The sequence below is a fragment of the Acinetobacter sp. ANC 4805 genome, assembly GCF_022549495.1.
Lineage (GTDB): Bacteria > Pseudomonadota > Gammaproteobacteria > Pseudomonadales > Moraxellaceae > Acinetobacter.
Genome location: NZ_JAKZGD010000012.1, coordinates 57672 through 109074 on the forward strand (window position 1 = coordinate 57672; position 51403 = coordinate 109074).

Genomic DNA, 51403 nt, shown 5'->3' on the forward strand with positions numbered 1-51403 from the left:
CTTTTGCGGCATATTCGCTAAAATCGCCAAACGTTCCGACACAATATCTTGATGAGGAGATAAACGATCGTAAGGCAAGATTTCCCAATCAGGAAAAATCGTTGGTTTTATCCCGTAAAATTCGAGTTCACTTTCGAGCTGAGCAAGATGCTGATTATTTCTCGCAACAATCATGTATAGGTTTGGACTTTGTGCGGCAATTTCTTTGAATAATAATGCTGCAGATGATCCACGTAAGGAACCAATCCAGCGCTTTTCGCCTGCTTTGAATTGTTGTAGGTTTAATTGAGAGATTTCTTGTTGAAACATAGATAAAATCATGTAATCGAAAAGACAATAGGCTTAGTTTAACATGGAGTTTTTTTGAAGATGTGAATTTTCTTAATCTTCACTTAGGCTATTTATAAAGCTTTACGATTATATTTGAAATAAAAATATATCACTGATGTATAAATATATCAGTGATATTCAAAAAATAATGAATTATTTAAGACGCAGCATAGTTCTGAAATAAATAATTAATTGACTGCCTAAAAAACACTCTAAATTCCTCCATAGCATCACCTTTTTGGAACTTAGATGCGACAAACTGGCTAATATGGGGATTATTTAAAATCATCAAAACGGTATAACAAAGCATTTCATAATGCGCTTTATAATATTGTATTTGAAATTCTAACTCATCAAATAGTTCCTCATACTTTTGATCTTTTTTTAGTGTCTTCAAATGTTTAAAATCATCCGTCATTGCCGCATTATCTTGGTTGCCTTGAAGGTAATTAAACACGATTAAAGTATTGGACGATGCTTGTTTCTGTGCTTTGCCCAATATATGCATATAACTTTCTTCAACATTAGAACCCTGATTTAAATTATAAATGTAGTCTATTAATTCAGACAAAGTTAGTGAAAATAGAAACTTATTATATGGAACATTTTTCTCTAACTGTTCTAGATATTGCTCAATAGGTAAACTTTTCTTAGAAAAAAAGGAATCCATCATCCCACTATATCGCTCTAGAACATCCCCACTAGAAATAGATGTACTATGTATTTCTTGAAAAATAGATCTTAATTTCTGTATATTTTCTTCATGTGACATTTCTATTCATTTCCATTTATAAGTTTAAATTAAATTTTAAGAATTCCTTATAAATTACTCGTACAATTTATACAACAAAATTTCATTAAAAATCATCAATTTTTCTATATATTGATTTTTTAGATAATTTCACCACTATCAACGACTATATTCTATTGAAGCTAAAGCCATTTAAATAAAGTCTCCTCAATCCAGACAATTTGATGATCTATATAAAAAAATTGCAAGTATAAATCATACTCAGTCTATTAGACTCAGGCAAGTTTATACTAAATTAACTGGATTTATCCTTTAATTTTTTCTCTAATCGACGATCCATCAAACGAAATAATGGTCGAGTTAAATTCATCACTGTTGTCGGCGCTGTATTTAGTAAAGCATTGGCAATTGCACCACTGGTACTGGTAATACGATAAGATTTTTGCTGTACAGCTTTGACAATCCAGCCTGCGGCGGTGGATGTATCGAGCATTCGCATATGTTTATAAATCGTTGTTTTAGATGACATGGGTGTTCTGACCATTGGAAAATAAACAATACTCACATCAATTCCTTGCTCACCTAGCTCCATTCTGAGTGAACGTGAAAAGGATTCTAAAGCCGATTTACTGGCTAAATATGCTGAAAATAATGGAATTGGAACTTGAGTTGACATAGTAGAAATATTGACAACATGCCCCTCACCTTTTTCCAGAAAGTGTGGCAACAAGGCTAATGTCAAACGCACTGCTGCAAAATAATTGATTTGCATAGTACGTTCAAAATCATGCAACCGATCTAATGCCTGAATAATCGGACGACGTATCGAGCGAGCAGCATTATTAATTAGGACATCAACTTTCGCATGTTCACTAAGTATTTGTTCAATACAGTTTTTAGCATGATCTTCTTGAGTAATATCTACAGGATAAATCCATACTTGACCGCCTTGCTGTTGAATTACCTGCTGCACTCGTTCCAATTCATCTTTACGACGAGCAATTAGACAAATATTGGCACCTAAAGCAGCCAGTTGAATCGCAGCCTGTTCACCAATTCCCCCTGATGCACCTGTCAATATAATGGTTTTCCCTTGTAGATTTGTCATACCCTTTCCTATTTTTTTATACAATCTATGATTATCCATTTTGATCTTATTCATTTAGCTTCTAGGAGAAAAGTCTTCTTTGGAAAAACTCAAAGAATGCCTTTCTCAATTTATGATTAAGCTCACCAATAATTTTTGTTTACTTAGGCTATTTCATTCACTATCCTATCAACATCATTTAACGTGAATAAACCAATTGGTTATTCAATAAAATTTGACTTATAAACCATATACTTAAAATTATTTTTTCAATAAAACTAAGAGAGAAATTTAATCCACACCCATGATAACGAATATTCCCACCCAGCAAATCCGAGCTGCATATAACGATAAAACCATCCGTGTATATCAAGCTTATTCTCATTCCATAGCCAATGCGGCTATCAAACATCAAACTTTTGTCTCACCACCATTTAAGATGGAAAGAATGACATGGATTAAGCCCTCATTCCTTTGGATGATGTATCGTGCTGGCTGGGGATTTAAAGATGATGGGCAAAATCGCATTTTAGCTATAGACATCACCCTTGAAGGTTTTGAATGGGCATTGGCACATAGCTGCCTCAGTCATCGTGATCCGTCATTAAGCGAAGAAGAATGGCAACAACGTAAAGATCATTCACCTGTACGAATTCAATGGGATCCTGAACGTGATCTATTATTACAACCACTTGAACATAGAGCGATACAAATCGGACTGAGTAAAGAAGCGGTTCAACGCTATGTCAATCAATGAATTGTTTCGATTACAGACATTACACCACTTGCACATCAGATTCACGGATTAATCCAACAAAATAAAATGCAAGCAGCAAGTCTGCTACTGCCAAAAGAAACGGTTTATATTCGATAAAATAAGCTACGGAATAATCTTCAACAGACCCTATTCCGTAGCTTAAATTTTCTTGAGATTTATAAATCTCACTCTTGTTTAAGATGCAAATTTTACATTCGGGAAAAATCGCTCTTCAATCAAGTCATAACACCATTGAAAGATAAAGGTATATACCAAAATACACATCGTTAAACCAAAATCTAAAATCAATGCATCAATAAAGCTCATCTTCATCATATAAGCAATAATTGGAATGGTCGCAAGCATCAAACCACCCTCAAATCCAACCGCATGCAAAATACGCACAGGAATAGTTCGTTTCCACTGATATTTATGTTCAACTTTCTCAAAATAATGGTTAAAAATCATGTTCCAAATCACCGAAATGACAGCCATGATTACACCTAAAACACCTGTTACTTCTAACGGCATATTAAAAATAAAACTTAACGCAATTGCGATGATGACCAATAAGATCACTTCATAGCTAATTGCATGAATGAGTCTTCTTCTGGAAATCAACATTTTCTAACACTCTTTTGTTTGGATATGCATCATTTTATTTTTATAATTTTGATTAATCCAATTAGGTTCTTTCATTTTTTTTGATAGATGAATATTAATCAAGAACAACTTCTGATGTTTCAAACTGTCATTGAGACAGGCTCATTTTCGGCGGCTGCACGGAAACTCGGCAAAGTACCTTCAGCCGTGAGCATGTCAATTGCTAATTTAGAAATTGATCTCAATCTCAATTTATTTGAGCGAATTGGACGTGAGCCAAAACCAACCTCTGCGGCAATGGTTTTATATGAGAAAACCCAACAGCTTTTGATCGAAATAAATCAATGGAAACAGCACGCTCATGCGCTCAGCACTGGACTAGAATCAACCTTAAACATTGTCGTCGTCTCTGAATTGCTGCATACCAATTGGACCGATTATATTACGTTGCTCGAACAGCATTTTCCAAACCTAACCATCAATATTTTTTCTGCTCCTCAGGAAGATGCTTTACAGATGTTACTCGATCAGTCTGCGCAACTTGCACTCATGTTTGAACGAGAACAATTAGATAGCCGTGAACAATTTGTTGAATTAAAACGAGAAGCTCTTGTTCCAGTAATTGCTAACAACCATGCTTTAGCTCAACTTGAACAGATTTCATTTGAGCAAATGGTGCAGACGCGCCAAATCGTGGTCGCTAGCCGTGACCATAGCATCAAGCCAGAACTACTATTTTCTAAAGATTATTGGCGTACAGACAACCATCACTCTGCGTGTATGATGATTCTTCGGAATTTAGGTTGGGGAGTTTTGCCCTTAGAAATGTTTAATGAAAACCCTGAATTAAAGAAAAAACTAAAAGTTTTGGAACTTTATGATTTCACACCTAAGTTTGAATACTATGTCGATCTAGTCTGGAGTCGGGAAAGCGAGTTAGGTGTTGCTGCTAGATTTTTGATTGAACACATTCGACAACTACGTCAGCAACCAAGAAAATAGAGTAAATCACTCAGGTTTAAATGTATTGAAAGCGATGCTTTGCTTTCCTGTAGATTGTGCTATAAAGAAGTTATCCATAATTTTGTTTAAGTAAGAACGCTATATCAATGACTCAGACTGCATTACACCAATTAAAAAATTTAACAACCGTTGTTGCCGATAGTAGTGATCTAGAAGCGATTGAAAAATTTCGTCCCTTAGACGCAACAACCAATCCATCGCTTATCACTGCAGCGGCTGAACAACCTGAAAGTAAACAACTGATTGAAGATGCTTATACACAAGCAAAACAAGAAGGTTATCAAAGTGATGAACTGATTGAACGCACCATTGATATTTTGACAGTGAAGTTTGGCGTTGAAATTTTAAAATTGATTGATGGGCGTGTTTCAACTGAAGTCGATGCTTCTCTTTCTTATGATACTGATGCAACGATTACTAAAGCGCGTGAACTTTCTAAACTTTATCAAGGTTATGGTATTGAGCAATCTCGCATCTTAATCAAAATCGCGTCAACGTGGGAAGGCATTCAAGCAGCTAAAGTTTTAGAGGCTGAAGGGATTCCATGTAACCTAACATTATTGTTTGGTTTGCATCAGGCTCAAGCTTGCGCAGATGCAAAAGTAACCCTAATTTCTCCTTTTGTTGGTCGTATTTTAGACTGGTATAAAAAAGCGGAAGGCGTCGAGCAATACCCAATCGAAAACGATCCAGGTGTTCTTTCAGTCAAGAAAATTTATAACTATTACAAACAACACGGCATTGCGACACAGGTCATGGGAGCAAGTTTCCGTAGCACAGCACAAGTCCTTGGTTTAGCAGGTTGTGACTTACTCACAATTGCACCAAATCTATTGGCTCAACTTGAACAAGATCAACAGGTTGTTGAAGCTCAACTCAGCTCAACTTCGGCGCAACAAGCTGAGAAAATTGAACGTACAGCTCAAACCAAAGAAAGTTTTAAAGCTGAACTTGAGCAAGATTTAATGGCTTTCCAATTACTACAAGGTGGTATTGATGGCTTTATCAAAGCACGTGATCATTTGAGTTTATTACTGCGTCAATCTTTCGGTATTGATGCAGAGATTCGACCTTAATTAGTTTATTTTTCACCTATAAAAACCGATTTTTGTTATATTAGCGAAAATCGGTTTTTTAATGAGTAGATTGTGTTCGGCATAACAGATTTAACCACTTTCATTATTGGTACAATCTTAATTGTGTTATTGCCTGGCCCAAACTCTTTATATGTAATGTCAGTCGCTTCACGCTAATGGTATTCGTACAGGTTATGCAGCGGCATGTGGCGTATTCACAGGTGATTCCATTTTAATCCTGTGTACAGTCTTAGGTGCGGCATCATTATTAAAAGCCTTCCCGATTTTATTTGTCGTTTTAAAATTAACAGGCGCTTGTTATCTCGCCTATCTAGGTTTCAAACTATTACAAAGTGCGTATCAGACATGGAATAAGCCTCCACACCCTACAGAAATGGCTGATTTACCACGTTTAGATCAAATTCATCCCTATCGTACCGCCCTCAGTATCAGTTTACTCAATCCTAAAGCGATTCTGTTTTTCCTGTCTTTTTTCGTGCAATTTGTACAACCCAATTATGCTTATCCAGCACTCAGCTTTCTAATCTTAGCCATCATTGTGCAACTGGTAAGTTTCACATATCTGACTGCTTTGATTTTTTCAGGTGTTAAATTAGCAAACTTTTTCAAACATAATTATAAACTTGCCGCTGGAGGTGTTTTTAGCGTAGGTATTTTATTCTTTATTTTTGGATTACGACTAGCAACCTCTACCCTTGCATAACTCTGTTTTGATCATATGATCAATTAATTCAATCATTTTAAAACTACGATTTCTGCCAAATTAACGATATACTTTTCAACAAATTTTAATCAAGTATAGATGCATTGATGCAACGTCTAATTCAAGATTTTTCGATTCCTGCCGTTTTTGCTGGTTTTATTACCTTTCTGATTGGAATAAGTGTTTCTGCGGTACTGGTCATTCAAGGGGCGCAATCTCTCGGTGCAAATACAGCACAAATTAGCTCTTGGTTTTGGGCATTAGGTTTAGCGATTGGATTATCAGGACTCATCTTATCTTGGAAATATAAATACCCTGTTGCAACCGCATGGTCGACGCCCGGAATTGCTTTAATTATTGCATCTTCAGGACATTATGACCTTTACGAAGCGATTGGTGCTTTCTTAATTTGTGGCGTCGCAATCGCAATCGTTGGATTTTCAGGCATTTTTCAAAAGTTATTGGCGCATATTCCTCAAAGCCTCACGTGCGCCATGCTTGCAGGAATTTTATTAAAATTTGGGATTCAAATCTTTAGCAGCTTAGAAAGTCAGCTCGGTTTTATCTTAAGCATGTTAGCAATTTATCTTGTGTCAAAACGCTTATTGCCTCGTTATAGCATTGTACTGACGGTGATTTTAGGTGCAATGATTTGCCCGCTCTTTATTGATTTCCAATTACATTCAATCACTTGGTCTTTTACTCAACCTATATGGATGCAACCCTCATTCTCATGGTCTGCATTACTGGGGCTAGCCTTACCCTTGTTTGTCATCAATATGACTTCTCAAAATTTGCCCGGTATCGCCATGATCAAAAGTTATGGTTATCACCCACACGTCAATCAATTAGTAGGTTGGACAGGTATTGCACATACGATTTTCGCCCCTTTTGGTTGCTTCTCGATAAATTTAGCCGCGATTAGTGCAGCGGTCAGCTTAGATGATCAAGTACATCCTGATCCGAGCAAACGCTATATTGCTGGTATAAGCTGTGGTTTGTTTTATATTTTAATGGGGCTTTTCGCTGCAACCTTAGTCAGCTTACTCATGTCATTTCCGCCTATTTTTATTGTTGCACTTGCAGGGATTGCCCTATTTGCCACGATTAGTCATAACATTGCAGTGGCTTTTGCGAACGTAGAAGAACGAGAAGCAGCATTACTCACTTTTTTATGCAGCGCATCAGGTGTTCAATTTTGGGGAATTGGCTCTGCATTTTGGGGGCTTCTATTGGGTATTTTTGTTTTGGTTTTATTCAAATTTAAATTAAAAAATAAGTCTTAGTACCAAAACCAAGACTTATTTAAATCTATTTTAGTCGAGAGTCTCGTTACTTCTCCTCTCTACCCTTTTCAGTTTCTTCATCATTTAAAATTCGTCCTGCCTGTTTAGGACGAATCAATGGTGCTGTAGGCCGAGGATGAGAATGGGAGTATTGTAAACTCACCCCTGCATAGACATCATCCGCAGCAATTTCTGTTTCAAAACGCTCATTATCACGTTCTCGAATTTCATTTGAGATCATACGAACCTCATCTTCATCGACACCCAGTTGTTCTAAAATCACTTCACCGAATTTAATCGCAGATTCAAAGGTTTCACGAATCATATAGTCGACTTGTTGTTTGACTAAATGTAGTGAATGCTCCCGATCATAAGAACGCACTAAGACTTTGGCTAATGGAAATTCATGTGTCACCAATTCCACAATTCGATTGGTTGTTTGTTTACTGTCGACACAGATCACGATTGCTTCTGCCGTCGAAGCCCCTGAAGCATGCAAAATATCGAGACGACAGCCATCGCCGTAGTAGATTTTAAAACCAAATTTTTCTGCGTTTTGAATCATGTCGATGTCATTATCAATAATCGTCACATCAACCCCTCTTGCCAAGAGTAATTGACTCGTCACCTGACCAAAACGACCAAAACCAATCATTAGAATACTGCCACTTAGACCTTCAGCTATATCAACGTTATCAAGAGAAACTAAATCTTTGGTTTCGGTAAATCGCTTAAAAAGAATGCCTAAGATTGGGGTCAATACCATAGACAATACAATAATGGCTGTTAGATTCGACTTAACTGTATTATCAATCACTTGGGCAGTGACCGCCGCAGAAAACAGAACAAAAGCAAACTCACCACCTTGCGCCATCAATAAGGCACGATCCAAAGCTTCCGTATGCCGACTTTTGGTTATTCGCGCAACGATATAAATCATGAGTGATTTCGCAAACATCATTGCAATAACGCCACTGACAATCAGCTGCCAGTTTTGCTTCACGACCGATAAATCCAGTGACATTCCAACACCAAGGAAAAATAACCCCAATAAAATTCCTCGAAATGGTTCAATATCGGCTTCAATTTGGTGTCTAAAAGTTGATTCTGATAGCAACACGCCTGCAAGAAATGCCCCCATTGCCATGGATAAGCCACTGACTTGCATCAATAAAGCAGCACCCAACACTACTAAAAGTGCAGCAGCAGTCATCACTTCTCGTGCTTTTGCAGCAGCAAGCAATCTAAATAAAGGATTAAGCAACCAATAACCTGCGGCGATTAAACCTGCAATTGCAATTAAACCAATACCTATATTTTCCAAACGTGCTGAGGTACTTTCCACCACATGATTCGGTGCCATAAAAGCAACAATTGCCAGTAATGGGACAATTAATAAGTCTTCAAATAATAAAATCGCGACAATCTTTTGACCTTGTGGCTGTGCAATATCACCACGATCACCCAAGAGTTGCATCACAATTGCGGTAGACGTCAATACAAAACCTGCTGCACCAATAAATGCAACTTGCCATTTAAATCCAAATAAAAGCCCAACACCTGTTAATGCCAAAGCACAAGCAATAATTTGCAAAGTCCCTAAGCCAAAAATCTCACGCCTTAGACTCCATAAATGTGAAGGCTGCATTTCCAGTCCAATCACAAATAAGTACATGACAATACCCAACTCTGCGATATGCAGAATTGAGGCTGAGTCATGGAAGAAAGCAAAGCCAAATGGGCCAATAACTAATCCCGCGATTAAATAACCGAGTACTGAGCCTAATCCAATTCGCTTAAAAATCGGAACAGCAATCACAGCCGCAGCCAATAAAACAACTGGCGCGATTAAACTCATTGAATGTGCTTCTGAACTCATACTGTTCTCATTTTTATTCGTCTAAAGTCATTCTAAGTGAAACAATAAAAGACTTATATATCATTTATGAGACAATGCTTCCCAACATGATGATGTAAAACAATCCGTTGTAGACCTTAATTAATGGCATTTTTATCCCAAAATGCTTGGCGGATTTGTGGCATCGCATTGAGGTGATTAATGATATGCTGTGCTTCTTCTGCCTCAATCGAACTCGCAATCAGCGTCACTTCTATCTCGACTTCCTTTTCACCAAATGGCGTTACATCAATATCTTTGGCAGGATAATTATGATGTTTTAAGGTTAAATTCAATTCATCCATTACAATTTTGCTCTGACTCCGATCACATATAATGTAAATCACATGCAGCACTTCAGTTTCATCATCTAATGGACGGCGATCTATGGCATGAACAATCGGTCTTAACAGAGTATTCGCGGCTAAGATAAAACCTGTTGCCAAAACTGCTTCAACAATCAGATCAGCACCTGCCGAAGCACCCACAGCAGCAGAACACCATAATGTCGCAGCCGTATTTAAACCATGAATGTTGCCTTCTTGGCGCATAATCACACCTGCACCTAAGAAACCAATCCCAGAGACGACGTAAGCAATCACACGAACTGCCCCATCGGCTCCAGTCAGATTAATTGCAATATCAACAAAAATTGCCGCCCCCACAGCAACCAAAACATTTGTTCTAAGTCCTGCTGTACGTTGTCGATACTGGCGTTCAAACCCAATCAATGCACCTAAAATAAATGCAACTGAAAGACTAATTAAAGTATCGAAAATATTGGATAGGTTTGTATTTTGTAGAAATTGCAATTGCATCAGGCACCTCTAATTATTGCCAACCATAACGGCGAATATACATTTGCTTCACCCATTGTGTAACACACATATAAGCAATCAAAATGAATGGTAAATAGAAGAAATAACTCAAAGGTAAAGCTTCTAATTTTAAATAACTTGCTAATGGCCCCATTGGTAAGAAAATACCGACACACATAATCACGATTGTCATTACCAATAAGGGTGTCGCTGCACGGCTTTGAATAAATGGGATTTTAGCAGTACGAATCATATGTACGATCAACGTCTGAGTGAGCAATCCAACAACAAACCAACCAGATTGGAATAGGCTTTGCTGCTCAGGTGTATTTGCTGCAAAGACAAACCACATTAATGCAAAAGTAAGGAGGTCGAAAATCGAGCTAATCGGTCCAAAAACTACCATGAACCGCCCCACTTCTTCAGGCTGCCAACGTTGCGGTTTGGCAATCAATTCTTCATCAACATTGTCAAATGGAATTGCAATTTGTGAAATATCATAAAGTAAGTTTTGAATGAGCAAATGAATGGGTAGCATTGGCAAAAATGGAATAAAAGCACTTGCTATTAATACCGAAAAAACATTACCAAAATTTGAACTCGCCGTCATTTTGATATATTTGAGCATATTGGCAAATGTTCGACGTCCTTCAATAATCCCGTTCTCAAGTACCATTAAACTTTTTTCAAGCAAAATTAAATCTGCGGATTCCTTTGCAATATCAACGGCTGTATCAACTGAAATACCAATATCCGCAGCGCGAATCGCGGCAGCATCATTAATACCATCCCCCAAGAAACCGACGACATGACCATTGGCTTTGAGTTGTTCCACAATTCTTTCTTTATGTACAGGGCTTAACTTTGCAAAAATATGGTAATGCTCAACCGCTTGTTGAAGTTGTGCATCAGTGAGTGTTTCGATAGCACCACCGAGCAAAACTCGATGGCTATCAATCCCAATTTCACGACATACTTTCTGAGTGACAAATTCATTATCACCTGTGAGTACTTTTACAGTTACACCAAGTGCATATAAGCTTTGTATTGCTGCGATTGCAGATTCTTTGGGTGGGTCAAGGAATGTGAGATAACCAACCAAAATAAGCTCATTTTCATCAGCAACAGAATAATTTTCCTGAGTATTAGAAAACTCACGATAGGCAACTGCAACAACTCTTAAACCATCTCGATTGTAGCGTTGCATCAATGCTTCCATCGCAACTTGCCGTTGCTGTGACAAAGGCTCTATTTTTCCATTTATCTCTACATAACGGCAGACTTTAAGCATTTCTTCAACTGCGCCTTTAGTAATCATGCGCACTTTATTTTGAGGCGTTTTGACCACAACCGACATACGGCGACGATCAAAATCAAATGGGACTTCATCCAATTTTTTAAAGCGTAACTTTTGGGTTTTAATCTCCTGATCCACAGCATCTAGTACAGCAATATCCAGTAGGTTTTTTAATCCTGTTTGATAATAACTATTTAAAAATGCTTGCATTAATACATAGTCTGAGCTCTGACCATGAACATCGACATATTGCGATAAAAAAACCTTATCCTGCGTTAATGTACCTGTTTTATCCGTACATAAAACATCCATTGCACCAAAATTTTGAATAGCATCAAGACGTTTTACAATAACTTTCTTTTTAGATAAAAAGACTGCACCTTTTGCCAAAGTCGAAGTGACGATCATTGGCAACATTTCAGGGGTCAATCCTACCGCAACAGACAGCGCAAATAAAAATGCTTCGCTCCAATCCCCTTTGGTAAATCCATTAATAAATAAGACAATCGGTGCCATCACTAACATAAAGCGAATCAACAACCAACTGACTTTATTTACACCCATTTGAAAAGAGGTTGTACTACGATCTGTGGCAGTGACACGATGTGCTAAAGCACCAAAATAAGTCTGTATGCCTGTACTCACCACCATAGCACGTGCTGAACCAGAAACGACATTAGTTCCCATGAACACAATATTTTCAAGCTCTAATGCATTATTCATTGCAGTATCTTGCTGTGCTGGAAATTTTTCTACAGGCATTGATTCACCCGTCATAGCAGCCTGAGATACAAATAAATCTTTTGCTGTCAGAATTCGGCAATCCGCAGGAATCATATCTCCTGCTGAGAGTAGAATGACATCTCCTGATACTAAATATTGAATTGGCAATTCAAATTGAGTGTTCTTTTGATATTTAACTTCAATACCATAACGTTGCTGTATAGATGCTAAATCATCGTAGCTCACTTGATTACGTAAAACAGTTGCAGTATTGCTGACCATCGCTTTTAAAGCATCTGCTGCCTGATTTGATTTGGACTCTTGCCAATAACGCAGTAATGTCGAGAGCATCACCATAACTGTAATGATGCTTGAACCTGTTAAATCATCGGTAAAAAAAGCAACCAGCGCTAAAATACTGAGCAAAATATTAAATGGGTTCCGATAGCAATACCAAAGATGTTGCCACCACGTTAAAGGTTTCTCATGTGCAACTTCATTGAGACCGATTAACTTTTGTTGCGTATTTGCCTGCTGCTCAGTTAGACCAGATTCTGAACTATTTAATTGTTGTAACAACTGCACAGAATCCAATTGTGCAACATCCAATAACCGAGTCGACAATGTTTTACTGATTTCTTTTGCATAACTAGATTGATGTAATTCTTTAAAAGATTGACTACGTCCAAAGAAACGCATGAGATGAAATCTTTTTAGAAAAGCTGTAAAGAGTCGTTGCCAGAGTTTCATAGTGAAATCCTCCTTTTTTAGGCGTGCAAAACCCTTGACCTTATTTTTATGAATAAAGTCGATTGAAAAACATATAAAATTTAGGAGATAACGAAGTTCAGTGTTATTACAATGAAGGTGTAAAACTTAGTCCAAATCCAAACCACCGCTGTCGAAAAGTATGTAAGCGATCGCCCAAAGCGGCTTCTAAGGTTAAAATATTTGGAATAAGACTATATTGCATAGCAGTTTGAATGAATGGTGCTTGACGATCTTGATTAAAAGTTTCGACACTTAAACCCAAACGATCAGTTAAAGCGTAGTGGGTCGAAATCCCCCAGCGTATTAAATCACGATGGTCGTGGGTATACTGATAACCTAAATTAGTATTTAGCCCCCAACGTGGGTCTCTAAAATTAAAACTCACAGGTACATTTAAAAACCAATCCAAAGTAGAATACCGTTCAGACAGATCATCCCATGTCAGCATCAAACTGGTTGCTGCACTCCAGTTGTTCTGAATTGGCTTTAATACTGTTTTTGCCTGAGCAGAAAAACCATGCACACGATCAAGATCATGTATCGCATGGTAACCAAAAGAGATTTCCAAATTCGAATGAACATTACAAGCAGGCGTAAGCTGATACGAACGAACACCATTATTTGATGAATAGGCACTTTCTAATTGACAACTATAAGCGGTCGTAATTGAAGCATCATCTGTATTTAATAATGGATCAGCTTTACTCTTTTGAGCAAGCATAAACAGCCCACAGAGTAATAAGACACTGATCGCGCAATACCATTGAATGGAAGCATGTAAAAACATCGGCTTCTCCCCATCTTTAGGTGAGAAACTAAATGGGTGTAGTCAATACAATAAATTTTTGCTGATATGTAAAAATTTTATAGCGGAATTTAAAATATAATTTTTATCAAAGCTATCTTATTGCAAGATAGCCGGCCTAAAAGGCTTTCTTGCTCAATATTCGCTTTGGTTCAATAAATAATTAAACCCAAACCTTGAACAACTTCCCATTTAGGATCTCCGTTGAATAAACTCAACGGCATTATAGGACATGCTATTTGATTAACAAGTCCTATTTTGAGAGCTTTTTATTAAAAGTTTTATATTTTCGTATCTAAAATAATTGAGAATTAAAGCTCTCTGACCACCACTGTTTTTGCCATTTTGTCATGCCAGCCTTGTTTCTTAGGATCAAAAGCCACCCAAATCAAGCCAATAAACAAAACCAATACTGCTGGAAAATAACCAATATAACGAATAATCCCTTGACCAACTGTGACATTTTCTCCAGTCCTTTCGTCTAAGACTTTCAAACGCAACAAACGTTTACCTGGAGTTCCAGCAAATTTTACCCAACAGAATACACAGAAAGCGGCGATTAAGATTTGCCAAAGCCAATCTGCGGTTGATGTCATCTCAGATGAATACATAGAGTTCCAGCCCATCAACATTCCAATCGGCACTAATGCAACCATAATAATAATATTATCAATAATAGATGCACCCAAACGGATCCAAAAACCTGCATATTCATATTTATGTGACATTTTCCCCTCACTTTTCTATTTCTATAGATATAAATGCTTATAAATGATCGCCTTGTCAGCATATCATTTATACAATATTTTGTTTTAACTCACGTTCAAAAAAATCAACAGTTCGTTGCCAAACCACTTTCGCCTCAGGCAGTCCTCGACTGACACTACGAAAACCGTGCGGCATATTATAAGTATAAGCTTCTACACGATCGCCCAATTGTTGAATCAGCTTATTGCGCTTAGTGGCAGGACAAAATGGATCAACAGTAGCCCAATGTCCTTGTAGTATACGAACCTCATCTAAAAATTCGTTGTTTGGAACACCCGCACCTTGAATCCCCAGAGAATGATGATAAACCACAGGTGCTAACATATCTTCCCGCTTCGCCATCTGAATCACATAGCCCCCCGTTAAGCACTGCCCTAACATGCCTAAACGACCATTCGATCTTGGGTCTGCCTTTAATGCATCGAGTAATACATGAATTTCTTGATTAACTTCACTGTCCGCTGAATTGATACGTCCTGCCTTGCTCACCATAGCACGAATGCAATATTTGACTGCACCACCACTAAATAAATTAGGCACGTAAACCAAATAGCCCCGATCTGCCAAGTCTTGAGCATCTTCTCGATACACATCGAGTATGCCAAATAACTCATGCAGCAATAAGATTGCAGGTAATTTCTCTGAAGTTTGCGCAGGCGCATAAACTTCCACTTCTATTTGACGTGTCGGTAATGTGATTGTTTTTATTTCCATTTCTGTCGTCTGTCTGATTAGAATCATTTTTATACTATTTATGACAATACAAATTGTCAAATAAAAAAGGATGCCTGACGACATCCTTTCTCATGCTTATCTAAAAGCGATTGAAAACCGAATTAAATACTTAATAAGCTGTTCAATGTTTCAGATACATTCTTCGATTTTACTTTAGGCTGTAATGCTTTGAGTGCTTGCTGTACCTGATCACGCTGTGGTTCGGCTAAAGTATACCAACGAGAAAGTACTTGTAATAAACGAGACCCTAAAATTGGATTTTTCTCATCTAGATAAGCTGCAAGCTCAATGAAATGACTGACACCAAAACTCCAAGTATTGACTGGGTTTGCTGCCAAACCACCACTCACGGCACGAATACGGTTCGGCGTTCCCAAATCATAATCGACGTGCTTAGTCAGATACTCGATCGTTTCTGCTGTCGCATTTGGATTTGATGCTTGAATACTAAACCACTGATCTAATGACAAAGCTTCATCTTTAAAACGGTTATAGAAATCTTCTAAAGCTGCTTGTGCTTGCGGTGCATCATTCCAAACCAATACACGTAATGCACCCAGACGTTCAGACATATTGCCCGTTTGTTGGTATTGCACATAAGCCAAATCAAATGCGGACTCATCACCTTGGCGTGCCAACATATTCAGAGTGATATTCTTCAATGAACGCACCCCCATTGCCAGAGAAAACTCTTTTTGTAGGTCTGGGTCTAGTGCCAAATAAGTTTCTTTCCAAAATGAACCTAATTCACGTGCTAAACGAGCAAGTACTGCTTCACGTTTTTCACGAATCAATTCAGGTTCATACTCTTGATCAATACGACTACCCAAATAATTTTCACTTGGTACATCAAATAAACGTGATGCCAATAATGGATCTTTATTAACGAGTTCAGGCAAGGTATTTTTGATCGCCTGAATATAAGCATCTGCTTTGTGATCTTCTAAAAGAATACGTTCCAACAAAGTCTGCGTCGCTTGCCACTGGTTAAAACCATTGGTTTCATGCTGAATCAAGAACGCAAGATCATCATTTGAATAATCAAACACCAAATTGACAGGTGCAGAGAAATTACGCAATAACGATGCAACAGGTTGCTCCGTCACGCCTGTAAACTCAATACTCGCTTGGTCTTGATCAAATAAATACACACCATCTTTAACCTCATTCACAAACAGATCAGCGCTGTGCAAGGTATATTGCTCACCAGTTTTGGCATTAAATAAGGCTAAAGCCACAGGAATTGGCACTGCTTTGAGGTTTGGATATTTTGGATGGGCTTTCAAGCTTTGTTTGAAGCTTAAACGATAAATCTGTGCAGCAGCATCATATTCACCTTTCGCTTCTAACTTTGGCGTACCTGGTTGGTTATACCATGTAAGGAAGTTAGATAGGTCAACACCTGAACCAGCACTCAATGCAGCAACCCAGTCCTCAACTGTGACTGCTTGCCCATCATGACGTAGGAAGTATTCATCTGTGCCTTTACGGTATTTTTCTTTACCCAATAAAGTCGCCATCATGCGGTTAATTTCCGCACCTTTCTCATAAACAGTTGCCGTATAAAAGTTATTAATTTCAACAAAATGGTCTGGACGTGGTGGATGTGACAATGGACCTGCATCTTCAGGGAATTGATGCGATTTCAATACCGCCACATCATCAATCCGTTGTACAGCAGCAGACTGTAAATCTTCTGAGAAAGACTGATCACGGAACACTGTCAGACCTTCTTTTAAACAGAGTTGGAACCAGTCACGACAGGTAATACGATTGCCTGTCCAGTTATGGAAATATTCGTGTGCAATCACCGACTGTACCCGCATAATCGCAGCATCGGTGGTAAATTCTTCATCAGCCAGTACACAAGAGGTATTGAAAATATTTAAGCCTTTATTCTCCATTGCGCCCATATTGAACTGACTCACTGCGACAATCATATAATTGTCGAGATCATAAGGACGACCATAATGCTCCTCATCCCAACGCATAGAGTGCTTTAAAGCTTCCATTGCAATGTGACATTTCGGAATATCTTTCTCAATTGCATAAATTTCTAAGGCAACGTCACGCCCCTCAGAGGTGGTATAACGGTCTGTCAAAACAGCTAAATCACCAATGACACAGGCAAATAAATAACTTGGCTTTTTAGTCGGATCTTGCCAAATTGCAAAATGACGATCTTCACCGACTTCACCCGTTTCCAATAAATTGCCGTTGGCAAGTAAAACTGGATATTTCTTATCTGCCTCAACCCTTGTTGTAAATACAGATAAAACATCTGGACGGTCTGGATAAAAAGTGATTTTACGAAAGCCTTCAGGTTCATTTTGGGTAACGAATAAATCACCAGCTTTATATAAACCTTCAAGTTGCGTATTGGATTCAGGATGGATAATCACCTGAGTTTGAACAATGACCTCATCTGGTGCATCAGTGATCACCAATTGTTCACTATCTAACTGATATTGCGCTGCACTCAGGACTTGCCCATTCAGTTGAATCGACTTGAGTTCAAGATCACGACCTAAAAATACCAATGCTCCTGTCGCTTGACGCTTCATGACCATGGTTGAATCAACAAGCGTATGATCATCATAAACTTGGATATCTAAATGAATTGACTCAACTAGAAAGGATGGTTTTTGATAGTCTTTTAAATAAATGGTTTGGTCTGCTTGTACAGGAGGTTGCGCTGCAATATTCATCAGTATTCCTTATCTTTCATTTGCGTGTAGGTCTTGTTGACAAGACTTCTAATAGGGTCTGCTGATCATACGCCAACTTAGAAAACCTGTCTTTAGACCCACGCACTCGTTTTAAGAATTTTATTGGGGCTATTTATACAGTTTTCAAATCAAAGCATTAGATCAGGCTATTCTTTAGACGAAATAATCGAATCATGTTCATTTGTTCAATAAAACTACAAAATTAAGTCATTTTTTTCATTCGCTTATATTTTTATTCCCATTTTTATATTTTGTGCACGGTTATTGCTTAATCATATATGCCAATCTAGGTAAATAAAATACAACAACCGAGGGTTATGACTATGGAATTAAAAACACATCTTTATCGTCTAGAAAATATTAAAGCCATCCATGATCTTGCAAAAGCAGGCGTAGATCATCATGTGATTTCTGTTTTCTTGACTGCAGAAGGAATTAAACTAACAACGTTAGAAGTTACCAATATTATCAATACTTACGATGCACTAGGAAAAGAAAAAATACCAAGTAAAAAAGTACAAGCACTCATCACAGCAAAGAAAATTGGTCAGGAAGATGAAAACTTACCATGCCCTGTTTAATTAGTAACTTCACAAATGAAAAAACCTCAAGTCCGACCAGAGTTGAGGTTTTTTTATTCAAGCAACAATTATGGTGTTGCGTTATCCGTTCTCAACCAAACGACTGTACGGCCCAGAGCTGATACTCCCATATAACCCCGCATACGTAAACGTTTGCCTTCACCTGTTACAACTGCTTTACCTTTATAGACTTTACCACTTGTTGCTTCTAATACTCGACCATCAATATATGAATCTGGCTTATCTGGATCTTCTCTAAAACCTGATAAAATTTCTAAGCCAAGAATTGGCTTATTGGTATTTGGAGCTGGGCACTTGGTACAGTTCGCAAGTGAAAAACCACGAGCATTAGGATAACGATAAACAATTTTCCCATGAAAGCGACCATCTGATCCTTTACGGATTTCAACAATCGAAAGTTGCTCACCTGTACGTTCTTCAATACTTTTCCAATAACCTTCGATCGAAGCTGAAAAAGCAGTCATGCTTAAAAAAGCAATAGAAACTCCCATGATTCCTTTCAGAAACATTTGATTTAGCATACTAACCCCGTCTTTTTAAAAGCCAACCCATTCATATTTATAGGTTTAATTATTGAAACTTACCATATTTTCAGATAAGTTTCACGCTACCAATTAGTCCTTTTGCTTAAAAAACAACTGATCCAACTGGTATAATTCATGTAATGAATAACATTATTTTAAAATAAATAAAAACAAATTCTTTGACCTGATATATCACAGTTTTATTTTAAGGGCTTGCACGATCTGTTCTCAACCAGACCACTGTTCGACCTAATGCTGAAATTCCCATATAACCACGCATACGTAAACGTTTTCCATCACTCGTTACCAGCGCTTTGCCTTTATAAACTCTACCACTTGTAGGTTCCATTATTCTGCCGTCAATATAAGCATTCGGATTTTCAGGATCATCTTTAAGACTTGATAATATTTCTAAACCAAGAATAGGATGATTGGTATATGGCGCAGGACATTTAATACAATTTTCTAGTTTTATACCATGTGAATTGGAATAACGATAAACGATCTTACCGTGATAATAACCATCAGTGCCTTTTCTTATCTCGACAATCGAAAGTTGCTCACCAGTTCGATCATCAATGCTTTTCCAATAACCTTCTATGGATGTTGCATAACTGCTAATACTTGTGAAAACCAATGCGATGCCAAGGAAGCATTTTTTTAAAGAATATGTATACATAAAGTCCCTCATCATGCGAATAAGAATGAATAACCCACCTAGACTCAGACATTGCGATAAAATAAAAGACGATATTTCTGACTCAATGCCAAATCATTGAGATAAATTCAGATCAAGAACCTGACATTGAATCAAAAGTACTTTTCATTTATCAAATAGCTTAAGGATTCGCACTGTCTGTTCTGATCCATACCTGAGTACGACCTAAAGCCGAAATACCCATGTATCCACGCATACGCAAACGTTTTCCATCCGCACTTAACTGGGCTTTACCTTTATAAATATTGCCTGTTTTCGGCTCTAGTATTCTACCGTCAATATAGTGATTTGGGTTTTTAGGATCTTCTTTTAAGCCAGACGCAATTTGTAATCCTAATATTGGTTTGTTCTTATAAGGCTCAGGGCACTTCACACAATTGGTTAATACATTACTACCACCTGGAACAGGGTAACGATATACGATTGTGCCAGTATAAGTATTATCAGGTTTCTTTTTGATCTCTACGATTGAAAGTTGCTCTCCTGTTCTATCGTCGATACTTTTCCAAAACCCTTCAGGAGTTGCTGCAAAATTAGCCGTTGCGAATAGGGCAAATGAAATTCCCACGATTCCTTTCATGAGTGAATGTTTTTGCATAATATGCTCTCCCTAAGTGCAAAATAGATCCATCTAATATACATTTTTATTCTAATGTTCTGAGACAGTCAATAAAACTAATGGATATTTAATTGCTTAAAATCAAATTAAATTTTAAGCAATTCACATATATATAAATAAATGCCTATGGTTTCGCACTATCCGTGCGTATCCAAACGGTGGTACGACCTAAAGCTGAAATTCCAACGTAGCCACGCATATTCAAATGCTTACCATCTGTATTTAGTCGTGCCTTTCCTTTATATACTTTTCCTGTTTTACTCTCGACGATGAGCCCATTAATAAAACTATTTGGTCGCTTAGGATCTTCAACTAAACCCGTCAATACTTCCAGACCTAACCGCGGTTTTCCTGTGTAAGGCGGTGGGCAATTTACGCAATGTGTAACAACAACACCATGTGCATTTGGGTAGATATAAACAATCTTTCCTCTATAGGTATTATCTGGTGCTTTCTTGATTTCAATGATGGTCAGCTGCTCACCAGTTCGATCATCAATACTGCGCCAATACCCTTCAAGTGAGCCTGCATATGAGAGAATACTTGTAAAACAAGCAATTAAACCGATGGTAAATTTTACCAATATTTGATTATTCATCCTTATCCCTTTCTACTTCTACAAAACTAACTTAATAACATCTTTTAATAGGGACAAAAATTTACCATACTTTAAAAAATAGATCAGCCAATCAATGCATTTTTATATAAAACTCAGTGAATTAAACATCCTAAAAAAATTACTTTTTCTATTTAGATAAACTTTGCATCACTCCAACCATGAGCAATGTATAATTCTATTTTTTAAAGGTCACAGGTTTAACATCAATGGATTTACAGATTCTACAAAAACAGTTAGATGAAAGTAGCCATTGCCCTTTATGTCAAGCATCAATGTACTGGATTGAAGCGGAACAATACGCTCAAGAATTGCAGTTCCATGAGTGCAGCCATTGCCAACATCGTGTCTTTAAAAGTGATAGCAGACTAAATTGTCATTGTGCCCAATGTACCGCGCAGCGTAAAAAACAAACTCAACAAACTATCTTACAAGAACAGCGTAAATACAAAATCAAAGATGAAGTAATTTATAGCCTGAATCAATTGAGTTTCATGCATAAATTATTCTTACTCAGTTTGTTAGATCGTTATGCCTGTGAAGATGTTCAACATGATGAATTGATTCATTGGAAGAATATTAAATATCATGACTTTACACCCAATTATCTATTTCAAAATCAATTGGTTCAGGAACTTCTTAAACTTGGAATATTAAAACCACAGGATTCAAATGTAGAAACAGAGCATTTTTATCTCAATATTCGACTCGATGGTTATGCTGACCCAAGCCTGTTTAGTGTGACTCAACAATTACGCCATTGGTTCTACGAAAATCTAAGTTCAGGCATTCCCTTCAAAACAACAGATGAAGTCAAAGATGCGTTGTATTTAGTACTGTATCAAGAAATCGTACAATTCATGCAGTTTTACTGCCGAACTTGGGGCATTCAAATCGCTGGCAATCGCTCATTTCAAGCCTTTTGCTATCGTCTGATGGAACCTCTAGCTGTGGGGCAAATTTTCTATTTGATCCAAACTGCCTTGGAATATTTATATAAGCAGAAAGCATTACAACCCAAAAATGATAAATTTATCAACACGAATTTACTCAAAAAAACCTTGGAACAGTATCGTGAACGTGCTTTAGCAGAACGCTGGGAAACCACGACCTTACCACGTCCCTACACCATTCCATTTAGTAAAATGAGTGAAGTATTATTATTTAAATTTTTAGGTTATGACGAAAATATTTTTATTCAGCCCGTGTGGAAATCTTGGCGAAAAATAGAACCTCGTTTAAATTTTTATTCAGTGAAACGCTGTATGTATTGTGGTTCAAATGATTTAATCGTGGACTATGACGCGAAAGATTATGTGTCATTGATTTGTCGTCAATGTAAACATCAAGATCACTATTTTACACATTAAACTATTATTTTTAATCACTTTTAAAGGGCTGATGTCATGTCACAAAAACAACAACTGATTGATCAAGTGATAGACGCTTGGCAAGCTCTTCAACAACAAACCCCTTTGGTGCAATGTATCACCAATAGTGTCGCCAACAATTACGTCGCGAATATCTTACTTGCGGCAGGTGCATCGCCAGCCATGATTGATAATCCTTTTGAAGCCGAGGATTTCACCCGAATTAGTGCTGCTTTAAGCATCAATATTGGAACGCCAACAACAGAACAAACTCAAGCGATGCTGATTTCAACCAAAACGGCACAACAGTACCAAGTTCCTTGGGTACTTGATCCTGTAGGTTATGGCATGGTTTTAAAATGGCGCAGTGAAACTGTAGATCAACTGCTAAAGTTTCAACCTAGTATTATTCGTGGTAACGCTTCTGAAATCAGTACGCTGGCAGGTAGTCAAATTCAATCCAAAGGCGTCGATAGCACTCTAAATAGCCATGATGTTTATGTTCAAGCAAAAAGTTTATTACAACACTCTGAATGTATTGCTATTTCAGGCGAATCTGATTACATCATTTCAAAACAGTTAGATATGGTCATTAAGGTGAATGGTGGTTGTCATTTACAGCCTAGAATCACCGCAACAGGATGTGCCCTAGGTGCTTTAACTGCGGCTTATCATGCTGTTACCAATTCAACGATTGCAGCGCTTGCTTCACACATTCATTTTGCGATTGCAGGCAAATTGGCTTATGAACATGCACAAACAGTTGGAAGCTTTAATGTGGCATTTTTAGACTACATACACATGCTCGATGACAATTTGATTCAGCAATATGTAGATATTGAAATTGTAGAACTTTAAATATAACGAGAAAAATAATGTCTTTATTTGAATATAAGCCTAATTCTAATCCTGATGATCTTCTATTTTGGCTTGCAATCGACATTTCAAATACCCAAAAAGATCTACCTTGGAATGAATATGATATAGATACACATTTAAAAAATTTAACCCTATACCTGTCCAAACTAAAAAAAGAACAACTCATCATCTTTGAAAAAACATTACAAAAGAAGCTCTCTCAACTTTATAAGGCTGAAATTGCTGAGTTATCCATGATTCTTGAATGTGATTTCACTAAAGATCATGATATTTATAATTTCGACTCATACCTATCTGATGATGGTTTTATTTATTTCCGATGTTGGCTAATTCTTAAAGGTAAAACATTTTTTGATGATATTAGAAGTGATATACAAAGTTTTATTAATGGGAAATATAGTTTCGATATTAGTAATTGTTGGGCAGAGGAACTACTCTATTGTGCTGATGAAGCCTACCTTTTGAATAATAATGATGAAAGTGAAACTCCTATTCGTGATGCTGTTTATGACTTATATCCAGACAATCACTATGATAGTGCTCACTTTTCTATGGACAGGCAGCTTCTTCATGGAGCAGAACTTCAAATTAAATACCCGAAATTGGTCAAAACAATCGGTGCATTGAGGAATTAAATGATCATTCTCTAATGATCATTTTGAATCATCGCCTTAAAATAATTTTGTTTTGGTATGTCAATTATCTCAACACAAAGCTGTATTGGAAATTGAGGAACTGATTTGAAATATGTTTGTTGCTCCAGTTTACGGAGCAATCCCTCAACCAGTCCTTGCTTTTGTGCGTCGGCTCTTCCATCCAATAAATAAAGTTTGAGATGAATATAAGCTTCTTGTACCTGACCTAAACCCACTAAGAAAACTTCATCTTTAAAAACACGAGACTTAATATCATTTACGCTAAACAGCTCAGTTTTAATCAACGCTGTATTTAGGTCTTTGAGCAATTCTAGCGGATCTAACGCTGTTAAATTTGCTGAATAGTGAACAATCACATGAGGCATTTGATTCGCCCTATTCAACAAACAACAAAGCTAACCGAACTTGATCATAAGCCATACGTGGGCTGGTTGCTTCAACGATTGGACGCAATTTGATTGAGCCATCATCGGTAAAATGTTCTGGATTTTTACGTTTATGCAAACGTTTATAAATTTTGCGGACTTCTTCAACCACGTCATCACCAGGATTGGCAACGGAAATATCCAATCCTTGTTCTTTATGTAGACGTGCCAAATGATTAATAATAGTCGCAGGTGTTAAACCACGTTCATGTGCAATATCTTCTATTTCATAACCATCTTCAAATAAAGCACGCGTTTCATCTAAAGTCGCTGCCGCATAATTTTGCTTTCCACTTTTGGATAATTTCTTTTCATTCCGATTGATTTCGGTTGGATTGAGTGTGCCACCACAATGGCGAATAAAAGCATTATGTTGCGTGGTTAAATCCACATTTTCAAAGTTAACTTCTGCTTCAGTCGATAATTCCTGAAAACGGCGATCTGCTTTAATGGCTAAACTATCAAGCTCAAGTGCTTGCTCATTAAAGCCAAGTAGTTTTAGTCCTGTTAGCGACTTCAATCGAGATAAAGCCACATAGCCCTGACCTTTTTCAAAAGTATTGCTTAAATTAATTTCTGCGGCTTCCAACGTCATACCCTGACTTTTATGAATGGTAATCGCCCAAGCCAAACGCAAAGGAATTTGCTGAAAACTTGCAATCGCTTTACCCGCTTCATTTTCAATTGACCACGTTTCTGGTTCAACCAATAAAGTCGTTCCATCCGTCAATTTGACCTTTGGCAGAATACCTTGCTTATCATCTTCCTCAAAACCAATGACCTCACCTAAACTGCCATTGATATAACCCATATCAAAGTTATTTTTGACAAACATTACTTTGGCATGTTTTTTAAGTGCCAACTCCTCAGGTGCACGTACTGAAGATTTTAAGGTTTCAATTAATTTGTCGTTGCCATCAACAACCGCATTGAATTGGTGGCTTTCATTATCAATTTCATTGAGATGCTGATAGTTGATATTATCGACATCCATATTATGCGTATATAAACGAGTAAAGGTCTCACCAATATCATGCTGACGTGATTGTTGTAATGCAGAAATATGATGCTGTTGAATGCTCTGCGCCCGAATCGCATTTAAAATCTGATTTAAAATTTCATCGTCCTGACGATGCTGTTCCGTTAAATAGCAAACACGAAATTTAGCCTCAACCCATGCCTCAGACATAAAGCAAAATTTATCCCGATTGCTTTCATCTTTTTTACCCACAGGTGGTAACTGGAAAAAATCACCCGCAACAATGACTTGAATCCCACCAAAAGCCTCATCACTTTCTTTAAAGTATTTAAGCACTTGATTAACCAAATTGAGTTGTTTGGCATGCAACATTGAAATTTCATCAATAATTAACACTTGGGCATTTTCTAAATGCTCTTTTAAATATTTGCGCTCTTTCATTCGTTTAAGATCATCATCACTCAAACGATCCTTGATCCCAATTCCTGCCCATGTGTGGATGGTCATACCATTCATATGTGTAGCAGCGATACCTGTAGAAGCAGTAATCGCAACAGGTACTTTTCGCGCTTTAAGATAATGAATATATTGGTTAAGCGTATAGGTTTTTCCTGCACCTGCGGAACCTGTTAAAAAAACATTTTCCCCAGCTTTAAGTAACTTCAGTGCAGTCTCTTGTTTCATAATTTCTTCAGTCAAAAACAACAGCCCATAGCTTAACGATTTTTTTCTAAAAGTAAAAACTCAAACTGTTCCAAAGAACTGTTTGTATCTCATTTTTACATTGACATCCGAACTTTTTCATTTAATGTGTTTCTGAGTTAATTCAGATTAGATATAAAAATGAACACTTCGAATTTATATAAATATCAAACAGATATATTAGGAGAAAATTATCAGCAACTCATTTTAGATTTTGCTGATGATTATGATGGCAAAGTCGTTGCAACTTTAGTGCGTAAAAAAGCAGCACAGGCAACAAAGAAAGCTGTTCTCTATATTCATGGTTTTTCTGACTACTTTTTCCAAACAGAAATGGCAGAACAATTTAACCAGCATGGTTATGATTTTTATGCACTTGATCTCAGAAAATACGGACGCTCTAAACTCCCTCATCAAAAATTTTATTATGTTCTAGACCTACGTGAATATGATGCTGAAATCAGTAAAGCACTCGAAATTATTGGTCAAGAAAATCACAATCAAGTTTTACTTGCTGGACACTCAACGGGCGGCTTAATTACAACGCTCTACGCCGCACATTACCCAGATCATCGCCTGATTAAAGCACTATGGACCAACAGTCCTTTTTATGATTTTTATAAAAGTGTCGTCGAAAAAAAAATGGGAATCCCTTTGCTCGGTAGGGTTGGCAAACGTTTACCAAATGCAAAATTCCCAAGTGGATTAAATCCATGGTATACGCCAAGCCTACATAAAGATTTCTATGGTGAATGGGATTTCAACTTAAATTGGAAGCCCAAATCACTCCCTTTTGTTCATTTATGTTTTGTACGTGCGATCCACAAAGCACAAAAAGAAATTCATAAAGGAATCAAGTTAAATATTCCTACTCTGATTATGCATTCACACCAGTCCAAATACCCAAAAAAATGGGGAATTGATGCACAACAAAGTGATGTGATCTTAGATGTCAAAGATATGACGCACAATGCCAAGAAAATGAAAGGTGATGTACAAACCTTAGCTGTAAAAAATGGCTTACATGACCTTGTTCTTTCTGCACCGCCTGTTCGTGAAAAAGTCTATCAAGATTTATTTTCTTGGCTCGAACAAAAGATGCCTTAACTAAGCTCTACTTATAGTGATTACAGAGATTATGGATACTTCAATTTCATTACCTAAAACAGTTTATGCGATTCAACACCTTGCTTTTGAAGATTTAGGTTCTTTGGAAGATATTTTTTATCAACAGGGTTTTCGTGTTCGTTATTTCGAGGCGGGTGTAGATGATCTCAGCCCTGCATTAAATTATGATGGGCTGACAATTATTCTCGGTGGGCCTATTGGTGTTTATGAAACGGAAGACTACCCTTTCTTAGTTGAGGAAATTGAAGGGATTAAACAACGCTTAGCTGCAAACAAGCCAACCATAGGGATTTGTCTAGGTGCGCAACTGATTGCGCACGCATTAGGGGCAAAAGTCTACGCAGGACACCAAAAAGAAATTGGTTGGAGTCAGTTGGAAATCAAAGCCATTGAGCATAATCCCTTATCTGCACTTGAAAACACTGAAGTTCTGCATTGGCACGGCGATACATTTGATTTACCACCCCATGCGACATTACTTGCAAGCTCAGCAATTTATCCCAATCAGGCATTTTCTATCGGGAATAACATCTTAGCTTTACAATTTCATCTTGAGATAAACCAACACAGTTTTGAGAAATGGCTCATTGGGCATACTTGTGAAATACGGCATGCAGGCTTATCAATTCCTCAGTTACGACAAGATAATTTAAATTATGCAGCACAATTAGAAAAGCAATGCCGAACAATTGTCCAAACATTTTTAGATAAACTAAATAATTAAACCCATATAATCACTCAAATTGCATATGCTTGTCACAACCGACAAGTATATCAATTGAGTAATTTTAAGCAAAAAATGCACTAAAAATATTACACTTTTCAAACTTTTCTTACATGATCACACATTAAGACCAATAACAGACGAGATTACAATCAAGCTATTTTTGGATAAGACAATAGAATATGGGCATTCATCTTATTTTAGCTGGACTATAGAATATGCTTAAGCTGATAAAGAGTTTTCACTCTATTAATACCTTACCTATTTATTCATATCTGTTCTTCTACTTATTTCAATGGTAATTTATTTTTATCACATCAATCCATAAATGATTCATCTAAAAAACCCAACTTCTAAAGCTGGGTTTTTAGATGAATACTATTATAAAATTTATAAATATTTAGAACGAATATAAATCCCTGATTGAGACTTACTTCTTCTCAGCCTTAAAACTATCTTTAAGATCAAGAATACGGTTAAACACAGGTTTTTCAACTTGATGATCATGTTGATCTGCAACAAAATAACCTTCACGCTCAAACTGGAAACGATCTTCTGGCTTCGCTTGTGCTAACGCAGGTTCAATCACAGCCTGTACCACGGTCAATGATTCAGGATTTAGATTTGCCAAGAAATCATCAGTCGCATCTGGTGCTGCTTCAGTAAACAAACGATCGTAAATACGAATTTCAGCAGGTATACCTTTCGTTGCAGAGACCCAATGAATGACCCCTTTGACTTTACGACCTTCAGGGTTTTTGCCTAACGTTTCAGGATCAATTGAACATTTAAGCTCAATTACTTCACCATTGGCATCTTTGATTACTTCATCACACTTGATCACATAAGCATGGCGTAAACGCACTTCGCCTTCTGGAATCAAACGTTTAAAGCCTTTTGGTGCAACCTCTTCAAAATCCTTACGATCAATATAGATTTCACGTGTTAACGGAATAACGCGTTCACCCATATCAACATTTGGATGACGTGAATGAGTTAAATCTAATTCTTCAGGTAAATTAGTCAATGTGACTTTTAATGGATTCAGTACAGCCATTCCACGCGCTGCGGCATTTTCCAAAGACTGACGAATACAGAACTCAAGCATTGCAACATCAACAATACCATCTGTTTTCGATACACCCACACGCTTACAGAAATCTCGTAAACCTTCTGGGGTAAAACCACGGCGACGCATTCCCACTACAGTTGGCATACGCGGATCATCCCAACCCTGTACATGGTTACCCTCAACCAATTTACGCAATTTACGTTTAGAGGTAATCGTATAATCTATATTTAAACGTGATGACTCATATTGACGCGGTACAGCAGGAGAATGAACTTTCTCCACAACCCAATCATAGAATGGACGGTGATCTTGGAACTCTAAAGTACAGAGTGAATGGGTAATCCCTTCAATTGCATCTGACAATGGATGAGCATAGTCATACATTGGATACATTTTCCACTTATCACCCGTTTGATGATGCTCTGAATGTAGTACGCGATAAAGAATCGGGTCACGCATATGTACATTCGGGCTTGCCATATCAATTTTGGCACGTAAAACAGCACCACCTTCTTGGATTTCACCATTACGCATTTGTTCGAAACGCGCTAAGTTTTCCTCAACTGTAGCATCACGATATGGCGAATTTTTACCTAGCTCAATGAAACTACCACGATTCAACTTAATTTCTTCAGGCGTTTGCAAGTCCACATAGGCATCCCCCTGTTCAATTAATTGAACAGCCCACGTGTAAAGTTGATCGAAATAACTTGATGCATAACGAGGTTCACCATTCCAGTTAAAACCTAACCACTTCACATCATTGGCAATACCATCAACATATTCTTGTTCTTCGGCATCTGGGTTTGTATCATCAAAACGTAAATTACATAAACCGTCGAATTCTTCAGCAATACCAAAGTTGAGACAAATCGCTTTGACATGACCAATATGTAGATAACCATTTGGCTCAGGTGGAAAACGAGTCACAACTTTTTGAGTACGACCTTGATTTAAGTCATCTGTAATCACTTGACGTACAAAATCCAAGCCTGCCTGTTGTTCTTGCTGCGCGGCGTCGACAGTGGTTTGAGTATTCGGTGTCGGGGTCTTTGGCAGTTCTGAAACAACATCATTTGGCTTCATAGGGTGTAAATCACTTCTTACAGTTAAAAAAATAGGAAATAAAACGCAATCTTTGCTTTTTCTGAAAGATTTTAACGTTTTTTACTTGCCTTGTAGTTTACAGTTTGCTTATGCTTCTCTCAACCAAAAACCCATGGTCACAAGCCCATGTTTAGGAGATTAATGTAATGAGTTTTCCTCAAGTCGAATTAAATACCAACAAAGGTCGTATTGTTCTTGAGCTTAACGCTGAAAAAGCACCAAAAACGGTTGCAAATTTCTTAGAATATGTACGCGACGGTTTCTATGACGGCGTAATTTTCCACCGTGTGATTGATGGTTTTATGATCCAAGGTGGTGGCATGGACGAAAACTTCAAAGAAAAAGCAACACGTGACTCAATCGAAAATGAAGCTGACAACGGCTTAAGTAACGATGAAGGCACAATTGCGATGGCGCGTACTCAAGCTCCTCACTCTGCATCTGCTCAATTCTTTATTAACGTTAAAAACAACTCTTTCCTGAACCACACAGCGCCAACCGCACAAGGCTGGGGTTATGCAGTATTTGGTAAAGTTGTTGAAGGTCTTGATATTGTAGAAGCGATCAAAGGCGTTCGTACTGGCAACCGCGGCTATCACGCTGATGTTCCTTTAGAAAACGTTGTGATTGAATCAGCTAAAATTATTGCTGAGTAATAATCCCTCCTAACCTCCCTTTATAAAGGGAGGAAAGTCCCTCTTTTTAAAGAGGGATTTAGGGAGATTAAAAGGAAAAAAGTGTGACCTATCTATTTATCTCAGATCTACACTTGTCACCTGATCATCCTCGGCTCATTCGAGGGTTTTTAGCTTTAATGACAGAATATCAAAATAAAAATACCCAACTTTATATTCTAGGCGATTGGTTTAATGCTTGGATTGGTGACGATTACACTGCACCGTGGTTAGATGAAATTGTCAGCGCTTTACAAGTATTCGCTGCAGCAGGCAATCAAGTATATTTCCAAGTAGGTAATCGAGATTTTGCCTTAGGTCTGAAGTTTTTAAATCAATTCGACGGTATTCTACTACCTGATGTTTATACACTAGAGATTGATCACAAAAAATTTCGACTCGAACACGGCGATGCCTTGTGCACAGATGATATTGGCTACCAACGTTTCCGTAAAATAATTCGCAACCCCATTTTGCTCGGTTTCTTAAAACGTACTCCTTTGAGTTTCAGACAAAAACTTGCTAATGGTTTCCGTAAAAAAAGTAGCGAAACCACACAATTAAAAAGCTACGATATTATGGATGTGAATACGCAAGCGGTAGAATCAGTCATCACGCCTGTCGATTATTTAATTCATGGGCATACTCATCGTCCAGATATTCAGCATGTACTCAACAAACAACGCATTGTTTTAGGTGATTGGCGAGCAGATTCAGCTTGGGTTTTAGAAATAAATCCTCTAGAAAATAATCCATTAGATTTTAAACAGTGGACTTACTGATTTCCGATCCATTCAGCTCAAAACGATATAGAAATCACATTTCGCTACTTTCAGCAAAATTTATATCAAGTAAAATAAATTAAATTTTTTGGTTTGGTTTATTCTCAATGGACACTTTAGTTACAGCAAAAACACGTTACGCGACAAAAGCTTATGATGCAGAGAAAAAAATTCCTCAAACGCAGTTTGAAAAACTTTTAGAAGTATTACGTTTCAGCCCTTCTTCAGTGAATATTCAACCTTGGCATTTTCTAGTTGCGGAATCTGATGAAGCGAAACAACGTATTGCATCAGCACTGACAGGGAATTATGTCTATAATGCCGCTAAAGTGCTTCATTCTTCGCACACCCTCGTATTCTGTACTCGTACTGATATTTCCTCTGAATATTTAGAACAACTCTTACAACAAGATGATGCTAGTGGTCGCTTTAAAGATGAAGCTGCCAAACAAGGGCAACGTGATACCCGTCATGGTTATGTTGAGTTCTACCGTAATGAACTAAAAAACCTATCATCTTGGATGGAGAATCAAACCTACCTTGCACTTGGACAACTCCTTTTTGCAGCGGGGCTAGAAGGTATTGATGCAACACCAATGGAAGGGTTTGATCGAGATACGTTGAATAACGAATTTAAACTCACAGAAAAAGGCTTGAAGGCATCCGTCATCGTCGCTTTAGGTTATCGTAGTGACAGTGATTTCAATGCAAAATTGCCTAAATCACGCTTACCCGATCAGGTCATTTTTACCCGTTTATAATTTTTTAGTTAAGGGAGTCATACGATTCCCTTACATCATTGCCTTCGCTAAGCACAATACCGCAATCACTCCAGTAATCAATCCAACCCACGTATAAGCTTTTAATCGTTCATTAAATAATACGATGCCGCTCAGTACCCCCAGTACAACGACAAGGATATTCATACCTGCAAACACAATGGCAGGTGTTTCCTTAAAAATCATATGAGCTTTGACATATAAAGCGATATTAGCGAAATTTAATCCTCCCAAGATTAAGCCAGTAAAAATATTTTTAGGCTGCCAATTGGGCTGAGTGACTGCAAGATAAATAATCGATAAAATAAAAGCACCGATAAAGGCAAGATTCAGTGTGACAGCAGACTGCAATCCCAAACTACTACTATATTTCAAAAGAACATCAATCGCTGCATAACCTGCCCAAACACTAAATAGAAATAAAGCTGATGTTAAGTTTAATCCTTTGGTGGCTTTTTCAGTCACTTGTCCAATAATAATTGATAGAACGGCAATTACACCGAGAACTACACCAACCAATTTGAGCTGGCTAAAATGTTCACCAAAAATAAAATAAGCAGCTAATAATGAAAGAATAACGGCTAAGCGTTGGGCAATTTCAGTTTTAAGAATCCCTGCAAATTGTAATGATTTAGCCAAACATAAAAAAATACTCGGCAATAAGATCGCTAAAATGAAAATCAACCACCAAGGGGTATGATTCCAAGAAATATGGCTAATATCCGTTTTAAACCAATAAAAACATAAAATGCTCGCACTCAAATAATTCCATGCAATCATTTGAAAAATATCAAACCCTTTTGTTTTAAGGTATTTCAATAGAATTGAGACGAGAACACTACAACTCGCAGCAGCAACAATCATTTCCATAATATTTATTCTAACTTTCTAAGACACAAAAAAATGCCAGTCTATCGTGAGACTGGCATTCTTTTAAAGATCATTGATCAATTAACGATTGTTTTCGTCTTCTTGACCATCTTCAAATTTAGTTTCGCTATCGAAGCCACCTTGATGACCGAAGCCACCTTGACCACCGAAGCCACCTTGACCACCGAAGCCACCACCTTGACCACCGAAGCCACCTTGGCCACCGAAGCCACCACCTTGACCACCGAAGCCACCTTGACCACCGAAGCCACCACCTTGACCACCACCAAAGCCGCCACCTTGACCACCAAAGCCGCCTGTAGCGCCTTGACCACCAAAGCCGCCTGTAGCGCCTTGAGCTGGGAAGCCACCAGTAGAACCTTGAGCGCCAGCTGGACGTGGGTTACGCGCAGGAACAACTGTAGAAATCGCGTGTTTATAAACCATTTGGCTTACAGTGTTTTTTAATAAAACTACATATTGGTCAAACGACTCAATATGCCCCTGTAATTTAATACCGTTTACGAGGAAAATAGAAACTGGAATACGTTCTTTACGGAGAGAATTTAAGAACGGATCTTGTAAAGTTTGACCTTTAGACATTTTTAACTCCAAAAAATTTTAAATCAGCGCAAAAAAACTATCTTTATTTTTCAACTAAAAATTATAAAAAGACAGCCTGCGAATTTTGCTTTATCCAAAGAAGTTTCGCAAGTCTTCTTTCGCCTGCTTTATCGTCACATAAGTTTTAAAATCGTGTATTTCTTGCAAAGAACGTAACCAAGTGTATTGACGTTTGGCAAGTTGCCGTGTCGCAAATAACGCTTTGTTCTCCATTTCTACTTTATTTTTGAGACTTAAGTCACTTTTTAATAAAAAATCTAAAGCTTGACGATAACCGACAGACCGCATGGATGGTAAATTATCATTTAAATCGTATTTTCTAATTAAGTCCTCTACTTCATTTAAAAAACCAATGCTCCACATTTTACTTAACCGTTGTTCAATGCGTTGATGTAATTCTACCCGATCTGGCATGAGCGCGTAATTATGAAATATGTAACGATATGGTTGGTTTTTAGGCTGTTCAGCTTGTAATTTTGTTATTGGTTCACCTGTAATGCGATATACCTCTAGCGCCCGAATAATTCTTTGCTTATCAGAAACCTTAAATTTCTCACCAGCAACAGGATCAACTGTAACCAACTCCTCATAAACAGCTTGCCAGCCTTCTTGTTCAGCTTTTGCAATAATTGCATCACGTATGCTTTGATCAGCATTTGGCAGATTATCGGCAAGCCCTTCAAGCAACGATTTAAAATATAGCATAGTTCCACCAACCAAAATTGGTGTTTTTCCTCGCGAATGCATATCATCAATCAGTGGACAAACATCTTCAACAAATTGTGCTGCTGAATACACCTCTAGTGGCGTAATAATATCAATTAAATGATGCGGATATTGTGCTTGCTCCTCTTTAGTGGGCTTTGCAGTCCCGATATCCATGTCTTTATAGACTAAAGCTGAATCCACAGAAATTAGTTCAAAATTACCACGCTCATAAAGTTCACATGCCAATGCGGTTTTACCACTTGCGGTAGGTCCCATTAAATTGATGACGGGCAATTGATTTGACATGTAAAACTACTCTCCTCGAGCAAATAATTTATCTAATTGATGTAATGGAAACGCACGCCAAGTTGGACGCCCATGATTACATTGGCTCGCAAACTCAGTCTGTTCCATTTGACGCAATAAAGCATTCATTTCGGATAGACTTAACTGGCGATGTGCACGTACTGCACCATGACACGCCATCCCCGCTAATAGTTCATCACGTTTTTGCAATAAACCTCTCGCTTCATCATTCGGGTCAAGATCATTTAACAATTCAGGAATTAAATGACCAAAATCTGCTTTGTGCAAAATCGCAGGCACACCACGAACAATCACCTGCTCATCACCATACTGATCAATTTCCAATCCTAAACGTTGCAATTGTGACTGCAACTCCTCAACACGGGTGGCTTGCATTCGTGTGATCGACACTATTTTTGGAATCAGTAGCTGTTGTGACGTCCAGAATTCAGGTTTATCCCATGCAGCTTTCATTTGTTGTAGCAGAATACGCTCATGCGCTGCATGCATATCGACAATAATCAAACCTTCGGTATTTTGCGCCAAAATATAAATACCATGAAGCTGAGCAATTGCGATGCCTAATGGAAATTCATCAACACGAGAAGGCATCGTTTGATCATCTATTGCCCGCTCTTTATCAAAGGAATGAGCTGCGGTTGTAGCAGCGTAAGGGATTTGCTCATCACGCAAAGGTGCTAAATAAGTTTTGAGTGCATTATTTAGTTGTGCCGTACCATTATAATGAGGTTGTTGTGGGACTGAATGATATTGCACCGCTTGTGGACGACTGTGATTAAAGTCCGTCAATAAATCTGTTGATATTTCTACTTGCTGATTGGCTTGTGGCTCAGATTCTACAATTGCACGATGTAAATTAAATTGTTCTTGGTATTTCGGTTGTGGCTGATAATTAAAATTCTCTGTCGCGGCATCATCCATTTTCATGGCTTGGGCTAAATCAGTGCTTGCTGTTTGAAATTGCGACAATGTTGCTTTAGCATAATGACGTACAAACTCATGCACTTCACGTTGATTTAAAAAGCGAATTTCATGTTTGGTTGGATGTACATTGACATCGATATTTTCAGGGTCAACTTCTAAAAACAACAAATAAGAGGAATGTTGATGCCCATGCAAAATACCTTCATAAGCCATACGCAAAGCATGTGAAATGGTTTTATCTTTCACAATACGCCCATTCACATATACATATTGTAAATCTGCTTGCGCACGTGCATCTGAAGGATGCCCCAACCAACCAGACAAACGCATATTGATACTTTCTGCATCAATCCAATATGCATTTTGGATAAATGCTTGACCCAATAATTGTTGCACTCGTTGATAACGTAATTCACCACTATCTGCGATGGGTAAATTCAAACGAATATTATCGTTATGTTCGAGTACAAAACGAATTTCAAAATGAGTCAAAGCCAAACGGCGAACTATTTCTTCAATATGACCAAATTCTGTGCTTGGTTTTTTTAAAAATTTACGGCGAGCAGGCACATTAAAAAATAAGTCCTGCACACGGATATGTGTACCTTTTTGTGCTGCAACGGCCTGTATTTGCTGATGATCAAAAGCCGTTCCATTGACTTCAACTTGATAGCCGATACCTTGCTCATCTTGACTACTGGTTAAAGTTAAACGTGATACCGCAGCAATCGAAGCTAATGCCTCTCCACGAAAGCCTAAACTAACAATCGCATGCAAGTCTTCCGATGTTTTAATTTTACTTGTAGCATGCCGCATCACCGCTAATGGTAAATCTTCAGGATGAATTCCATGGCCATTATCAATGATTTCAATCAGAGTCGAACCACCTTGCGCCACCCGAATAATAAGTTCGGTTGCGCCAGCATCGATTGCATTTTCTAATAATTCTTTAACAACTGATGATGGACGTTCAATCACCTCACCCGCAGCAATCTGGTTGGCTAAGGCAGCATCAAGGGTATGAATACGACGAGTTGAATCATGCACCATTCAATTGTTCCTGCAAAATTTGAGCTAAAGGCTCAGATGTCGTGGTCAATGTCACAAATCGAGTTAACTCATCATCTGATTTTTGAATATCAATGATTACATCGGCTTGAGGAATTTCATCCCCACCTTTCGATGGCCATTCAAATAAAAATAAAGCATCAGGTGTTTCTAAATAGTCACGGATTCCCATCAACTCTAATTCATAGGGATCATCTAAACGATATAAATCGAAATGGAAAATTTCTTTGCCTTGAATGGTATAGGGTTCAACCAAGGTATAAGTTGGACTTTTTACTGAACCTTGATGCCCAAGATGTTGTAGAAAATAACGCGTAAATGTCGTTTTCCCAGCCCCTAAATCACCAATCAAATATATAATGCCTGAATGCACTTGTTGTGAAAGCACTTGCGCAAAATATTGAGTGTCTTGTTCATGATTTAAAGTAAATTTCACTGAATATGACATGGCAAATAGAACAAAATTGGGATGCTGACTATGATAACATTGCCCTGAGGTAAAGCCTAATCTATGAAAAGAAGTTGATTCTTTTTAATGCAATCATGAGCTAAATATTAAAGGATAGAAATGTCTTCTGAATCTTTATTTATACATTGCGAATGTCATGGTCAAAATTATGCTGCTGTCGTATGCGGACATTTGATTCAAAATAACAATAATTATCCTCTGGGTTTTATTGAAAATGTTTCTACTCCAACAAATCCACAAGGTTGGTGTTTGGCATGCGAATACGTTTTTACTCAGGAAAATGGTATGACAGATTCATTCCATAACTTTAATAATATGGCTGTTGTCTGCACTCAATGCTATCAAGAGATAAAAACTAAACACGATATCTATAAAAATCAGCAATCTTAATAAACTTGGTCACTTACTAACTAAATATGATTGATTCTACTGCATCTATCTTTTCTCCCCCCTTAATCAATGGTGTCAGTGCCAGTAAAGTCTTTTTACCCCATGACATTTCTGCACCTACAATTTTTGCTTATCTTTGCCAACACTTTCCACATATTCAATCAAGCGAATGGCAACAACGTTTTAGCGATGAATTAATCTACGCTGCGAACGGTGAAAAATTAAAAATAGACAGTATCTATACGCCGAATAGCCATATTTTTTATTATCGTTTCCTTGCTCAAGAAATTTATGTGCCTTTTCAGCATGAAATTTTATACGAAAATGATGATCTTCTGGTGGTCGATAAACCGCACTTCCTGACAATGACACCGACAGGACAATACGTTCAGGAAACTTTATTAGTCCGCTTAAAAAAACAAACAGGCTATGAAGCACTGACTCCAATCCACAGATTAGATCGAGAAACAGCAGGTGTCGTTTTATTCTGTAAAAAACCAGAATGTAGAGGGATATACCAACAGCTTTTTGCCGATCGAAAAGTACAAAAAATCTATCATGCGATTGCTGCTTATCGTTCTGAAATCATTTTTCCACAAACTTTACAATTGCATATGGAAAAAGGAAATCCTTTCTACACCATGCAAACTAATGCTGAAAAAGCTCAAAATACGGAAACATTCATCGAGCTACTTGAACACAACCAACAACATGCGAAATATCGACTTCAACCTAAAACAGGGAAACAGCATCAATTACGTGTACACCTTAATTATTTAGGTCTCCCGATTTTAAATGACCCCTTTTATCCAATGGTGGCGCATAAAGCTGATGATGACTTTAGCCAACCGCTACAGTTATTAGCAAAGGAAATTTATTTTATAGATCCGATTCTAAATCAAGAAATGTGCTTTAGTTCTAATTTTGAACTTACATTGTAAATACAGCGTAATGACAAAAAATCTATTTTTCACTTCAAAAATATTGAAATTACATTGCAATGGTTTAGAATACATGACGATAATTAAAAATATTTGGTCTTATTCTGTATGCGAAAAACAGAAGTTTATCAGGTTCGCCTCGATTCACAGGAAAAGAAACAGGCTTTTGCCGTTTTTAAACAGCTCGGCATATCCCCTGCTCAAGCCGTTCGTCTTTTCTTTAAGCAAGTCGTTCTGACGAAGTCGATTCCATTTGCAATTGAAAACCAAAACATCAACATGGAGCAGTTACTTAAGCTTCGTAAATCTAAAAATGCCACAACAAACGAAAATCCATCCGCAATTGATATGGAAGATGATCACGAAGATTTATTTGAAGAGCTGAATGCACTTTTAGGTGAAAGTGACAAAAGTTAACAATGTTGCATTTATAAACAAGTTTTTATTTTTTAAGCTGAATTTTTTTCGTTATCCTGACAGTTCAAATAAAATTATAAATGTAAGGATAGACTGGAATGATTGTTAAACGAGCGACCAAAGAAGATCTTCATCAACTTGCTGTCTTGTTTGACGAATACCGCCAATTCTACGGTGCGTCATCGAATGTCGAACAATCTTTTCAATTTTTAAAACATCGTTTTGACAATAAAGATAGCGTCATTTTCATTCATCTTAAAGACGATGATTTCACTGGCTTTGTTTTACTCTATCTCGCATTTTCCTCTGTTGCTTGTGAAACGTATTACATTTTAGATGATGTCTATGTCACACCATCTTATCGCAAACAAGGCTCTGCAAAACAATTGATTGATACTGCCATTCTTTTTGCACGTCACGATAATGCTCAGCGGATTAGCCTTGAAACACAGAAGAATAATTACCAATCACACCAACTCTATGAGCAAATGGGCTTTATTCGTGATGATGAATTCAAGACCTTTCATTGCTTCTTAAAGTAATCATTCATCTAAAGCAATATTTTGACCCAGCTGTTTTTGTGATGGTGTTAAATAGATCCACTCACCTTCTTTTAATTCAGGAAGTTCTAGTAAACCGATTTGATGTCGATGCAAAACTTCAACCTTATTACCAACCGCAGCCAACATACGTTTGACTTGATGATAAACACCTTGATGAATCGTCATCGCCAATTGATGTGTTGAAAATAGTTGAACATTGGTGGCAGCATAAATACCTTTTTCATTACGTAATTCTACCCCTTGTTCTAAAGCCATTTTCTGTTCAGGCATGATCGGATCAGCAGTGGTCACATGATACACTTTAGGGACATGTTTTCGTGGATTGGTTAATGCTTGTAAATATTGACCATCATCCGTTAACAGCAATAACCCTGTTGTATCTTGGTCTAAACGCCCAACACACTGAATGCCTCGATGAATCAAAATTTCAGGCAATAAACTAAATACACTTTTATGATGTGTTGCCTGATGTGAGCATTCATAACCTTGTGGTTTATTTAAAACAATATAGATATGCTCTCGATATTGATATTCATCACCAAACACATGAAAGCAAAGCTGTTCCGTATTAATATTCTGCTTAGGATTATTACAAACCTGATTTTCGATTTGTACAGAACCATTTTTAATTAACTGCTGGCAATACTTACGTGAACCAAAGCCCTGAGATTGCAAAATTTTTTCCAGCAGCATAAATAAACCCTCACTCAAACTTCATGTATTCTACCCGATTCATCTCTTTTAAGTTGTTCCAAAAATCATCACTCTTTGTTTTTTATAGTTTATTCATAATCCCTTCATTTGTAATAGAACATATACAAAACCATCATTAAACTCTCTCAATCTAACTATTACGCTTCATATTTCCACTTAGAAATCTTGTTACATTTGCCACAAGCAAAAGAATACTGTCCAAAAGAATGGATAAGGAGTTTCATCATGAAATCGAATATGTGGTTATGTAGCATTATCTTAGCAAGTTCATCGTTGATGACTGTTACCCATGCAGGTAATTCAACTCGTGTCGCAGCGACATCAGCTCTAGGTAGTGTTGTCGGTACAGCAATTGGGCAACAGTTAGGTGGGCAAACAGGAGCAATGATTGGCTCTGCAATTGGTGGTGGTTTAGGTGGTACTGGTGGTTACACCGTAGGTCGTAATGTGGCTGGAACCAATGGTGGTTATATTGGCGCTGCTTTAGGTGCGGCAGGCGGTGCGACTTTAGGTCAAAAAGTAGGACAAGATCGTGATGAAGATCGTCGCTACGAAAGTCGTCGTTCGTATGATGATCGTCGTTATGAAAATCGCCGCTCTTATGATGAACGCCGCTACTACAATTCTCGCCATAATTATCGTCATGATAATGGCTATCACCGTGGTTGGTATAAAGACTAATAATCAAACAATATTGCTTACCCTTTTGGCGCCTTCGGGCGCTTTTTTTTGTTTTAATGAATTGATACATAATATCGAATAAAAACGATATACAAGATCAGATCAATATCGTATTATTTCGATATATGGTTTTAAGAGTCAATGATGAAATCACTACATGATATAAAATTTTCTATTCTAGAGTTAGCACCTGTCAGAGATGATAAAAGTATTGAGTTTTCACTTCGTCATGCACTAGAGCTTGCTCAATATGCTGAAAATCTAGGTTACGAACGTTTTTGGTTAGCCGAACATCACAATATGGATGGTATTGCCAGTTCAGCCACTGCTGTTCTGTTGGGATTTGTTGCTGCACATACTCATAAGATTCGTTTAGGTTCTGGCGGTATCATGCTCCCTAATCATGCCCCACTTGTTGTTGCAGAACAATTCGGAACTTTAGCAACACTCTATCCGAACCGTTTTGAACTCGGTTTAGGTCGCGCACCTGGAACTGATCCGCTCACTATGCGAGCATTACGTCGCGGTCGCCAAGAAACGGAGGAACAATTTCCCCAAGATGTGATGGAAATTTTACAATACTTCAAAGCACCACAACCAAATCAGAAAATTATTGCGACTCCTGGACAAAATACCCATGTTCCTGTTTGGTTACTCGGCTCAAGTTTATTTAGCGCACAACTGGCAGCTAAACTAGGACTTCCCTATTCTTTTGCCTCTCATTTTGCACCAAGAATGCTAGCTCAAGCAATTCAGATTTATCGTGAGAACTTCCAGCCTTCTGAATATTTAAATCAACCTTATGTTTCCATGGGTGTACCCACTGTAATCGCAGCAACTGATGATGAAGCACAATATTTAGCAAGCAGTTCTTACCAACGAATTTTAAATCTAATTCGTGGGCATAGTTTAAAGCTAAAACCACCTATTGAATCGACGCAGGGTTTAGCAAGTAGTGCAGAACAAATAGCAATTCAGAATTTTTATGCTATGGCACAAATTGGCTCACCAGAAACGGTTAAAACAGGGTTAAATAAAATTGCCAATCAATATGATGTTGATGAGTTTATCTTTACTTGTGATATTTATGATACACAAAAACGTTTAGAAAACTTTAGTTTATTGATGGATATTAAAAAGGATTAGAGAAAACATACAATTTTTTATGATTGGCTCAGTTTTCAATCTTACAGTATCATTCCACAATACTTATCAACATATTTCAAAGAGCACTTTGATAATTTAATATCAAAGTGCTCTTTGAGATGAAAAATAATTTCAAGGTATATATTCAAACGAAGACCAAGTAACATCATAGATAAGAATTCATCGCCAAGATTTTTTAAAATCATCAAGCGGTCGTTCTTTTCACCTGATTACTTTTCTTTCTAAATTGCAATGGTGTTTCGCCAGTCCAACTCTTGAAAGCACGCTGAAAAACACTTTGCTCAGCATATCCTACTAAATCAGAGATTTCACTAATATTAATTTCCTCATCCTTTAAATACATTTTAGCCAAATCTTCTCTCACTTTATTCAAAGCTTTGTTGAAATTAATCCCTGAATCAACCAAACTCTTTCTTAATTTCTGATTTGATATTCCCATATACTTAGCTACAGCATTCGTATTAATAACTTTCTGTCTTATACAGTAATTAATACTCGCATATAATCTTTGCTCAAATCCATCATAAGTTTCCAACTGATTTATTAGCCGATCAGCCTGCTTTTTTAAGATTCTATACAAAATCGGGTCTGATCTATTTAAAGATATCTTTTCAACCTCAGAAAAAGAAAATACGATAGAGGTCTCTCTAGCATTAAAAAATACGGGGCATTTAAAATAATCTTCATATATTCTGGTATTCTCTGGTGCAGAATAAATAATCTTCATATATTCTGGTATTCTCTGGTGCAGAATAAATAAACTTCAAACACTTTAAGGAAACCTTCAATGGATGAACTGCCTGTTTAATAATATTATAAAACAATGCTATTGCAGTTTCATCAACCAACAAACCTGGACGCCCTCTAGCATCGCCCCAACTTAACTCAACCAAATCATTATTAGACTTTAAATGCATAATATTAAAATCATACACCAAACGATTATATGCAACAAAATCAGGGATTGCCTTCGAAAGCTTGGACTCTGAAAATGCAAGATAGGAAAGAATACCAGCATGAGCCAACTGAATATTTTTTGCAATTTCCAAGCCTAAACCTTGAATAGGATACTGATTATAGATGTGCGATAAAATATCACTCCACACTTGAAATGGAATACGCTCAGTGAGATCATTAGGCTGAAATGTCTTTCTATTCAAATATGTAAGACATTCTCTAGGGATATTAAGTCTATTAATAATACAAAAATCAACAATCATCATTAACAATGATGTACTTACAGATCCTACATAGTGTGCATGAGACATTTGAAACGATATTCCATTGCTTATAAAATACTAAAAAATTATTTACTAAGAAATAGCCCATCAAAAGTATAACCCTGATCATCAATTAGAGTGTAATCAACTTGGTATGAATAAGGTAACTCAGGATTTGAATCTAATTCATATACCTTCTCCGAAAAAGGTTCAACCATTAGACCAACCTGATTGCTTATTTTAAAGCCCTTATCTTTTTGTTTTAAAACTATATTTATGAATGAAAGATGATAAGGTGTAGGATTATTACAGACTAGAACCCTATTACCATTCACCTCTTTTATAGAAAAGATTATTTTTTCTGAAATTTGCTCAATATCCATAGGTTTTAAAGACTTAGGACGATAAAAAACCTTCAACTGAGTATTCATTGCTAAATCAAGTCTAGCCCGGCTTTCCTCAGAAAGATTTAATTGTTGCTGAGTTTTACCTGGAATTTCATAAAGATTAAGCCAGAACACAGATTCTCGATCCTGTGGCATAGTATTACCATTATGAATAATACGTACTGCTTGAACACCTTTAGGGTTCATCTTAAAAACAGCAGGAAGCACAATAAAAGGAGCTTTACTTTGATCCGGATACCCCGCACCATTATCAACCCATGTTTGTGCAACGATTGGATAATCATTAATATTTGCTAGAACTAATGAACGCTCACGCTCTGATTCATTATAAATCACGCGGTTTGATGATATCGCAAACCCTGCATAGGTGATGCTATTGTGTGACAATAGCATCAAGAAACATAGTAATCTGATTATCATTCTCATTGAATTTTAACCACCACTATCGCTGTAGAATATATAGAACCACTTGTTACGTCTGGTGCACCATCGATTTTTTTTAAATCAGCGGTGTAACCAATGTTATATCGGGTATAGCCTGCCAATGGTATTCCGGCGCTCGTTGCATTATTTAAAATTGGATACCAACCAGCCATATTACCCTGTGGAAAAGTCACTGCAGGATAACACTGCTGATTATTAAGTATTCCACACGTTACACTATGGTTACCTGTTGTACCAACAGTAGATCCACTACCGCCGGGCTGTCCCAGTAAATTAATATAACTACCTGCATCCTGATACTTAATGTAAATTGCTGCATTCTTTGCTCTTGCCATATTTGTTAGATAGTCATCTGAAAGCAAAGCTGTAACACCATTATTTGCATTTACCAATGTCGGTGAAAATGCTTGGGCGGCATTATATGCGCCTTGTGAGGGTTGAATACCAATTGCAATTTGACCACTACCAGTTCCTGAATCTACACCATCTCTACAATCAACTTGTACCTGAAAATTCTGACTCACAACACCATTGCTATTGAGATGTGTCATCGTAGTCGCACCAAAATTCACATTTGGAGTCACCATATTTAATTTACATGCTGTCGCATTATTACTCAAATTCACAGAGTTATATAAAGTATATCCGAATCCATTATCAGTCCCCCAGAAATACCATGTCGTTGCAGCAGTATCATGTGTCACACCAATTGCATCATGTGGAAAAGCCACATGTTCATCGCCATTATTACCAGCACCATTATGCTCACTGTCGCCCAAAGTAATATAAGAAATCGGTTGATTACAGATGTAATTGCCAAATTGTCCCATACCTCGATCATTACCTGTTGCTCCACCAGGTACAGTGAGACCATTACAGAACGTATTTGCAGCACTTGAAAAAGGGGGTTGCCCAGCGACGCGTATTAATTCAAACTGCATTGTTGGAAGATGTTTAAGTCGAATGCAACGCCACCCTGGCTGGCACTTATCTTTTGCCCAACCAACAACACCTGTACCTGTTTCATATTGAATCGGAACGGCTTTATATTGCCGCCCTAGAACTTCACCATCAATATATTGTCGAATACCGACATGTTTATACCATGTATAAAATACATTCTGCTCTCCCCCAGCATCTACTGTTGAAACAGGAAAATACCCACCAACTCGATCATCACCATTTACAGAGACTAGAAAACGAATTTTGCTCATATCAGTTGCAGGTGAACATGCCCACAATAAGCTTTCTGCATTAGTATTACGGATTTTATAGTCTGTTGGAGGGACACTCGCAATCGCCAATGAGCTTCCATCAGGTTGTATCGCCACATCCATTAAATGAATATTACCAATTGGAATACGCGCTGAGTTATTGTCCTCTGTTTGGGTCGTATTATTATTACCCCAACTTCCGTTCGTATTTGAAATACTTTCAGTAATCGTACTCCCCGCAATATTAACACCAGCATATAGACCTGTTAAGTAATGAACTGAACGACATGCCGACCATGCATCTGTCCCAACACAAATCGAGAATATAGCAATGCCGAACTTCAGAAAATTATTTAGTCGTTTCATATTAGTTCTCCATTCTACATTCTGCATTTAATTTGATCAGCGTTTGCTCAAGTTGATGGTTTTCGATATGGTAAGGCAATTTGCATGATTGATCATTTTCAGCTCCCCACCGTAGGGTTAAAATTCCCTCTTGATTTGGAATACGTACATAGACCTGACCTGCTTGTCCAACCATACCAATAACCTCATTGTCCTGATTCAGTACATCAGCACCCATCGGAATAATTTGCTGATTATTTAGGTGGCTTTGAATGAAAACACTGTAGCCTTTTCTAGTTTTAAAATTCAATTTAACCGTCGCACCTGCATAAGGTGCTATCCGTTGCTCTCCACCATCTAATTCAATGTTATTCGCCATATTTGATGGATCGAGTGCAATATTATTAAAACGGAATGGGTTGATATTAGGTACTAACACATAACCAAATCGATCCACCTTGCTATACGGTGAGCTCACAACTTTCGCACCTTTAGCTTCAATTAATGCAAATGTTTCACCCAAATAAGGACCAAAAGTTACCCCACCTGAGTGAAGTGCGATTGCACCAGCCGCATTGATCGATCTCTGCCAATATTGATCGTTATATGATGTATTGAAACCCAACTGAACATTTGAAAAACGTTTATATAGTCCAGCATTAAGTGTTTGATCACCATTAAAGTTCCCCCCCATACCTAAGTTATAATTTAGACTGTAGTCACGATCCAATGCTCCGTTGACAGCAAGTTGATAATTATCACTATCATTACTCCTGTTATAATGTGCACTTAAAGTAGGGGTTAACGGATTACGTTCACGTCCCAAAGGTATATGTAAACTCAAGCCACCAAAGTTATCAAAACGCTCTTCTTTAATTTCACCGCCATTGAGTGAATATGTTTTTTGACGAGTATAATTTAGGCTTAAACTGACAACCCCGAAGCTTTTATTATACCCAGCCTGAAAAGAGGTATCTCGATCTCGCCCATCACGATAACTCTGCGTTGCACCTGCTAAATAAAATGTCCCATAATCACCTAGTTGTTGACTAACATTGACCTGAAAACGTGATTGTTGCAGGTAACTATTCGAAGTCCATGTGCTGCCTTTTTCTGAAGCGTACTGCAAACCCAAGACATCACTAAACTCACGATAGCCAATCGTAGAATAGCGGTAACCTGCAATGGCAATTGTAGTATTAGTTGGTTGAATGGTTTTACTATAGGTTAGATTCGCCATCCATCCATCTACAGTCTCTTGCCCTGTTTCAGTTGGTAAACGCGCTCTTGAATAGGTCAGATTGGAACCCAACGCACCAAAGTTACTTCCATATACACTACCTAAAGCTATAGCTTGATAATCATTACTCAGACGTAGACCACTGTTAAGGGTGATGTTGTTATTCAAACCACGCTCATAATTTAAATCAGAGAAGAAATCATTTTCACTGCGATCAAGATCAGTTCTACCAACAGCGATACTATAGTTTGAAAGACCTGATCGAAGTGACGTAGGTACAGCAGCATAAGGAACTTCTGTTGAATGTTTAGAGCCATCCGCTTCAGTTACAATGACAGTCAAGTTTCCATCAAAGTTTGTTGGATACAAATCACTGATTTCAAATGGACCTGGAGCAACCGTCAATTGATAGATTTCTCGACCATTTTGCTCAACTGATACTTTCGCATTACTTTGAGCAATCCCACGAATCACAGGCGCATAGCCACGCATAGAATCAGGGCGCATACGCTCATCTGTCATCAAACTCAAACCTTTAAAGGGCAAGCCTGATAAGAATCGACCAGAAGTATATTGTTGCCCTAAGACCAATTGAGATTGCAGAGCATCTATTGGACGCTGTACATAACTGCGAATGTGATCAATTGTTGTATCATGTTGATTATCCATCGAAATATTGGACTGCTGTCGATATTGCCATTTACCAAAATTCAGACCACCATTTAAACTCATAAATGCGGATTCATAATTACTATCATTGATTCGATTTTCAGTGTGATAGTAGTTCCCTGTATAATTAATAAAGGCAATACTTGAACCTGCATTCAATTCTGAAGGGTTCACATAACCGCGTGGAATATTTTTCATAAAACTTTGCGGCACAGTCAAGTTCAAACGTAATAATGAAAAATCAAAGGTACTTTGGCTTCCTTTAGCAACCTGCGCTAAAGTTAGACACTTGATATCATTAATTGCCTGAGGATTAGTCTCTCGTAATTGTCGAAACTCAAGATCACCAATAATTCCCGCTGTTTCAAGCAAACTTGTTGATAAACATGCTTGCACACTTTCATTGGCATCTTCATTTTTAGAAAAATATAAACTTTGTCGCTGAACAAAACGCTCATTCACATAAATATCAACGGTATAAGATCCTTCCTCTACCTGATCAGGATGATTAAAACGCTCAATAAGCCGAGCACTTAAACCACTCCCCTTAAATAAATTGGGGTCAAAGGTATAAAGCTCTTCTGATTTTTCAGTTTTAGTATTTACCACTTCTGTTTGCGCTGCATACACTGTTTGCAAAAAAAAACAATTGACAATAACAGACAAAGAAGAATGAAGTACCAAATGGATATGTTTAGCCATATTCGTCTTTCCATGTTTATGATTATTTTTGTGCTTTGATATCGTAATGAACATAAGCACCATAATCATTCACCAAACGCACTGTCACTTTAGCTTGATCAGTTGCAGAGATATTTTGCTCTAATAACCACTTTTCACTTGATTTCGGCGCAATCATTGAAATGCTTTTCGTTTTAATTTCTTTTGAGCCGATCTTGACTGTCGCTCGGGTTAAATTAGCGTAATATCCTGTTGGATTTTGAATTTCTAACCATGAACCTTGCTGATCATGCGATATATTAAAGTTCAATGCCTGAGGAAGATCTTGGACTTTACCTACAATCGTATTTGGACGATAAAAAACTTTGAGACGATTTTTAACAAGTAATACTAATCTATTCTCATCACTCATTTTTTTATCCATCGCTGGGATTTGTTTGAAATTCAAATAAAAAATTGATTCCCGATCTTTTGGTAACTTATCATCACCAATATAAGTTAAACGCGCCATTTGCCCAGTATTTGGATTAATACGAAATACCTGAGGATTCACACTAAAGGGAGCATCTGCTGTTTCTGGTGTTGAATCCATATTGCCTTTATCAAGCCAGACCTGAACCAAAAAACTTAAATTGCTATTATTACTAAATTGCAATGTTTTTTGCTGCGTCTCTGCAGGAAAAATAACACGAGTCCCTGTCATAACAACATCAGCATGGGAAAGTTGAACACTGCACAATGCACCACACCAATACAGCAAACCAATCCAAAATCTTGAAGTTATCACCACAGTATTTTCCTTCTTTATTTTCTTAAAAGAAAAAGCTTCGCTATATGCTTGTTCAAACAAGCATATAGCTGATAAAAATTATTATGGATAAATAACTTCATAATCAGTAACAGCAGTTACACTCCCCGCACCAGCAACAGCTTTCGCATAATATTGAGCTGTCAAATTATATGCTGCTGATCCACCTGATGTAGTAGCTGTAGCCGAAGTCGCAATCCCTGTATTAAAGGCAATAGGCGTACTACCTGCACTACCACTTAATAATTGAACAGAAACATTGGTTGCAGTTGATGCAGGTGTTAATCCAAGGTTTGCACCATCTGGATTATGAGCAGCAAAACGTACAGCAACATCATCAGCTGTTGCACTACAACCTGAAATATTAATTGTAAATGGCGTTGCTCCCGCTGTTTTCCCTGCAGTATCAAGACTTGCCACACCAACTGTTGGCAAAGTCACTGTTGGCGAAGCTGTACCACCAACACCTACGGTACACGTATTTGAATCAATGGTGCCCTGAAATGTAATTGTCTCAGCTGCCATTGCTACATTAGTTGCGCCTAATGCAATTAATGCACCCACGAATAGTTTGATCTTCATAAAGGAGTTCCTTGCTGAATAAATTGCGTTATTGTAAAAAAAGAATGCGTTTGCACTTTTTGCAAAAAAATGTGATTTGATATACATTATTTTATACAATCTAACAAAAACCGTAATAAATATATTGACAATCATGATTTAAAAATTGACATTTGATTCATCTCAAAAGAGCGATTTGTAAATTTATATTTCTAATTAATGTTATCAAAATTCCTTATTTAAAGCATTTAGTAGAGTAATCCACTGATTCATATCATTTTTCAGGCAGTGTATAAGAAGCTCTTATTCAATAAATAGTCATCGTTGCCCCCCCTACACATGGTGGGAATAAGACATGAATAATGGAACCTTTATAAAAATTTTTAATTCCATACTTGGTTATTATTGCAAAAGACATTTTTATCAAAATCATTGATGTTTTACATGAACGTGAAATAAGAGCTTTATAAAAATTTAATGGTTATAAAAAGATGTACAGTGTAATGAAACAGTCAATTTTAGATTTACTTTTCATTCAATTTCCGCATGTATATTTATGTAAGTTTATTTTAACTTTAGTAAAATAATAGATAATTATAGTTCTTTTTATTTTCGTGAAAAAATATCAATTAGAATAAAATATTGATATTTATCTGAATAATTTAACCCATAAAAATAAATAGCAATAAAATCAACACATTTGCACTCATCTACTTCACATAGTATTTTAAAAAACATGAAAAATAAAGAAATTTCAAGCCTAAAGGTAGATCAAATAATAAAAGTGAGATCATAAAATGATTGAATGGTTACAGAATGAATTAAAGCATAGTCCTGAAATACTGCTCTTCTTATCCTTAGCAATAGGATTTTGGATTGGTCAATTTCAATTCGGAAAATTCCAATTCGGTGGCGTTGCTGGATCGCTTCTCGTTGCAGTTGTATTAAGTCTAATAGGTGTACCCGTCGATAATGGTGTGAAAGCAATTCTTTTTGCACTATTCATTTATGCCGTTGGTTTTGAAAGTGGTCCGCAGTTTTTTAAATCACTCGGACCTCAATCGATTAAAGAAATTTTATTAGCAGTATTCATGGCTGTCAGTGGCTTAATTACTGTATTAATCATGGCTAAGCTTTTCCATCTTGATAAAGGTTTAGCCGCAGGTCTAGCTGCAGGTGGGATGACTCAATCTGCGATTATTGGGACTGCTGGCGATGCCTTATCTCGCCTTGATCTTCCATTAGCCGAAATCCAAAAACTCCAAGCCAATGTCGCAATTGGCTATGCTGTCACCTATATTTTTGGCTCTCTGGGAGCCATTATTAGATCTCTTGCGAAAGTTAATTTTGACTCATCCAGTTAATCAGCCCAGCAATTAAATTCATCCTTAAACCAAATCGTTTTCTTCTGTTTC

Annotated in this window: 49 protein-coding genes and 3 pseudogenes (1 of these 52 running past the window's edge); 21 read left to right on the top strand and 31 right to left on the bottom strand. The window is 37.3% G+C overall.

The features are described from left to right. From mfd to MMP60_RS14630, 3 genes are all read right to left on the bottom strand, one after another. Positions 1-309, bottom strand: the start of a protein-coding gene (mfd, locus tag MMP60_RS14620) for a transcription-repair coupling factor (RefSeq protein WP_241337075.1). The gene continues 3153 nt to the left of window position 1, outside the view; only the first 309 of its 3462 coding nucleotides appear in the window; the start codon lies at positions 307-309; its stop codon lies beyond the left edge, outside the window. Between the two features lie 178 nt (positions 310-487). Beyond that, positions 488-1102, bottom strand: a complete 615-nt coding sequence (locus tag MMP60_RS14625; RefSeq protein WP_241337076.1) for a hypothetical protein — start codon at positions 1100-1102, stop codon at positions 488-490. A gap of 274 nt (positions 1103-1376) precedes the next feature. Further along, a complete protein-coding gene (locus tag MMP60_RS14630) occupies positions 1377-2189 on the bottom strand; it encodes an SDR family NAD(P)-dependent oxidoreductase (protein WP_241337077.1) in 813 nt (270 codons plus the stop codon). Between the two features lie 283 nt (positions 2190-2472). Here MMP60_RS14630 and MMP60_RS14635 point away from each other — a divergent pair. Continuing rightward, positions 2473-3042 (top strand): annotated as a pseudogene (locus tag MMP60_RS14635) (DUF4291 domain-containing protein). A 78-nt stretch (positions 3043-3120) separates the two neighbouring features. On the opposite strand, the gene aceI reads toward MMP60_RS14635, so the two are convergent. Beyond that, positions 3121-3549: a chlorhexidine efflux PACE transporter AceI gene (aceI, locus tag MMP60_RS14640; protein WP_241337078.1), complete on the bottom strand. Its 429-nt coding sequence runs from the start codon at positions 3547-3549 to the stop codon at positions 3121-3123. Between the two features lie 87 nt (positions 3550-3636). Between aceI and MMP60_RS14645 the strand changes: the two genes are divergently transcribed. From MMP60_RS14645 to MMP60_RS14660, 4 genes and pseudogenes are all read left to right on the top strand, one after another. Then, positions 3637-4530 (top strand): LysR family transcriptional regulator, encoded by an 894-nt coding sequence (locus MMP60_RS14645; protein WP_241337079.1) that lies wholly within the window; start codon positions 3637-3639, stop codon positions 4528-4530. A gap of 107 nt (positions 4531-4637) precedes the next feature. Then, the gene (gene tal / locus MMP60_RS14650) at positions 4638-5627 is read left to right on the top strand and encodes a transaldolase (RefSeq protein WP_241337080.1); all 990 of its coding nucleotides are present in this window, start codon (positions 4638-4640) and stop codon (positions 5625-5627) included. Between the two features lie 72 nt (positions 5628-5699). Further along, a pseudogene (gene leuE / locus MMP60_RS14655) lies at positions 5700-6351 on the top strand (leucine efflux protein LeuE). A 107-nt stretch (positions 6352-6458) separates the two neighbouring features. Beyond that, a complete protein-coding gene (locus MMP60_RS14660) occupies positions 6459-7637 on the top strand; it encodes a benzoate/H(+) symporter BenE family transporter (RefSeq protein ID WP_241337081.1) in 1179 nt (392 codons plus the stop codon). Between the two features lie 46 nt (positions 7638-7683). On the opposite strand, the gene MMP60_RS14665 is transcribed toward MMP60_RS14660, so the two are convergent. The 7 genes from MMP60_RS14665 to pepN all read right to left on the bottom strand — a co-directional run bounded on the left by MMP60_RS14665 (position 7684) and on the right by pepN (position 18159). Further along, the gene (locus tag MMP60_RS14665) at positions 7684-9516 is read right to left on the bottom strand and encodes a monovalent cation:proton antiporter-2 (CPA2) family protein (protein ID WP_241337082.1); all 1833 of its coding nucleotides are present in this window, start codon (positions 9514-9516) and stop codon (positions 7684-7686) included. A gap of 116 nt (positions 9517-9632) precedes the next feature. After that, entirely contained in the window at positions 9633-10352 is a 720-nt protein-coding gene (locus MMP60_RS14670) for an MgtC/SapB family protein (RefSeq protein WP_241337083.1), read from the bottom strand. A gap of 13 nt (positions 10353-10365) precedes the next feature. After that, positions 10366-13122: a magnesium-translocating P-type ATPase gene (gene mgtA, locus MMP60_RS14675; RefSeq protein WP_241337084.1), complete on the bottom strand. Its 2757-nt coding sequence runs from the start codon at positions 13120-13122 to the stop codon at positions 10366-10368. Between the two features lie 106 nt (positions 13123-13228). Continuing rightward, positions 13229-13930 (bottom strand): hypothetical protein, encoded by a 702-nt coding sequence (locus tag MMP60_RS14680; RefSeq protein WP_241337085.1) that lies wholly within the window; start codon positions 13928-13930, stop codon positions 13229-13231. 329 nt (positions 13931-14259) lie between these two features. Beyond that, entirely contained in the window at positions 14260-14676 is a 417-nt protein-coding gene (locus MMP60_RS14685; RefSeq protein ID WP_241337086.1) for an RDD family protein, read from the bottom strand. A gap of 67 nt (positions 14677-14743) precedes the next feature. Next, on the bottom strand, positions 14744-15430 hold the full coding sequence (locus tag MMP60_RS14690; RefSeq protein WP_241337087.1) for a dienelactone hydrolase family protein: 687 nt from the start codon (positions 15428-15430) through the stop codon (positions 14744-14746). Positions 15431-15552: 122 nt separating this feature from the next. Next, complete coding sequence (gene pepN / locus MMP60_RS14695; RefSeq protein WP_241337088.1) at positions 15553-18159, bottom strand: aminopeptidase N; 2607 nt, start codon at positions 18157-18159, stop codon at positions 15553-15555. 344 nt (positions 18160-18503) lie between these two features. On the opposite strand from pepN, the gene MMP60_RS14700 reads away from it, so the two are divergent. Further along, positions 18504-18761: a hypothetical protein gene (locus tag MMP60_RS14700; protein ID WP_241337089.1), complete on the top strand. Its 258-nt coding sequence runs from the start codon at positions 18504-18506 to the stop codon at positions 18759-18761. Between the two features lie 68 nt (positions 18762-18829). Here the strand turns inward: MMP60_RS14700 and MMP60_RS14705 are convergent, their stop codons facing one another. The 4 genes from MMP60_RS14705 to MMP60_RS14720 all read right to left on the bottom strand — a co-directional run bounded on the left by MMP60_RS14705 (position 18830) and on the right by MMP60_RS14720 (position 21241). After that, a complete protein-coding gene (locus MMP60_RS14705; protein WP_241337090.1) occupies positions 18830-19303 on the bottom strand; it encodes a DUF2147 domain-containing protein in 474 nt (157 codons plus the stop codon). A 208-nt stretch (positions 19304-19511) separates the two neighbouring features. Next, positions 19512-19985, bottom strand: coding sequence for a DUF2147 domain-containing protein (locus MMP60_RS14710; protein WP_241337091.1), 474 nt, complete (start codon positions 19983-19985; stop codon positions 19512-19514). A 160-nt stretch (positions 19986-20145) separates the two neighbouring features. Further along, on the bottom strand, positions 20146-20622 hold the full coding sequence (locus tag MMP60_RS14715; protein WP_241337092.1) for a DUF2147 domain-containing protein: 477 nt from the start codon (positions 20620-20622) through the stop codon (positions 20146-20148). Positions 20623-20767: 145 nt separating this feature from the next. Then, on the bottom strand, positions 20768-21241 hold the full coding sequence (locus tag MMP60_RS14720) for a DUF2147 domain-containing protein (RefSeq protein ID WP_241337093.1): 474 nt from the start codon (positions 21239-21241) through the stop codon (positions 20768-20770). 227 nt (positions 21242-21468) lie between these two features. Between MMP60_RS14720 and MMP60_RS14725 the strand changes: the two genes are divergently transcribed. From MMP60_RS14725 to MMP60_RS14735, 3 genes are read left to right on the top strand one after another with little or no spacing between them, the layout of a single operon-like run. Beyond that, a complete protein-coding gene (locus tag MMP60_RS14725; protein ID WP_241337094.1) occupies positions 21469-22629 on the top strand; it encodes a hypothetical protein in 1161 nt (386 codons plus the stop codon). Positions 22630-22665: 36 nt separating this feature from the next. Then, positions 22666-23487 (top strand): hydroxyethylthiazole kinase, encoded by an 822-nt coding sequence (thiM, locus tag MMP60_RS14730; protein WP_241337095.1) that lies wholly within the window; start codon positions 22666-22668, stop codon positions 23485-23487. A gap of 17 nt (positions 23488-23504) precedes the next feature. Then, positions 23505-24143, top strand: a complete 639-nt coding sequence (locus MMP60_RS14735; protein WP_241337096.1) for a DUF4240 domain-containing protein — start codon at positions 23505-23507, stop codon at positions 24141-24143. Between the two features lie 11 nt (positions 24144-24154). Here the strand turns inward: MMP60_RS14735 and MMP60_RS14740 are convergent, their stop codons facing one another. After that, entirely contained in the window at positions 24155-24529 is a 375-nt protein-coding gene (locus MMP60_RS14740; RefSeq protein WP_241337097.1) for a 5-carboxymethyl-2-hydroxymuconate Delta-isomerase, read from the bottom strand. Positions 24530-24539: 10 nt separating this feature from the next. Continuing rightward, positions 24540-26252: an AAA family ATPase gene (locus MMP60_RS14745; RefSeq protein ID WP_241337098.1), complete on the bottom strand. Its 1713-nt coding sequence runs from the start codon at positions 26250-26252 to the stop codon at positions 24540-24542. A 159-nt stretch (positions 26253-26411) separates the two neighbouring features. On the opposite strand from MMP60_RS14745, the gene MMP60_RS14750 reads away from it, so the two are divergent. Together MMP60_RS14750 and MMP60_RS14755 are read left to right on the top strand one after the other, a co-directional pair. Beyond that, complete coding sequence (locus MMP60_RS14750; protein ID WP_241337099.1) at positions 26412-27377, top strand: alpha/beta hydrolase; 966 nt, start codon at positions 26412-26414, stop codon at positions 27375-27377. Positions 27378-27408: 31 nt separating this feature from the next. Further along, a complete protein-coding gene (locus MMP60_RS14755) occupies positions 27409-28122 on the top strand; it encodes a glutamine amidotransferase (RefSeq protein ID WP_241337100.1) in 714 nt (237 codons plus the stop codon). Between the two features lie 430 nt (positions 28123-28552). Here the strand turns inward: MMP60_RS14755 and MMP60_RS14760 are convergent, their stop codons facing one another. Next, positions 28553-30280: a glutamine--tRNA ligase/YqeY domain fusion protein gene (locus MMP60_RS14760; protein WP_241337101.1), complete on the bottom strand. Its 1728-nt coding sequence runs from the start codon at positions 30278-30280 to the stop codon at positions 28553-28555. A 167-nt stretch (positions 30281-30447) separates the two neighbouring features. Here MMP60_RS14760 and MMP60_RS14765 point away from each other — a divergent pair, with 167 nt between their 5' ends. The 3 genes from MMP60_RS14765 to nfsB all read left to right on the top strand — a co-directional run bounded on the left by MMP60_RS14765 (position 30448) and on the right by nfsB (position 32518). Beyond that, positions 30448-30957: a peptidylprolyl isomerase gene (locus MMP60_RS14765; RefSeq protein WP_241337102.1), complete on the top strand. Its 510-nt coding sequence runs from the start codon at positions 30448-30450 to the stop codon at positions 30955-30957. Positions 30958-31040: 83 nt separating this feature from the next. After that, a complete protein-coding gene (locus MMP60_RS14770; RefSeq protein WP_241337103.1) occupies positions 31041-31757 on the top strand; it encodes a UDP-2,3-diacylglucosamine diphosphatase in 717 nt (238 codons plus the stop codon). Positions 31758-31864: 107 nt separating this feature from the next. Then, on the top strand, positions 31865-32518 hold the full coding sequence (gene nfsB / locus MMP60_RS14775) for an oxygen-insensitive NAD(P)H nitroreductase (RefSeq protein ID WP_241337104.1): 654 nt from the start codon (positions 31865-31867) through the stop codon (positions 32516-32518). Between the two features lie 30 nt (positions 32519-32548). Here nfsB and MMP60_RS14780 read toward each other — a convergent pair whose 3' ends face one another. The 5 genes from MMP60_RS14780 to tsaE all read right to left on the bottom strand — a co-directional run bounded on the left by MMP60_RS14780 (position 32549) and on the right by tsaE (position 37505). Beyond that, the gene (locus MMP60_RS14780; protein ID WP_241337105.1) at positions 32549-33406 is read right to left on the bottom strand and encodes a DMT family transporter; all 858 of its coding nucleotides are present in this window, start codon (positions 33404-33406) and stop codon (positions 32549-32551) included. Positions 33407-33487: 81 nt separating this feature from the next. Next, on the bottom strand, positions 33488-34009 hold the full coding sequence (hfq, locus tag MMP60_RS14785) for an RNA chaperone Hfq (protein ID WP_241337106.1): 522 nt from the start codon (positions 34007-34009) through the stop codon (positions 33488-33490). Positions 34010-34099: 90 nt separating this feature from the next. After that, a complete protein-coding gene (gene miaA, locus MMP60_RS14790) occupies positions 34100-35044 on the bottom strand; it encodes a tRNA (adenosine(37)-N6)-dimethylallyltransferase MiaA (protein WP_241337107.1) in 945 nt (314 codons plus the stop codon). A gap of 6 nt (positions 35045-35050) precedes the next feature. Further along, on the bottom strand, positions 35051-37039 hold the full coding sequence (gene mutL / locus MMP60_RS14795; protein ID WP_241337108.1) for a DNA mismatch repair endonuclease MutL: 1989 nt from the start codon (positions 37037-37039) through the stop codon (positions 35051-35053). Further along, positions 37029-37505 (bottom strand): tRNA (adenosine(37)-N6)-threonylcarbamoyltransferase complex ATPase subunit type 1 TsaE, encoded by a 477-nt coding sequence (gene tsaE / locus MMP60_RS14800; protein ID WP_241337109.1) that lies wholly within the window; start codon positions 37503-37505, stop codon positions 37029-37031. Before tsaE ends, mutL begins: the two co-directional genes overlap by 11 nt. 120 nt (positions 37506-37625) lie before the next feature. On the opposite strand from tsaE, the gene MMP60_RS14805 reads away from it, so the two are divergent. The 4 genes from MMP60_RS14805 (at position 37626) to MMP60_RS14820 (ending at position 39816) form a co-directional block, all read left to right on the top strand. Next, positions 37626-37916 carry a hypothetical protein gene (locus MMP60_RS14805; RefSeq protein ID WP_018678103.1) on the top strand — a complete coding sequence of 97 codons (291 nt, stop codon included), beginning with the start codon at positions 37626-37628 and terminating at the stop codon, positions 37914-37916. A 26-nt stretch (positions 37917-37942) separates the two neighbouring features. Further along, positions 37943-38857 (top strand): pseudouridine synthase, encoded by a 915-nt coding sequence (locus MMP60_RS14810; protein WP_241337110.1) that lies wholly within the window; start codon positions 37943-37945, stop codon positions 38855-38857. 108 nt (positions 38858-38965) lie between these two features. Continuing rightward, on the top strand, positions 38966-39274 hold the full coding sequence (locus MMP60_RS14815) for a type II toxin-antitoxin system RelB/DinJ family antitoxin (protein ID WP_241337111.1): 309 nt from the start codon (positions 38966-38968) through the stop codon (positions 39272-39274). Positions 39275-39372: 98 nt separating this feature from the next. Beyond that, positions 39373-39816: a GNAT family N-acetyltransferase gene (locus tag MMP60_RS14820; RefSeq protein WP_241337112.1), complete on the top strand. Its 444-nt coding sequence runs from the start codon at positions 39373-39375 to the stop codon at positions 39814-39816. Here MMP60_RS14820 and MMP60_RS14825 read toward each other — a convergent pair whose 3' ends face one another. Continuing rightward, positions 39817-40530 (bottom strand): pseudouridine synthase, encoded by a 714-nt coding sequence (locus MMP60_RS14825; protein WP_241337113.1) that lies wholly within the window; start codon positions 40528-40530, stop codon positions 39817-39819. A gap of 246 nt (positions 40531-40776) precedes the next feature. Between MMP60_RS14825 and MMP60_RS14830 the strand changes: the two genes are divergently transcribed. Together MMP60_RS14830 and MMP60_RS14835 are read left to right on the top strand one after the other, a co-directional pair. Further along, positions 40777-41232: a hypothetical protein gene (locus MMP60_RS14830; RefSeq protein ID WP_241337114.1), complete on the top strand. Its 456-nt coding sequence runs from the start codon at positions 40777-40779 to the stop codon at positions 41230-41232. A 144-nt stretch (positions 41233-41376) separates the two neighbouring features. Further along, a complete protein-coding gene (locus MMP60_RS14835) occupies positions 41377-42378 on the top strand; it encodes an LLM class flavin-dependent oxidoreductase (protein ID WP_241337115.1) in 1002 nt (333 codons plus the stop codon). A 205-nt stretch (positions 42379-42583) separates the two neighbouring features. Here the strand turns inward: MMP60_RS14835 and MMP60_RS14840 are convergent, their stop codons facing one another. The 7 genes from MMP60_RS14840 to MMP60_RS14870 all read right to left on the bottom strand — a co-directional run bounded on the left by MMP60_RS14840 (position 42584) and on the right by MMP60_RS14870 (position 50009). Continuing rightward, positions 42584-43126 (bottom strand): AraC family transcriptional regulator, encoded by a 543-nt coding sequence (locus MMP60_RS14840; RefSeq protein WP_241337116.1) that lies wholly within the window; start codon positions 43124-43126, stop codon positions 42584-42586. Beyond that, on the bottom strand, positions 43083-43667 hold the full coding sequence (locus tag MMP60_RS14845; RefSeq protein ID WP_241337117.1) for an AraC family transcriptional regulator ligand-binding domain-containing protein: 585 nt from the start codon (positions 43665-43667) through the stop codon (positions 43083-43085). Before MMP60_RS14845 ends, MMP60_RS14840 begins: the two co-directional genes overlap by 44 nt. A 38-nt stretch (positions 43668-43705) precedes the next feature. Then, positions 43706-44452, bottom strand: a complete 747-nt coding sequence (locus MMP60_RS14850) for a molecular chaperone (RefSeq protein ID WP_241337118.1) — start codon at positions 44450-44452, stop codon at positions 43706-43708. Then, positions 44449-46050, bottom strand: a complete 1602-nt coding sequence (locus MMP60_RS14855) for a fimbrial protein (RefSeq protein WP_241337119.1) — start codon at positions 46048-46050, stop codon at positions 44449-44451. Before MMP60_RS14855 ends, MMP60_RS14850 begins: the two co-directional genes overlap by 4 nt. A 1-nt stretch (position 46051) precedes the next feature. Further along, positions 46052-48640, bottom strand: coding sequence for a fimbria/pilus outer membrane usher protein (locus tag MMP60_RS14860; RefSeq protein WP_241337120.1), 2589 nt, complete (start codon positions 48638-48640; stop codon positions 46052-46054). 22 nt (positions 48641-48662) lie between these two features. Next, complete coding sequence (locus MMP60_RS14865; RefSeq protein WP_241337121.1) at positions 48663-49406, bottom strand: molecular chaperone; 744 nt, start codon at positions 49404-49406, stop codon at positions 48663-48665. A gap of 84 nt (positions 49407-49490) precedes the next feature. After that, positions 49491-50009, bottom strand: coding sequence for a fimbrial protein (locus tag MMP60_RS14870; protein ID WP_241337122.1), 519 nt, complete (start codon positions 50007-50009; stop codon positions 49491-49493). Between the two features lie 776 nt (positions 50010-50785). Between MMP60_RS14870 and MMP60_RS14875 the strand changes: the two are divergent. Further along, positions 50786-51313, top strand: a pseudogene (locus MMP60_RS14875) (aspartate-alanine antiporter); the annotation flags it as partial. Between the last annotated feature and the right edge of the window lie 90 nt (positions 51314-51403).

Excerpts from the sequence above, each read along its gene's own strand:
- MMP60_RS14625 (WP_241337076.1), bottom strand. The coding sequence starts at position 1,102 with ATGTCACATGAAGAAAATATACAGAAATTAAGATCTATTTTTCAAGAA.
- MMP60_RS14630 (WP_241337077.1), bottom strand. The coding sequence starts at position 2,189 with ATGACAAATCTACAAGGGAAAACCATTATATTGACAGGTGCATCAGGG.
- aceI (WP_241337078.1), bottom strand. The coding sequence starts at position 3,549 with ATGTTGATTTCCAGAAGAAGACTCATTCATGCAATTAGCTATGAAGTG.
- MMP60_RS14645 (WP_241337079.1), top strand. The coding sequence starts at position 3,637 with ATGAATATTAATCAAGAACAACTTCTGATGTTTCAAACTGTCATTGAG.
- tal (WP_241337080.1), top strand. The coding sequence starts at position 4,638 with ATGACTCAGACTGCATTACACCAATTAAAAAATTTAACAACCGTTGTT.
- MMP60_RS14660 (WP_241337081.1), top strand. The coding sequence starts at position 6,459 with ATGCAACGTCTAATTCAAGATTTTTCGATTCCTGCCGTTTTTGCTGGT.
- MMP60_RS14665 (WP_241337082.1), bottom strand. The coding sequence starts at position 9,516 with ATGAGTTCAGAAGCACATTCAATGAGTTTAATCGCGCCAGTTGTTTTA.
- MMP60_RS14670 (WP_241337083.1), bottom strand. The coding sequence starts at position 10,352 with ATGCAATTGCAATTTCTACAAAATACAAACCTATCCAATATTTTCGAT.
- mgtA (WP_241337084.1), bottom strand. The coding sequence starts at position 13,122 with ATGAAACTCTGGCAACGACTCTTTACAGCTTTTCTAAAAAGATTTCAT.
- MMP60_RS14680 (WP_241337085.1), bottom strand. The coding sequence starts at position 13,930 with ATGTTTTTACATGCTTCCATTCAATGGTATTGCGCGATCAGTGTCTTA.
- MMP60_RS14685 (WP_241337086.1), bottom strand. The coding sequence starts at position 14,676 with ATGTCACATAAATATGAATATGCAGGTTTTTGGATCCGTTTGGGTGCA.
- MMP60_RS14690 (WP_241337087.1), bottom strand. The coding sequence starts at position 15,430 with ATGGAAATAAAAACAATCACATTACCGACACGTCAAATAGAAGTGGAA.
- pepN (WP_241337088.1), bottom strand. The coding sequence starts at position 18,159 with ATGAATATTGCAGCGCAACCTCCTGTACAAGCAGACCAAACCATTTAT.
- MMP60_RS14700 (WP_241337089.1), top strand. The coding sequence starts at position 18,504 with ATGGAATTAAAAACACATCTTTATCGTCTAGAAAATATTAAAGCCATC.
- MMP60_RS14705 (WP_241337090.1), bottom strand. The coding sequence starts at position 19,303 with ATGCTAAATCAAATGTTTCTGAAAGGAATCATGGGAGTTTCTATTGCT.
- MMP60_RS14710 (WP_241337091.1), bottom strand. The coding sequence starts at position 19,985 with ATGTATACATATTCTTTAAAAAAATGCTTCCTTGGCATCGCATTGGTT.
- MMP60_RS14715 (WP_241337092.1), bottom strand. The coding sequence starts at position 20,622 with ATGCAAAAACATTCACTCATGAAAGGAATCGTGGGAATTTCATTTGCC.
- MMP60_RS14720 (WP_241337093.1), bottom strand. The coding sequence starts at position 21,241 with ATGAATAATCAAATATTGGTAAAATTTACCATCGGTTTAATTGCTTGT.
- MMP60_RS14725 (WP_241337094.1), top strand. The coding sequence starts at position 21,469 with ATGGATTTACAGATTCTACAAAAACAGTTAGATGAAAGTAGCCATTGC.
- thiM (WP_241337095.1), top strand. The coding sequence starts at position 22,666 with ATGTCACAAAAACAACAACTGATTGATCAAGTGATAGACGCTTGGCAA.
- MMP60_RS14735 (WP_241337096.1), top strand. The coding sequence starts at position 23,505 with ATGTCTTTATTTGAATATAAGCCTAATTCTAATCCTGATGATCTTCTA.
- MMP60_RS14740 (WP_241337097.1), bottom strand. The coding sequence starts at position 24,529 with ATGCCTCATGTGATTGTTCACTATTCAGCAAATTTAACAGCGTTAGAT.
- MMP60_RS14745 (WP_241337098.1), bottom strand. The coding sequence starts at position 26,252 with ATGAAACAAGAGACTGCACTGAAGTTACTTAAAGCTGGGGAAAATGTT.
- MMP60_RS14750 (WP_241337099.1), top strand. The coding sequence starts at position 26,412 with ATGAACACTTCGAATTTATATAAATATCAAACAGATATATTAGGAGAA.
- MMP60_RS14755 (WP_241337100.1), top strand. The coding sequence starts at position 27,409 with ATGGATACTTCAATTTCATTACCTAAAACAGTTTATGCGATTCAACAC.
- MMP60_RS14760 (WP_241337101.1), bottom strand. The coding sequence starts at position 30,280 with ATGAAGCCAAATGATGTTGTTTCAGAACTGCCAAAGACCCCGACACCG.
- MMP60_RS14765 (WP_241337102.1), top strand. The coding sequence starts at position 30,448 with ATGAGTTTTCCTCAAGTCGAATTAAATACCAACAAAGGTCGTATTGTT.
- nfsB (WP_241337104.1), top strand. The coding sequence starts at position 31,865 with ATGGACACTTTAGTTACAGCAAAAACACGTTACGCGACAAAAGCTTAT.
- MMP60_RS14780 (WP_241337105.1), bottom strand. The coding sequence starts at position 33,406 with ATGGAAATGATTGTTGCTGCTGCGAGTTGTAGTGTTCTCGTCTCAATT.
- hfq (WP_241337106.1), bottom strand. The coding sequence starts at position 34,009 with ATGTCTAAAGGTCAAACTTTACAAGATCCGTTCTTAAATTCTCTCCGT.
- miaA (WP_241337107.1), bottom strand. The coding sequence starts at position 35,044 with ATGTCAAATCAATTGCCCGTCATCAATTTAATGGGACCTACCGCAAGT.
- mutL (WP_241337108.1), bottom strand. The coding sequence starts at position 37,039 with ATGGTGCATGATTCAACTCGTCGTATTCATACCCTTGATGCTGCCTTA.
- tsaE (WP_241337109.1), bottom strand. The coding sequence starts at position 37,505 with ATGTCATATTCAGTGAAATTTACTTTAAATCATGAACAAGACACTCAA.
- MMP60_RS14805 (WP_018678103.1), top strand. The coding sequence starts at position 37,626 with ATGTCTTCTGAATCTTTATTTATACATTGCGAATGTCATGGTCAAAAT.
- MMP60_RS14810 (WP_241337110.1), top strand. The coding sequence starts at position 37,943 with ATGATTGATTCTACTGCATCTATCTTTTCTCCCCCCTTAATCAATGGT.
- MMP60_RS14815 (WP_241337111.1), top strand. The coding sequence starts at position 38,966 with ATGCGAAAAACAGAAGTTTATCAGGTTCGCCTCGATTCACAGGAAAAG.
- MMP60_RS14820 (WP_241337112.1), top strand. The coding sequence starts at position 39,373 with ATGATTGTTAAACGAGCGACCAAAGAAGATCTTCATCAACTTGCTGTC.
- MMP60_RS14825 (WP_241337113.1), bottom strand. The coding sequence starts at position 40,530 with ATGCTGCTGGAAAAAATTTTGCAATCTCAGGGCTTTGGTTCACGTAAG.
- MMP60_RS14830 (WP_241337114.1), top strand. The coding sequence starts at position 40,777 with ATGAAATCGAATATGTGGTTATGTAGCATTATCTTAGCAAGTTCATCG.
- MMP60_RS14835 (WP_241337115.1), top strand. The coding sequence starts at position 41,377 with ATGAAATCACTACATGATATAAAATTTTCTATTCTAGAGTTAGCACCT.
- MMP60_RS14840 (WP_241337116.1), bottom strand. The coding sequence starts at position 43,126 with ATGAAGATTATTTATTCTGCACCAGAGAATACCAGAATATATGAAGAT.
- MMP60_RS14845 (WP_241337117.1), bottom strand. The coding sequence starts at position 43,667 with ATGTCTCATGCACACTATGTAGGATCTGTAAGTACATCATTGTTAATG.
- MMP60_RS14850 (WP_241337118.1), bottom strand. The coding sequence starts at position 44,452 with ATGAGAATGATAATCAGATTACTATGTTTCTTGATGCTATTGTCACAC.
- MMP60_RS14855 (WP_241337119.1), bottom strand. The coding sequence starts at position 46,050 with ATGAAACGACTAAATAATTTTCTGAAGTTCGGCATTGCTATATTCTCG.
- MMP60_RS14860 (WP_241337120.1), bottom strand. The coding sequence starts at position 48,640 with ATGGCTAAACATATCCATTTGGTACTTCATTCTTCTTTGTCTGTTATT.
- MMP60_RS14870 (WP_241337122.1), bottom strand. The coding sequence starts at position 50,009 with ATGAAGATCAAACTATTCGTGGGTGCATTAATTGCATTAGGCGCAACT.